This window comes from Variovorax sp. YR752, from assembly GCF_943372545.1.
On the sequence record NZ_CALRZC010000004.1, the window covers coordinates 1 to 57671 of the forward strand.

43 protein-coding genes (1 of these 43 running past the window's edge) are annotated in these 57671 nt (G+C 68.7%); 16 read left to right on the forward strand and 27 right to left on the reverse strand.

Features of this window, described 5'->3' with window-relative positions; translation table 11 throughout:
- From AAG801_RS01405 to AAG801_RS01420, 4 genes are all read right to left on the reverse strand, one after another.
- Nucleotides 1-1800 (reverse strand): Ig-like domain-containing protein (locus tag AAG801_RS01405; protein WP_341886822.1); only part of this gene is annotated, 1800 nt, incomplete at its 3' end.
- A gap of 321 nt (nt 1801-2121) precedes the next feature.
- The gene (locus tag AAG801_RS01410; protein WP_341886823.1) at nt 2122-13272 is read right to left on the reverse strand and encodes an Ig-like domain-containing protein; all 11151 of its coding nucleotides are present in this window, start codon (nt 13270-13272) and stop codon (nt 2122-2124) included.
- Between the two features lie 267 nt (nt 13273-13539).
- The gene (locus AAG801_RS01415) at nt 13540-14511 is read right to left on the reverse strand and encodes a tripartite tricarboxylate transporter substrate binding protein (protein ID WP_341886824.1); all 972 of its coding nucleotides are present in this window, start codon (nt 14509-14511) and stop codon (nt 13540-13542) included.
- A gap of 54 nt (nt 14512-14565) precedes the next feature.
- On the reverse strand, nt 14566-15720 hold the full coding sequence (locus AAG801_RS01420) for a CoA transferase (RefSeq protein WP_341886825.1): 1155 nt from the start codon (nt 15718-15720) through the stop codon (nt 14566-14568).
- 143 nt (nt 15721-15863) lie between these two features.
- On the opposite strand from AAG801_RS01420, the gene AAG801_RS01425 reads away from it, so the two are divergent.
- The 10 genes from AAG801_RS01425 (at nt 15864) to AAG801_RS01470 (ending at nt 25892) form a co-directional block, all read left to right on the forward strand.
- Nucleotides 15864-16766 (forward strand): LysR substrate-binding domain-containing protein, encoded by a 903-nt coding sequence (locus tag AAG801_RS01425; protein ID WP_341886826.1) that lies wholly within the window; start codon nt 15864-15866, stop codon nt 16764-16766.
- 33 nt (nt 16767-16799) lie between these two features.
- Nucleotides 16800-17555, forward strand: coding sequence for a glutamine amidotransferase (locus AAG801_RS01430; RefSeq protein WP_341886827.1), 756 nt, complete (start codon nt 16800-16802; stop codon nt 17553-17555).
- Between the two features lie 88 nt (nt 17556-17643).
- Nucleotides 17644-18282 (forward strand): CDP-alcohol phosphatidyltransferase family protein, encoded by a 639-nt coding sequence (locus AAG801_RS01435; protein ID WP_341886828.1) that lies wholly within the window; start codon nt 17644-17646, stop codon nt 18280-18282.
- A gap of 35 nt (nt 18283-18317) precedes the next feature.
- Nucleotides 18318-18899, forward strand: coding sequence for a glutathione S-transferase family protein (locus AAG801_RS01440; protein WP_341886829.1), 582 nt, complete (start codon nt 18318-18320; stop codon nt 18897-18899).
- A gap of 101 nt (nt 18900-19000) precedes the next feature.
- Nucleotides 19001-21397 carry a penicillin acylase family protein gene (locus AAG801_RS01445; protein WP_341886830.1) on the forward strand — a complete coding sequence of 799 codons (2397 nt, stop codon included), beginning with the start codon at nt 19001-19003 and terminating at the stop codon, nt 21395-21397.
- A 20-nt stretch (nt 21398-21417) separates the two neighbouring features.
- Nucleotides 21418-22080: a histidine phosphatase family protein gene (locus AAG801_RS01450; protein WP_341886831.1), complete on the forward strand. Its 663-nt coding sequence runs from the start codon at nt 21418-21420 to the stop codon at nt 22078-22080.
- 51 nt (nt 22081-22131) lie between these two features.
- Nucleotides 22132-23094, forward strand: coding sequence for a DnaJ C-terminal domain-containing protein (locus AAG801_RS01455; protein ID WP_341886832.1), 963 nt, complete (start codon nt 22132-22134; stop codon nt 23092-23094).
- 2 nt (nt 23095-23096) lie between these two features.
- Entirely contained in the window at nt 23097-23420 is a 324-nt protein-coding gene (locus AAG801_RS01460; RefSeq protein WP_341886833.1) for a chaperone modulator CbpM, read from the forward strand.
- 166 nt (nt 23421-23586) lie between these two features.
- Complete coding sequence (locus tag AAG801_RS01465) at nt 23587-24591, forward strand: fimbrial protein (RefSeq protein WP_341886834.1); 1005 nt, start codon at nt 23587-23589, stop codon at nt 24589-24591.
- A gap of 380 nt (nt 24592-24971) precedes the next feature.
- A complete protein-coding gene (locus AAG801_RS01470) occupies nt 24972-25892 on the forward strand; it encodes a M48 family metalloprotease (protein WP_341886835.1) in 921 nt (306 codons plus the stop codon).
- 28 nt (nt 25893-25920) lie between these two features.
- Here the strand turns inward: AAG801_RS01470 and AAG801_RS01475 are convergent, their stop codons facing one another.
- Nucleotides 25921-27660: a dipeptidase gene (locus tag AAG801_RS01475; protein ID WP_341886836.1), complete on the reverse strand. Its 1740-nt coding sequence runs from the start codon at nt 27658-27660 to the stop codon at nt 25921-25923.
- A 48-nt stretch (nt 27661-27708) separates the two neighbouring features.
- Here AAG801_RS01475 and AAG801_RS01480 point away from each other — a divergent pair, with 48 nt between their 5' ends.
- Nucleotides 27709-28293 (forward strand): DNA-3-methyladenine glycosylase I, encoded by a 585-nt coding sequence (locus tag AAG801_RS01480; protein WP_341886837.1) that lies wholly within the window; start codon nt 27709-27711, stop codon nt 28291-28293.
- Nucleotides 28294-28399: 106 nt separating this feature from the next.
- On the opposite strand, the gene AAG801_RS01485 is transcribed toward AAG801_RS01480, so the two are convergent.
- The 3 genes from AAG801_RS01485 to metE all read right to left on the reverse strand — a co-directional run bounded on the left by AAG801_RS01485 (nt 28400) and on the right by metE (nt 32171).
- Nucleotides 28400-28744, reverse strand: a complete 345-nt coding sequence (locus tag AAG801_RS01485; protein WP_056573774.1) for a hypothetical protein — start codon at nt 28742-28744, stop codon at nt 28400-28402.
- A 201-nt stretch (nt 28745-28945) separates the two neighbouring features.
- Complete coding sequence (locus AAG801_RS01490) at nt 28946-29749, reverse strand: hypothetical protein (RefSeq protein WP_341886838.1); 804 nt, start codon at nt 29747-29749, stop codon at nt 28946-28948.
- Between the two features lie 85 nt (nt 29750-29834).
- Nucleotides 29835-32171 carry a 5-methyltetrahydropteroyltriglutamate--homocysteine S-methyltransferase gene (metE, locus tag AAG801_RS01495; protein ID WP_341886839.1) on the reverse strand — a complete coding sequence of 779 codons (2337 nt, stop codon included), beginning with the start codon at nt 32169-32171 and terminating at the stop codon, nt 29835-29837.
- Nucleotides 32172-32270: 99 nt separating this feature from the next.
- Between metE and AAG801_RS01500 the strand changes: the two genes are divergently transcribed.
- Together AAG801_RS01500 and AAG801_RS01505 are read left to right on the forward strand one after the other, a co-directional pair.
- Nucleotides 32271-33197 (forward strand): LysR family transcriptional regulator, encoded by a 927-nt coding sequence (locus AAG801_RS01500; RefSeq protein ID WP_341886840.1) that lies wholly within the window; start codon nt 32271-32273, stop codon nt 33195-33197.
- 95 nt (nt 33198-33292) lie between these two features.
- On the forward strand, nt 33293-34558 hold the full coding sequence (locus AAG801_RS01505; RefSeq protein ID WP_341886841.1) for an MFS transporter: 1266 nt from the start codon (nt 33293-33295) through the stop codon (nt 34556-34558).
- Here AAG801_RS01505 and mmsB read toward each other — a convergent pair.
- Genes mmsB through AAG801_RS01530 form a run of 5 tightly spaced genes read right to left on the reverse strand, consistent with a single transcriptional unit; the run spans nt 34543 to nt 39700 of the window.
- Nucleotides 34543-35439, reverse strand: a complete 897-nt coding sequence (gene mmsB, locus AAG801_RS01510; protein ID WP_341886842.1) for a 3-hydroxyisobutyrate dehydrogenase — start codon at nt 35437-35439, stop codon at nt 34543-34545. The genes AAG801_RS01505 and mmsB overlap by 16 nt on opposite strands.
- 45 nt (nt 35440-35484) lie before the next feature.
- A complete protein-coding gene (locus AAG801_RS01515; protein ID WP_341886843.1) occupies nt 35485-36603 on the reverse strand; it encodes an enoyl-CoA hydratase/isomerase family protein in 1119 nt (372 codons plus the stop codon).
- Between the two features lie 27 nt (nt 36604-36630).
- Nucleotides 36631-37785 carry an acyl-CoA dehydrogenase family protein gene (locus tag AAG801_RS01520; protein ID WP_341886844.1) on the reverse strand — a complete coding sequence of 385 codons (1155 nt, stop codon included), beginning with the start codon at nt 37783-37785 and terminating at the stop codon, nt 36631-36633.
- Nucleotides 37782-38135, reverse strand: a complete 354-nt coding sequence (locus AAG801_RS01525; protein WP_341886845.1) for a lysozyme inhibitor LprI family protein — start codon at nt 38133-38135, stop codon at nt 37782-37784. Before AAG801_RS01525 ends, AAG801_RS01520 begins: the two co-directional genes overlap by 4 nt.
- Nucleotides 38136-38176: 41 nt before the next feature.
- Nucleotides 38177-39700: a CoA-acylating methylmalonate-semialdehyde dehydrogenase gene (locus AAG801_RS01530; RefSeq protein ID WP_341886846.1), complete on the reverse strand. Its 1524-nt coding sequence runs from the start codon at nt 39698-39700 to the stop codon at nt 38177-38179.
- A gap of 161 nt (nt 39701-39861) precedes the next feature.
- Between AAG801_RS01530 and AAG801_RS01535 the strand changes: the two genes are divergently transcribed.
- The gene (locus tag AAG801_RS01535; RefSeq protein ID WP_341886847.1) at nt 39862-40770 is read left to right on the forward strand and encodes a LysR family transcriptional regulator; all 909 of its coding nucleotides are present in this window, start codon (nt 39862-39864) and stop codon (nt 40768-40770) included.
- A 59-nt stretch (nt 40771-40829) separates the two neighbouring features.
- On the opposite strand, the gene AAG801_RS01540 is transcribed toward AAG801_RS01535, so the two are convergent.
- From AAG801_RS01540 to AAG801_RS01555, 4 genes are all read right to left on the reverse strand, one after another.
- Nucleotides 40830-41891, reverse strand: coding sequence for a DUF4241 domain-containing protein (locus AAG801_RS01540; RefSeq protein ID WP_341886848.1), 1062 nt, complete (start codon nt 41889-41891; stop codon nt 40830-40832).
- Nucleotides 41892-41903: 12 nt separating this feature from the next.
- Complete coding sequence (locus AAG801_RS01545; protein ID WP_341886849.1) at nt 41904-43301, reverse strand: CoA transferase; 1398 nt, start codon at nt 43299-43301, stop codon at nt 41904-41906.
- 106 nt (nt 43302-43407) lie between these two features.
- Nucleotides 43408-44046 (reverse strand): 3-oxoacid CoA-transferase subunit B, encoded by a 639-nt coding sequence (locus tag AAG801_RS01550; RefSeq protein WP_341886850.1) that lies wholly within the window; start codon nt 44044-44046, stop codon nt 43408-43410.
- Between the two features lies 1 nt (nt 44047).
- Complete coding sequence (locus AAG801_RS01555) at nt 44048-44851, reverse strand: CoA transferase subunit A (RefSeq protein WP_341886851.1); 804 nt, start codon at nt 44849-44851, stop codon at nt 44048-44050.
- 93 nt (nt 44852-44944) lie between these two features.
- On the opposite strand from AAG801_RS01555, the gene AAG801_RS01560 reads away from it, so the two are divergent.
- Nucleotides 44945-45511, forward strand: coding sequence for a LuxR C-terminal-related transcriptional regulator (locus AAG801_RS01560; RefSeq protein ID WP_062476432.1), 567 nt, complete (start codon nt 44945-44947; stop codon nt 45509-45511).
- Nucleotides 45512-45647: 136 nt separating this feature from the next.
- On the opposite strand, the gene AAG801_RS01565 is transcribed toward AAG801_RS01560, so the two are convergent.
- Nucleotides 45648-46109: a GNAT family N-acetyltransferase gene (locus AAG801_RS01565; protein ID WP_341886852.1), complete on the reverse strand. Its 462-nt coding sequence runs from the start codon at nt 46107-46109 to the stop codon at nt 45648-45650.
- Nucleotides 46110-46313: 204 nt separating this feature from the next.
- Here AAG801_RS01565 and AAG801_RS01570 point away from each other — a divergent pair, with 204 nt between their 5' ends.
- On the forward strand, nt 46314-46460 hold the full coding sequence (locus tag AAG801_RS01570; protein WP_172438277.1) for a hypothetical protein: 147 nt from the start codon (nt 46314-46316) through the stop codon (nt 46458-46460).
- Between the two features lie 12 nt (nt 46461-46472).
- Here the strand turns inward: AAG801_RS01570 and AAG801_RS01575 are convergent, their stop codons facing one another.
- The 9 genes from AAG801_RS01575 to AAG801_RS01615 form a co-directional block, all read right to left on the reverse strand.
- A complete protein-coding gene (locus tag AAG801_RS01575; protein WP_341886853.1) occupies nt 46473-47438 on the reverse strand; it encodes a tripartite tricarboxylate transporter substrate binding protein in 966 nt (321 codons plus the stop codon).
- Between the two features lie 47 nt (nt 47439-47485).
- Nucleotides 47486-47866 carry a VOC family protein gene (locus tag AAG801_RS01580; RefSeq protein ID WP_341886854.1) on the reverse strand — a complete coding sequence of 127 codons (381 nt, stop codon included), beginning with the start codon at nt 47864-47866 and terminating at the stop codon, nt 47486-47488.
- A complete protein-coding gene (locus AAG801_RS01585) occupies nt 47863-48846 on the reverse strand; it encodes a hydroxymethylglutaryl-CoA lyase (protein ID WP_341886855.1) in 984 nt (327 codons plus the stop codon). The genes AAG801_RS01580 and AAG801_RS01585 overlap by 4 nt, the downstream gene beginning before the upstream one ends.
- Entirely contained in the window at nt 48843-50015 is a 1173-nt protein-coding gene (locus AAG801_RS01590) for a CoA transferase (protein ID WP_341886856.1), read from the reverse strand. The genes AAG801_RS01585 and AAG801_RS01590 overlap by 4 nt, the downstream gene beginning before the upstream one ends.
- Nucleotides 50016-50133: 118 nt before the next feature.
- Nucleotides 50134-50907: a hypothetical protein gene (locus AAG801_RS01595; RefSeq protein ID WP_341886857.1), complete on the reverse strand. Its 774-nt coding sequence runs from the start codon at nt 50905-50907 to the stop codon at nt 50134-50136.
- The gene (locus AAG801_RS01600) at nt 50907-51605 is read right to left on the reverse strand and encodes a phospholipase D-like domain-containing protein (protein WP_341886858.1); all 699 of its coding nucleotides are present in this window, start codon (nt 51603-51605) and stop codon (nt 50907-50909) included. Before AAG801_RS01600 ends, AAG801_RS01595 begins: the two co-directional genes overlap by 1 nt.
- Nucleotides 51605-56872, reverse strand: a complete 5268-nt coding sequence (locus tag AAG801_RS01605; RefSeq protein WP_341886859.1) for a DNA repair ATPase — start codon at nt 56870-56872, stop codon at nt 51605-51607. The genes AAG801_RS01600 and AAG801_RS01605 overlap by 1 nt, the downstream gene beginning before the upstream one ends.
- 12 nt (nt 56873-56884) lie before the next feature.
- Nucleotides 56885-57430 (reverse strand): zf-TFIIB domain-containing protein, encoded by a 546-nt coding sequence (locus tag AAG801_RS01610; protein WP_341886860.1) that lies wholly within the window; start codon nt 57428-57430, stop codon nt 56885-56887.
- A gap of 14 nt (nt 57431-57444) precedes the next feature.
- On the reverse strand, nt 57445-57671 hold the final stretch of the coding sequence (locus AAG801_RS01615; protein ID WP_341886861.1) for a hypothetical protein. The gene runs 1942 nt beyond the window's last position; the window shows 227 of its 2169 coding nt (coding positions 1943-2169); the start codon falls outside the window, past its right edge; its stop codon occupies nt 57445-57447.

Consider the following 57671-nt stretch of genomic DNA (forward strand, 5'->3'; position numbering starts at 1 on the left):
CGCGTCATTCAGGCCGAAGGCCAGATCGAAGGCGAAAGAATCCGTTCCCTTCGCCACCGCGAAGTCGAGGAACGGCCCTTGCACGGACAGGGCATCGGCGATGAGTATGTTCCCGTTCAAGTTCGAGACCAGCTCAAGGATGCCAGCCGATTCGACCTCCAGCTTCGTGCCCGTCACCGTCAGGCGGCCGGTCTCCAGCAAGGAAACCCCGCCGGCCGACGTCTGCGGCACGCCCGTGAAGTCGATCGCGAACGGTGCATTCGGATTGGCCACGAACACCTTGCCCGCGGCAATGTCGGCCGCCGTGAGCACGTGGTCGACCTGCTCGTCGCCGAAGGCCACGCGCACCTTGTCGCCCGCCTTCGCATCCGTGTTGTCGAAGTACACATCCACGCCCGTGCCGCTGGCCACCAGCTGGGTCGGGGCCTTGGGCGGCACCTGGTCCAGCGTGACCGCCTGCGACTGCTCGGGCCCCCCGTTGCCGGCGGCATCGACCACGCGGGTCTGGATATTCCAGCTGCCGGTGTGGCTGTTGCTGTCCTGCACCGTCCACTGCGTGCCGCTGACGGACGCGGCCTGCCAGGTCGTGCCGCCGTCGGTCGACACCTGCAGCGTCTCGTTCGCGGCCAGGGCGGCCGAGAGCACACCCTTCATGTCGCGACCGGCGTTGCCGTCGTTGGTCAGGAAGTCGCTGGCGCTGAAGCCGCTGTCGTTGCCGATCTCGGTCACGGTGGCGGTCTGCGTCGGGGGCACCGTGTCCACGGTGAAGCCGAACGAAGCCGATGCTGCGCTGGTGTTGCCTGCCACATCCGTCGCGGTCACGGTGATGCTGTGCGCGCCATTGCCCAGCGCCGTGAGCGGCGTGAACGTCCAGTTGCCGCCGGCGTCGGCCACGACCGTGCCCAGCAAGGTGGCGCCGTCGTACACCTTCACGGTGCTGCCCGCTTCGGCCTTGCCCTTGAACTCGGGCTTGGCATCGTCGGTGAAGCCACCCTTGCCGATGGCGCCGGTGATGGCGCCCACGTTGTCGAGCACGCGCTCGATCACAGGCGCGTCGGGCGGGCCGCCGTCGAGCTCGACAGTCACCTTGTAGGGGGCCGTGAGCGCGGTCTCGTTGCCCGCCACGTCGTGTTCGTAAACCCTGAACGTGTTCAGGCCTTCGGCCAGCGGCGCGTCGACCTGCAGCGTCCAGTTGCCGTCCTTGCCGATGACGGCCTGGCCCAGCTGGCGCTCGCCATTGACGTCCTTGACCATCACGATGACGGTGTGGCCGGACACGCCGGAGCTGGTGCCGCTGATCAGCGGTCGCGCGTCGTCGCTGGTGCCGCCCGAGATCACGTTGCCGGTCGTGCCGCCCGCGGCGTCCGCAACGCCGGTGATGGACAGCTTGCTGGCATCCGGCGGGGTCACGTCGATCTCGAAGTTGAACGCGGCCGAGGGCGCGCTCTCGTTGCCCTGGGCATCGCGCGCGACGAGGGTGATGGCGTGGTGGCCTTCCGTCATGTCGGCCGAGGGCGTGAAGCTCCAGCTGCCGTCTTCCTCCACGCGGGTCTGGCCGATCACGGTGCCGTTGTCCTGGATGACGATGGTGTCGCCCGGCGTGCCCTGCCCATGGAAGTCGGGCTGGCGGTCGTCGGTGACGCTGCCGGAGACAAGGGGGTTCTGGATGTCGCCGGCGTTGTCGAGGGCGCCGCTCAGCGCGGGGGGCTGCAGCGCGAAGGGCGATGCCAGGCTTGCGTTCATGGCCTGGCTGATGTTCTTGTCGTCATCGGCAGCGAGGTTCGACGGTTGGAAAGTCATTGAATTCCTGGGTTTTCTGAAGAAAGTAAGACCCCCGATCGGTGTGCGAATGCGCACGGCCCGATGCAACAGGGAGGTCCGTCAGGCACTCTAGGGAGCGCGGCGGCGCGAGGCCATCAGACGAATCTGAAAGCCAGGCCGCGGGAGCCGGTCGGTACCCCGAAACGCAAATAAATCCGGCGGCAACAGCACAAGGAAGAACGCGGCGCAGCCTTCAGTGCGCGCCCGCCGCGCGAAGCCGCGTCCACCGGCAAGCAGGCCGCACGAAAAAAAAGCGCGACAGCCGCACAAGGCAGCTGTCGCGCCGATGGGCCGATTGGCTTACAGGATGGTCACGTGGACCTTGTCCTCGACCAGCAGCTCGGCCGTGCCGGCCAGGTTGGTGTAGACGCTGTACGTCACACCGCCCACCGTGGCATTGCTGCCCTGCATCCAGCCGTCGCCGCCGTCGTGGCCGCCGAGCAGGTCGACTTCGCCGTTCGCGCCGTTGACCAGCATCTGCACCTTGCCGTCGGCCGTGACCATGTCACGCGCACCGCCGGCCAGCACGTCGCTCGTGCTCAGCGCCAGCGTGTTGCCGCCCGCACCGAGGTCGAACTTCTCGAAGCCCTGCACCTTCGCCAGGCCGAGGGCCGACAGGTCGATGTGCATCGCCTTGCCGTCCATCACCAGGGTGTCGATGCCCAGGCCGCCGTCGAGGCGTTCGAAGTCGCCACCGATGACATGAACGATGTCGTTGCCCGCGCCGCCCTGCACCACGTCGCCCGTGCCGACGTTGGTGAAGGTGTCGTTGCCGGCGCCGCCTTCGAGCCGGTCGGCGAAGCCGAGCCTGGCGATGAGGGTTTCGTCAGCCTCAGCGATCGTTTGAGTTGCATGGCTGAGCCCGTCGACGCGGTAGCCCGCATGCACGAGCGTCGCATCTGCATCGACCTGCAGGCCCGTGCTGTTGAAGGTGGCAGCCGTATCCGGCCCTCCCTCGCCATGAATTTCACTGCCCTCAACATCCGAGTCAGCCCCATCGGTCCCATTGAACGAATTGGCCTCTTCGCCGCCATGGTAAATCTGTGAGTCGGCACGGGTGTCCAGCACTTCCTCCGGTGGGAGCACTTGACTAGTGCCACCAGGGCGCGTGATTGTCAGCGCGGGGATGGTTGTGCCATTCCCGTCGCCCCCAGGAGTGACGAAGCTGAAACTTGCAATGCCTTTTCCCAACGGCGCTTCGAAATCCACATCGCCATTCAAATGATTGGTAGTCCCGTGATAGTTGAGCCTTCCTACTTCGACACCAGCCGCATCAAAGAATGCCACGTACATCGGCTGCATAGAAGATTCGGCACCAAACCTGAACTGAATCCGCGTCGCCGGCTCATCCAACAGAAAGTCCGTACGGTAGTGCGTAACGGCAGCACCGAGCCAGAGACTTTCGGACAGATCTCCTATTTTTTGTTCGCTGTAAACCTTTACGGAGCTAGTCCCCAGATAGACGCCCGTCGGGGTCACATGCCGCTGAGTAAATGCGCTACCAGAAAGGAACTCCGAACCAAGCGGAGTGGTTGTACGGTACCCCGACACATTACCCGCCTGATCAATCACGCCCACTACGACGCTGCTCGTCATGTCTGCAGGCAACGCTACCGTCACACTTTGCGCATCGATGTCCGCCTGCGTCAGTGTGTGCTGCAAGTGTTTTCCGTTGGACACGATATCCAGTGAGTCGCCGACTTTCAGTTTGGTATCAGCCAGTGTCACCGCTACTTTTTCGCCTCTCACGTCCACAGTCACGCTCGTTGGCGCAACCGGTGCCGTGGTATCCACCGTGAACCCGAACGCCGCCGACGGCACGCTGGTCGTGCCCGCCTGGTTCATCGCCACCGCACTGATGCTGTGGCCGCCATCGGCCAGCGGCGCGTCGGGCGTGTAGGTCCAGTTGCCCGAGGCGTCGGCCTTCACGCGGATGACTTCCACACCGTTGTCAAGAATGATCACGGTGCTGTTCGCCTCGGCCTTGCCCACGAAGAAGGGCCGGCTGTCGTCGGTGAAGTCGCCGCTGTACATCTCGCCCTTCGTGGCGCCCACGTCGTCCGTCACCGTCACGATGGTCGGCCGGGGGGGTGGTGTGGTCAGCACGGTGAAGCCGAACGCGTCGGAGGGCGCGCTGGTGTTGCCCGCCGTGTCTACGGCGGTCACGGTGATGCTATGCGTGCTGTTGCTCAGCGCGGTGTCCGGCGTGTAGGTCCAGTTGCCCGAGGCATCGGCCTGCACGCGGATGAGTTCCACGCCCTTGTCGTAGATGACCACGGTGCTGCCGGCTTCGGCCGTGCCCTTGAACTCGGGCCGCGGGTCGTCGGTGGTGCCGTTCAGCGCCACGTTGCCCAGGATGCTGCCCACGTCGTCGGTCACCGACACGAGGGTCGGCTTGGCCGGCGCGGTGGCATCCACGGTGAAGTCGAACGAAGCGGACGGCGCGCTGGTGTTGCCTGCCGCATCGGTCGCGGTGACGGTGACGCTGTGCGCACCGTCGCCCAGCGCCGTGCCCGGCGTGCAGGCCCAGTTGCCGCCGGCGTCGGCCACGACCGTGCCCAGCAGGGTCGCGCCGTCGTACACCTTCACGGTGCTGCCCGCTTCGGCCTTGCCCTTGAACTCGGGCCTGGTGTCGTCGGTGAGGCCGCCCTGGGTCAGGTCGGTCGTGAGGGGGCCCACGTTGTCGACCACCGTCACGATGGTCGGCACGGCCGGCGGCGTCAGGTCCACCGTCAGCTGCCATGGGTTGGAGGGCTCGCTGCGGTTGCCCGCCTTGTCCTCGCTCACCACGGTGAAGTCGTAGGTGCCGCTGTTGAGTTGCGTGGTCGTGAAGCTCCAGTTGCCCGCAGCGTCGGCCGGGACCTTGCCCAGCAGGTTGCCGCCGTCGCTGTAGATGTACACGGTGCTGTTGGCCTCGGCCTTGCCCGACAGGGTCGGGGTGAAGTCGTCGGTCGATGCGCCGTGGGCCAGCGGCCCGCGCAGGTCGCCCACGTCGTCTTCCACCTTCTCGATGGTCGGCTTGGCTGGCGCCAGCGTGTCCACCGTCAGGTCGAAGACCGGGGTGGGCTTGCTCTCGCCGCCGGCGTCCGTGGTCACGGTGGCGGTCAGCGTGTACAGGCCGTCGCCCAGCGCGGGAGACGGGGTGAAGCTCCAGTTGTCGTTGGCGTCGGCCACGACCTCGCCCAGCAGCACGCCGCCGTTGTAGATCTTCACGGTGCCGCCGGCCGTGGCCTTGCCGCTGAGCGTCGGGGTGGTGTCGTCGGTGACGCCGCCCTTGGCGATGGCGCCGGTGACGGTGCCCGCGTTGTCCTCGGCGCCGGTGATGGACACGGTGACGTCGCGGGTGTCCAGCGTGAAGTCGATGGCCGGGCTCCTGGCGCCCAGGTTGCCCGCCACGTCGATGACGGCATGCGCGAGTTCGTGCGCGCCGTCCACCAGCGGCGTGGTCGGCGTGAACTTCCAGTTGCCTTCGGCGTCGGCCGGCACGCGGCCGATTTCGCTGCCGTGGTCGTAGATGACGACGGTGGCGTTCGGCTCGGTCTTGCCCGTGTAGGTCGGGGTGCTGTCGTCGATGGTGCTGCCGCTGGTGATCGGGCCGACGATGTCGCCGGCGTCGTCACTCAGCACGGCCGTGCCGGCGGTCGGCGCCGTGGTGTCCACGGTGACGGGGTACACGCCCGTCTTGTCGCTGGTGTTGCCGGCCAGGTTGGTGGCGGTTGCCGCCAGGTTGTTGAGGCCTTCGGCCAGTGCGGCCGGCGGGGTGAAGACCCAGGTGCCGTCGCCCTGCACGAGGGTGGTGCCGAGCAGCACGTCGTTGCTGTAGACGGAGATGGTCGCGCCCACTTCGCCGGTGCCCGACACGGTCGGGGTGGCGTCGTCGGTCACGGCGTTCTTCTGCAGGTCGCCCACGATGGAACCCGCGTTGTCGTTCACCGACACGATGGTCGGCGGCTGCGGGTTTTCGTCGCCGATCACCTTGAAGCCGAAGCCGTCCGAGGCCGCGCCGGTGTTGCCGGCGGCGTCCACGGCGGTGGCCGTCAGGTTGTGCAGGCCGCTGCCCAGCGGCAGCAGTGGCTCGAAGCTCCAGTTGCCGTTGGCGTCGACGGGCGCGCGGCCCAGCTCGATGGCGCCGTCCTTGATGACGACGGTGCTGTTCGGCTCGGCCTTGCCGCTGACGAGCGGCTTGGCGTCGTCGGTGATGCCGCCCGGGCTCAGGTCGCCCTTCACGGCGCCCTGGTCGTCGTACACCGAGTCGATGGTCGGCTGGCCCGGGGCCACCGTGTCCACGACCACCACGTGCGGCGCCGAGGGCTCGCTCAGGTTGCCCGCCTTGTCTTCGTTGACCACGGTGAAGCTGTGCTCGCCGTTGTTCAGCGGTGTGGTGGGCGTGAAGTTCCAGTCGCCCTTGCTGTCGACGTCGGCGGTGCCCAGCAGGCTGCCGTTGTCGAACACCTGCACGGTGGTGCCGGGTTCGCCCTTGCCCGACAGGGTCGGGGTGGTGTCGTCGGTCGAGCCGCCATTGGCGATCGGGCCCTGGATGCCGCCCACGTCGTCCTTGACCGCGTCGATGGCGAGCTTCGAGGGCGCGCTCAGGTCCACGGTCAGCGCGAACGCTTCGGTCCGGGCGCTCTCGCCAGTGGCCGTGGTGGTCACAGTGGCCGTCAGTTGATGCTGGCCTTCGCCCAGGGCGGTGCCCGGCGTGACGCTCCAGTTGCCGTTGGCATCGGCCGTGGTCTGGCCCACCAGGGTGTCGCCGTCGTACACCTTGACGATGCCGTTGGCGGTGGCCTTGCCCGTGAGGGTCGGGGTGGCGTCGTCGGTGACGCCGCCCTTGGCGATGGCGCCGGTGATCGTGCCCACGTTGTCGCTCGCGCCGTCCAGGGTGACCGTGACGCCGGCGGTGTTGACCGTGAAGTCGATGGCGGCGCCCTTCTCGCCCACGTTGCCGGCCGGGTCGATCACGGCGTTGCTGAAGCTGTGCTCGCCGTCCGCCAGCGGGGTGTTCGGCGTGAAGCTCCAGTTGCCCTGGGCATCCGCCGGCACGCGGCCGATTTCCTTGCCGTCGTCATAGACGACCACGGTGGCGTTCGGCTCGGTCTTGCCGCTGAACGTGGGGGTGCTGTCGTCGGTGATGTCACCGCTGGTGATCGGTCCCTTGATGGAACCGACGTCGTCGCTCAGCACGGCGCTGGAGGCGCCCGGTGCCACGGTGTCGACGGTGATCGGGTAGTCGCCGGTCTTCGGGCTCGGGTTGCCTGCGGCGTTGGTCGCGTCGGCGGTGATGTTGTGCAGGCCGTCGGCCAGGTCGTTCGACGGCGTGAAGGTCCAGTTGCCCGTGGCGTCGGCCACCACGGTGCCCAGCAGCTTGCCGTTGCTGTACAGCGAGACGGTGGCGCCGATTTCGGCGGTGCCCACGATGGTCGGACGCGCGTCGTCGGTGACGGCCTCCTTCTGCAGGCCGCCCTTGCTCGCGCCCACGTCGTCGTTCACCGCGGTGATGGCCGGCACGGCGGGTGCGCCGCCGCCGATCACGTCGAAGCCGAAGCTGTCGGAGGTCGCTCCCACGTTGCCGCCGGTGTCCACGGCCGTCACGGTGATGCTGTGCGCGCCGTTGCCCAGCGGCAGCAGCGGCTCGAAATGCCAGTTGCCGTCGGCATCGACCGGCGCGCGACCGATCTCGATGCCGCCGTCCTTGAGGATCACGACACTGTTCGGTTCCGACTTGCCGCTGAGCAGCGGCTTGGCATCGTCGGTGGTGTCGCCCGGGTTCAGGTTGCCCTTGATGGCGCCCTGGTCGTCGTACACCGTGTCGATGGTCGGCTGGCCGGGCCACGGCGAGGTGTCGACGATGACCGTGTACGCCTCCGAGTGCTCGCTCGGATTGCCCGCCTTGTCTTCGTTGACGACGCTGAAATTGTGCTCACCGATCGCCAGCGGCGGGGCCGGCGTGAAGCTCCAGTCGCCCTTGCTGTCGACGTCGACGGTGTCCAGCAGGACCCCGTTGTCGAACACTTGCATGGTGGTGCCGGGCTCGCCCTTGCCCGACAGCGTCGGGGTGGCGTCGTCGGTGATGCCGCCGTTGGCGATCGGGCCCTTGATCGAACCCACGTCGTCGCTGATCGCGTCGATGGCGGGCTTGGAAGGCGGGCTCAGGTCGACGGTCAGCTCGAACACTTCGGTCGGGGCGCTCTCGCCGTTGGCCGGCGTGGTCACGGTGGCGCTCAGGGTGTACAGGCCTTCGACCAGGGCGGTGTCCGGCGTGAAGGTCCAGTTGCCGTTGGCGTCGGCCGTGGTCTGGCCCAGCAGGGTGGCGCCGTCGTACACCTTGACGGTGCCGTTGGCGGTGGCCTTGCCCGTGAGGGTCGGGGTGGCGTCGTCGGTGACGCCGCCCTGGGCGATGGCACCGATGATCTTGCCCACGTCGTCGCTTGCGCCGTCGATGCGGATGACAGGAGGTGTCGACGCGACCGTGAAGTCGGTTGCCGGGCCGCGCGCGCCGGCATTGCCGGCCGCGTCGATCACGGCATGGCTGAAGCTGTAGCTGCCGTTGTCCAGGGGGGCCGGCGTAAAGCGCCAGTTGCCTGCCTCATCGGTCGGCACGCGGCCGATTTCCTTGCCTTCGTTGTAGATGACGACGGTGGCGTTCGGCTCGCTCTTGCCGGCGTACGTGGGGGTGTCGTCGTCGGTGATGCCGCCGCTGGCGATCTCGCCCTGGACCGCACCCACGTTGTCGCTGAGCACCGCAGCCGAGGCTGCGGGCGGCGTGAAGTCGGTGGTCAGCACGAACCCGGCCGAAGGCGCGCTCGTGTTGCCGGCCTTGTCGGTGGCGGTGACGGTGAAGCTGTGCGTGCCCTCGTTCAGCGGCGTGGTCGGGGTGTAGGCCCAGTGGCCGGCGGCGTCGACCGGGGCCGTGCCCAGCAGCTTGCCGTTGTCGTACACGGTGACGGTGCTGCCGGCTTCGGCCTGGCCCGACAGGGTCGGCGACGGGTCGTCGGTGACGCCGCCGTTGACCAGCGCGCCCTGCTTGGCGCCCACGTCGTCTTCGGCCGACACGATGGTGGGGGCCGTCGGTGCGGCGGTGTCCACGGTGAAGCCGACCACGGGCGTGGGCTTGCTCACGTTGCTGCTCAGGTCGGTGGCCGTGGCGGTGATCTTGTGCTCGCCCTGGCTGAGGTCGGCCGTGGGCGTGAAGCTCCACTTGCCGTCCGCGCCGACCAGCGTGGTGCCCAGCAGGGTCTTGCCTTCGCCTTCGCCGTCGTACACATGGATGGTGCTGTCGACCTTGCCCGTGCCCTTGATCTCGGGACGCGTGTCGTCGGTGACGCCGCCCGGGGCAATGACGCCCTTGAGCGTGCCCTGGTCGTCCACCAGCGTGTCGATCGACACGAGCACGTCCTGGGTGTTCACGGTCACGTTCAGCGGATCGCTCTTGCCGCTGGCGTTGCCCGCGGGGTCGATGACCTCGGTGGTGAAGCTGTGGGCGCCGTCCGGCAGCGGCGTGCCGGGCGTGAAGGTCCAGTTGCCATCGGGGCCGACCGGCGCGGTGCCGAGCAGCATGCCGTTGTCGTACACCTTCACGGTACTGCCGGGCTCGGCCTTGCCGTTGAAGGTGGGGGTGTTGTCGTCGGTGATGTCGTTGTGGACCAGCGCACCGGTCTTGTCGCCCACGTTGTCGAGCACTTCCAGGCCCGTGACCTTGCCGGGAGGCTGCGTGTCGACGGCAAAGCTCCAGACGCCGGTGGGTTCGCTGGTCTGGCCCAGGGTGCTGCTGGCCGTGGCCGTGATGTCGTGCGTGCCGTCGGCCAGCGCGGCTTCAGGCGTGAAGCTCCATCTGCCGGCGGCGTCGGCCGGCACCTTGCCGATTTCCACGCCCTTGTCGTACAGCGTCACGGTGCTGCCGGGCTGCGCGGTGCCGGTGATGGTCGGGCGGGCGTCGTCGGTGAGCTCGTTCTTTTGCAGCATGCCCTTGCTCGGGCCCACGTCGTCCTGCACGTTCTCGATCACGGGCGGCTCGGGCTTCGTCACGTCGACGATCACTTCGTACGACGTGCTCGGCGCGGTCGGGTTACCGGCCGCGTCCATCTCGATGGCGGTGAAGCTGTTGCTGCCGGACACCAGCGGGTGCTTCGGCTCGAGCGACCAGGTGCCGTCTTCACCCACGGTCGCGCGGCCGAGCTCGCGCTCGCCCAGCCCGTCCTTGATCATCACGATGACGGTGTTGCCGGCCGTGCCGGTGCCATGGATCACGGGACTGCTGTCGTCGGTCTTGCCGCCCGAGGCGATGTTGCCCAGAACGTTGCCCACGTCGTCTTCCACGCCGGTGATGGCCAGCTTGGTGGCGTCCGGCGGCGTGAAGTCGGTGGTCAGCACGAACCCGGCCGAAGGCGCGCCCGTGTTGCCGGCCTTGTCGGTGGCGGTGACGGTGAAGGTGTGTTCGCCTTCTGCCAGCGGCGTGGTGGGCGTGTAGGTCCAGTGGCCGGCGGCGTCGGCCGGGACCGTGCCCAGCAGTTTGCCGTTGTCGTACACGGCGACGGTGCTGCCGGCTTCGGCCTTGCCCGACAGGGTGGGCGACGGGTCGTCGGTGACGCCGCCGTTGACCAGCGCGCCCTGCTTGGCGCCCACGTCGTCTTCGGCCGCGTCGATGCTCGGTGCGGTGGGGGCGAGCGTGTCCACGGTGAAGTTCACGGCGGGCGTTGGCTCGCTCGTGTTGCCGGCCAGGCTGGTGGCCGTCACGGTGATGGCATGCGCGCCGTCGGCCAGCGGCGTGGTGGGCGTGAAACTCCACGTGCCGTCGCCCTTGACCACGGTTTCGCCCAGCAGGGTCACGCCGTCGTACACATGGACGGTGCTGCCGGCCTTGCCCGTGCCCTGGATCTCGGGACGCGTGTCGTCGGTGCTGCCGTTGGCGGCGATGGTGCCTCTGATGGCACCCTCGTCGTCCACCAGCGTGTCGAGGGTCACGACGCCGGGAATGGCGTCCACGATCACGTTCAGCGGATCGCTCTGGCCGCTGCCGTTGCCGGCCGGATCGACCACCTCGGTGGTGAAGGCGTGCTCGCCGCTGGGCAGCGGTTTGTCGGGCGTGAGGCTCCACTGGCCGTCGGGACCGGCCAGCGCCTCGCCGATCTTCTCGCCGTTGTCGTACACGGTCACGGTCGCGCCCGGTTCGGCCTTGCCGCTGAAGGTCGGGCGGTCGTCGTCGGTGGTCATGCCTTCGGTGAGCTTGCCCACCGTGCCGCCGACGTCGTCGGTGACTTCGAAGTCGGTGACCTGGCCCGGCGCCGTGGCGTCTACCGTGAAGTGCCACACGCCGGTGGGCGCGCTGGTCTGGCCCACGGTGTTGGTGGCGGTCGCGGTGATGTCGTGCCGGCCGTCGGCCAGCGCGGTCTCGGGCGTGAGGCTCCACTTGCCCGTGGCGTCGGCCACGACCTGGCCCAGCAGCGTCGTGCCGTCGTACACCTTCACGGTGGCGCCGGCCTGTGCGGTGCCGATGATGGTCGGCTGGGCGTCATCGGTGAGCTCACCCTTTTGCAGCATGCCCGTGTTCGGGCCCACGTCGTCCTGCACGTTCTGGATCACGGGCGCCGGCGGCGTCGCCAGGTCGACCGTCACGTCGTAGGGCGCGCTCGGCGCGGTCTTGTTGCCGGCCGGGTCCATTTCGACGGCGGTGAATTCGTTGGGGCCCGACAGCAGGGCCTTGTCGACCGGCAGCGACCAGTTGCCTTCTGCGTCGACGGTGGTGCGACCGACTTCGCGCTCGCCCGTGACGTCCTTGACGCTCACGATGATGGTGTCGCCGGCCGTGCCGGTGCCGCTGACCACGGGGTGGCTGTCGTCGGTGGTTCCACCCGAGGCGATGTGGCCCTTGATGGCACCCACGTCCTCTTCCACGCCGGTGATGGCCAGCTTGCTGGGGTCAGGCGGCGTGATGTCGACCACGAAGTCGAACGGGTCGGAGGGCTTGCTCTCGTTGCCGGCCGGGTCGCGCTCGACGATGACGATGGAGTGTTCGCCTTCGTCCAGCGCTTCGGGCGGAATGAAGCTCCAGTTGCCGTCTTCGTCCACATCGACCGTGCCGATTTCGGTGCCGTTGTCTTCGATGACGATGGTGCCGCCAGGTTCGCCCTTGCCATGCAGTTCAGGCTGGCGGTCGTCGGTGACGCCGCCCGGGAGAATCTCACCGGTGATCTCGCCGACGTTGTCGATGGCGCCGCCCACTTCGGGCCGGGTCGGTGCGCTCAGGTCCACGTCGAACTCGAACGGCTTCGACGGCTGGCTCTCGTTGCCCGCCGTGTCGGTCTCGGTGATGGTGATGGCGTGCTCGCCTTCGATCAGGTCGGCCGGCGGCGTGAAGGTCCACTTGCCGTCTTCGCCCACCTGGACGCTGCCGAGCAGCGTCTCGTCGTCGTACACGTTGATGGTGTGGCCGGGGGTGCCTTCACCCTTGAATTCGGGGCGCTGGTCGTCCGTGGCGCCGCCCGGAGGCACGCTGCCGGTGACGGTGCCGACGTTGTCGATCACGTCGCCGATGCCCTGGCCGTTCCAGCCCGGCGCGGGCGGGGCGGTGGTGTCGACTTCGAACACGAGCGGGTCGGAGGGCAGGCCTTCGCGGCCGACGGCGTCGCTTTCGGTGATGGTGATCGAATGCTTGCCTTCACCCAGGTCCTTCGAGGGCGTGAGCGACCAATTGCCATTGCCGTCCACGACGACCTTGCCGATTTCCTTGCCGCCGTCGTAGATCGTGATGGTGTTGCCGGGCGTGGCGCCGACGCCCGAGAAATCGGGACGCGTGTCGTCGGTCTTGCCGTTGTGCGGGATCGGCCCCGTCACCTTGCCGACGTCGTCGTAGGCGCTCAGGCTGTCGAAGCCGGGCTTGCCGGGAGGCTGCGGTTCGGGGGCCACGGGCCCGACGAATCCGGGATCGCCGTCGCTGCCGCTGCCGGCGGCGATCAGGCCCATGCCCAGCGCGGCCAGGCCGCCGGTGATCAGCAGCGGGAACAAGCCACCGAGCAAGTCGTTGCCGGCGCCGGCTTCGGCACCCGCCATGTACGGCACGCCGGAGCCGAGCGAATCGCCGCCCAGCGCCACGGCCGTCGACTGGCCTTCGGCCAGCGAGAAGACCTCGCTCGTGGCGTCGGTGCCGGTGTACGCATACAGCTGGCCGTCCTCGGCCACGCCGTACAGGCCCACGGGTTCGGATTGCGCGTAGTAGCCCTCCAGCACCAGGCCGGGGCTCGTCTCGCCTTCGAGCGTGACATGCAGGTCCTCACCCACGCGGGTGAGGGTCACGTTTTCCGGCGCAAAACCGTCTTCACCCTTGAGCAGGTACTTGGCACCGTTGCCGACCTTGATCTTGAGCGGCGCCTTGCCGCTCGCCGCCGCGTCCACCGTGTGATCGATGTTCCTGCCGTTGCTGTTGACGACGACCTTCGTCTTCTTCTTCGTTGCCATGGGTTTCCTGTGCTCGCTGGGTAAAAAATGGGACCGGATCGACGCGCACGCACGCAGCGCCAGATCACACGGTTCGGGGGATAGAGCACTCTAGGAAGAACACCCGGACGGGACCATCGGACGAGTCTGAAACCCAAAGCCGCACCACTAGGCCAAGGGCGAAACTGTGAACAAAGCCCCTTGCGGCGGGCACAAAAGTACGAAAGCCCCGGCGAGTCGGGGACTCGCCGGGGCTTGGAAAAAGAAAACAGCGCCGCAGCGCGCGGCTCACTCGGGCTCGATGCCCGCCGCACGGATCACGCGGCCCCACTTCTGCGATTCGGCAGCCTGGAACTGCGCGAGCGCCTCGGGCGTGCCGGTGGCGGCCTCGCCGCTGGAGATGGCCTGGTAGGCAACGATGGCGGGCGAGCCCGACACCTTGTTCAGCATCTCGTTGAGCTTGCGCGTGACAGCCGCGGGCGCGCCCGGCGGCAGGTAGACCGCCGTCCAGTACGACATGTCGTAGCCCTTCACGCCCGCCTCGGCCACGGTCGGTAGCGCGGGCACGGCGGCCAGGCGCTTGTCGCCGCTCACGGCCAGCGCGCGCAGCTTGCCGCTCTTGACGTGCGGCAACGCGGTGGGCGCGTCGGCGAACATGAAGTCGACCTGCCCGCCCAGCAGATCGGTGATGGCCATCGGGTTGCTCTTGTAGGGCACGTTCACCATGTCGATGCCGGCCATCTGCTTGAGCAGCTCGCTCGCCACGCGGCTGGACGAACTGCCGCTGCCGAAGTTGAGCTTGCCCGGCGACTTCTTCGCCGCCGCCACGAGGTCGGCCACCGACTTGATCGGCGAATCGGTGCCCACCAGCAGCAGCATGTGGCCCTTGGACAGCAGGCCGACCGGCGTGAAGTCTTTCACCGGGTCGTAGGGCAGCTTCTTGTACAGGTGCTCGTTGGCGGCGTGCGTGGTGTTGGTGGTCATGAGCAGCGTGTAGCCGTCGGGCGCGGCCTTGGCGACGTACTGCGCGGCCAGGAAGCCGCTGGCGCCGGCGCGGTTTTCCACGATCACCGGCACCTTGTATTCGGTGGTCAGGGCCTGCGCGAAGCTGCGCGCCTGCTGGTCGGTGCCGCTGCCGGCCGCAAAGGGCACAACGACGGTGAGCGGCTTGGCGGGGTAGTCCTGCGCGTGGGCAGGTGCTGCCGCGGCCGCAACCGCGAAGGCCAGGACCGCGCCGAGGCGGAAGATGGAAGTGCGCATGGGTGATGTCTCCGGTGGTCTGTCTTTTTTAGAAAAGGAAATCGGTGCGGTCGCTCAAACGCTGTCGCGCTGCGGCACCGGCGGCGCACCAAGCGCCGCGTTGTGCTCGCCCAGCCGGGGCGCGACCGCGCGGTGCGCGGGCCGCACGCCGTCGATGGACATCGGCAGCGCGGTCAGTCGGAAGTCTTCGCCCGGCACGGGCTGCAGCATGCCGAGCGCCTCGACCTGCGGATGCGCGACGGCCTCGGGCACGGTGTGCACCGGCGCGCAGGGCACGCCGGCCGCGGTGAAGCGCGCCATCCAGTCGGCGCGGGGGTGCGCGCGCAGCAGCGGGCCGATCTCTTCGAACAGCGCCGCCTTGTGCTGCAGCCGCTGGCGGTTGCTGGCAAAGCGCGCGTCGGTGGTCCAGTCGTCGCGCCCGAGTTCGTGCGCGAACTTGGCGAAGAGCCGGTCGTTGCCGCAGCAGATCAGCAGCGGCGCATCGGCGGTATCGAAAGACTCGTAGGGCACGAAGCCCGGATGGCCCGAGCGGTGGCGGTCGGGCAGCCGGCCTTCGTTGACGTAGGCGTCGGCCTTCTGCCCCGTCCAGACCAGCGCAGTTTCGAGCAGCGAGGTGCTCACCACGCCGCCCCGGCCCGTGAGATGGCGGCGCTGCAGCAGCGCCAGCGCGCCGATCACGGCCCACATGCCGGTGCCCTGGTCGCAGACCGAGGCGCCGGTGCGCATCGGCGGATCGTCGGGCCCGCCGTTGATGCTCGACAACCCACTGAAGGCCTGGATCAGCGGCTCGTAGCCCGGCTGCATGCGCAGCGGACCGGTGTGGCCGAAGGCCGAGATCTCGCAGTAGATGAGCCGCGGATGGCGCGCGCACAGCGAAGGGCCGTCGATGCCCATCGACTGCGTGACGCCCGGGCGCAGGTTGTGGATGAGGATGTCGGCGCCGGCCGCGAGCACCTCGAAGGCGGCCATGCCTTCGTCGCTCTTCAGGTCGATGGCGACCGAGCGCTTGCCGCGGTTGAACACGTGGAAGTTGAGCGCGTCGCCGTGGCGGAACGCCGGGCCCATGTGACGCGCGTCGTCGCCGCCTTCGATGCGTTCGAGCTTCACCACGTCGGCGCCGAGGTCGGCCAGGATCGCACCCGCGAAGGGCCCCGCCAGCACCTGCCCGAGTTCGAGCACCCGGATGCCTTCCAGAATTTTGGTGTCCATGTCACGGGGGCTCGGGGGCCCCTTGTCTCCAGTGTCTTGAGTCCTCCAGTCTGGGCGCCACGCATTGATCTGTGAAGAACAATATTCCTATATCTGTGATAACTTGAATGGATCAATCCACCGCCCCCTGAGGAGCCGCGTTCGTGCGAGTCGACATCACGCTGCAGCAGCTCGAGGCCTTCGTCGAAGTCGCGAAGACCACCAACTTCCGCGCCGCCGCACAGGCGCTGCATGTGTCGCAGCCGGCGCTGAGCCGCACGGTGCGCATCGTCGAAGAGCTGGTGGGCGCGCGCCTGTTCGACCGCGACACGCGGCATGTGGAGCTCACGCCGGCGGGGCGCGAGCTGCTGCCGATTGCGCTGCGCATCCTGGAGAACTTCAACAGCTCGTTCAGCGAGCTGTCGCAGTTCCTCGAAGGTCGCAGCGGCCACCTGACGATCGCGGCGCTGCCCTCGACCGGCGTGGCGCTGCTGCCCCACGCCATTGCCGAATTTCGCGAGCAGCATCCGCAGGTGGAGTTCTCGCTGATCGAAGGACCGGCCGACGCGGTGCGCGCCGCGGTCGACGAGGGCCGCGCCGACTTCGGCCTCAGCGTGCGCCCCGGCCCGCACGAGCCCCTGCTCTATCGGCACCTGCGCGACGACCCCTTCGTGCTGCTGTGCCGGCGCGACGACCCGCTGGCCGCGCGCGCCTCGGTGTCGTGGTCGGTGTTCGCCACGCGGCCCTTCATTGCGAGCAGCTTCCAGAGCAGCATCCGGCCGATCACCGACGCCGCCTTTCTGCAGCGCGGCCTGCAGGTGCAGCCCGCGCTCGAATACCCGAGCGTGGCTGTGGCGGGCGCGCTGGTCGCGGCCGGGCTGGGGCTCACCGCCCTGCCCCGGCTCGCGCTGCAGCTGTCGCAGAACGACGAGCTCACCACCGTGCCGCTGCAGCGCCCGGTGATGTCGCGGCCCATCGGGCTGGTCACGCGCGCGGGGCGTTCGCCCTCGCCGGTCGGCCGCGCCTTCATGGACCTGCTGCACCGCCGGGAATCGTCCCCACGCTGACTTCGGCGCGCCGGCTGCGGCATCATCGACGCCATGCACAGCACGCCCCCGTATCCCCTGGTCATCGTCAAGGTCGGTGACACCCATGACGCGCTGCGCGAAGGTCGCGGCGACTTCGAACACTGGATCGCCGACGGCCTCGGCACGCAGACCCTGCCCCTTGTCGTGGTCGACCCGCGCCGCGGCGACACGCTGCCCGCGCCCGGCCAGGTGGCCGGCGTGGTCGTCACCGGCTCGCACGCGATGGTGTCGCACCGCGAACCCTGGAGCGAAACCACCGCCGCCTGGCTGGCCGACCTGGTCGCGCGCGACACGCCCGTGCTCGGCATCTGCTACGGCCACCAGCTGCTGGCGCACGCGCTCGGCGGCGAGGCTGGCCACCATCCGCAAGGCCCGGAGGTCGGCACGGTCACCGTCACGCTCGACGCAGCCGCCGCCGGCGACGCCCTGCTGGGTGACCTGCCCGCGCAGTTTCCGGCGCAGGCGATCCACTGGCAGAGCGCGCTGCGACTGCCCGAGGGCGCCGTGCGCCTGGCCCACAGCGCACATGAGCCGGTTCATGCCTTCCGCGTGGGCGCGCAAGCCTGGGGCCTGCAGTTCCACCCCGAGTTCGACGCCGAGACCATGGACGGCTACATCGCGCTGCTGGCCCGCGACCTCGCCGCGGACGGCCTCGATGCCGCGGCGCTGCGCGACGGCGTGCGCCCCACGGGCGCGGCGGCGGGGCTGCTCGGGCGCTTCGCGCGGATCGTCGAGGCGAAGGCACAGGCGCAGCAACAAGGAGCCTGACACCGCCGACGGGGCGTCGGAGCGCGACTACAAAAAGCGGGCCGCGCTTGGGTTAAGGTGCGGTTCCTTTCGCAGCTTTCCCCGCCTCATGACCACGCCTTCGCCCACGCCGGCCCGCAAGCACTTCTCGATGATCCGCGGCTTTCACCTGGCCGATGTGTTCACGCTCGGCAACGCGGCCTGCGGCGTCGGGGCGATGTTCTTCGCGATGGCCTTCATGCGCAGCCAGTCGCTCGCGCACTTCTACTGGGCCGCGGCGCTCGCCCCGGCGGCCTTCATCTTCGACGTGCTCGACGGCCGCATCGCGCGCTGGCGCCAGACCCAGTCGGCGCTCGGGCGCGAACTCGATTCGCTGGCCGACGTGATCTCGTTCGGCGTGCTCCCCGCCGCGCTCGCCTTCGCGGCCGGCATGGACGGCGGCTGGGACTGCGCGGTGCTCATCTACTTCGTCGGCTGCGGCGTGAGCCGGCTCGCGCGCTACAACGTGACGGCCGAGGCGCTTTCGGCCGGTGCCGACAAGGTGAAGTATTTCGAAGGCACACCGATCCCGACCAGCGTCGTGCTCGTGGGCGTGCTGGCCTACGCGGCCTCGAAGGGCGCCCTCGGCGCCAACCTGTGGGGCGGCGCCTGGACGCTCGGCCCGTGGCAGCTGCATCCGCTGGTGCTGCTGTTCGCGCTCTCGGGCACGCTGATGATCAGCAAGACCCTGCGCATTCCCAAGTTCTGACTGTTTCGCTTCTCCACGCACCAAGGAGACCTCGCATGACCATGAAGCTGTATTTCGACCCACGCAGCCGTGCGCAGGTCGCCAAGTGGATGCTCGACGAGGCCGGGGTCGACTACGAGATCGTGCCCACGCTCATCAAGGAGGGCGCCCACAAGCGCCCCGAGTTCCTGAAGATCAACCCCGCGGGCAAGCTGCCCGCGCTGGTCGACGGCCGCACCCGCATCTTCGAGAACGCTGCCATCTGCATGTACATCGCCGAGAAGTACCCCGGCAAGCGCCTGGCACCGGCCGTGGGCACACCCGAGCGCGGCCGCTACCTGTCGCTCATGGTCTATTCGACCGCGCAGCTCGAGCCCGCAATGGGCGACAGCCTGCTGAAGATCAAGAGCAACAACAGCGCACGCGGCTGGACCGATTTCGAGCACGCCAAGGACGCCGTCGAACGCGAACTCGGCGACGGCCCCTACCTGTTCGGCGCGCAGTTCACGGCGGCCGACGTGATGATCGGCTCCATGCTCATCTGGCACCGCGCCTTCGGCGGCCGCACGAACCGCCCGAAGCTCGACGCCTACATCCACCGGCTGCAGGCGCGGCCCCAGGGCATGAAGTTCGGCTGAGGTGTGCGGCAAGGCGTGCCGCGCTGGCGACAGTGCGCGGCGGAGGTTCATCCTCTAATCGGTCCCTCTTTTTCGACCCTTTTCCCCACCACGCCCGCCCCATGACATCGAACACCCCGCGCTCCCGGTTCTCGTTGACAGCCCTCTCGCTGGGGCTGGTCGCCCTGCTCACGGCCTGCGCCAGCGCGCCGCCGCCCGGCAGCCGCAGCGTGACGGTAGCACGCACCACCTTCGGCATCGCGCACATCACGGCGCCCGACTACGAAGGCCTGGCCTACGGCACGGCCTACGCGCATGCGCAGGACAACGTCTGCCAGACCGCCGAGCACCTGCTGACCCTGCGCGGCGACCGCGCCCAGTTCCTCGGCGCGCAAAACACCGGCGACTTCGGCCTGGGCCGCATGCCCAACACGCAGATCGATCTGTTCGTGCGCTATCACATGGACGATGCGGCGCTCGCCCGCGCGGCGGCCACCACCAGCGCCGACGTGAAGGCCTCGCTGCGCGGCTACGTGGCGGGCTACAACCGCTACCTGCAGGACGCGGGGCCCAACGGCCTGCCCGAGGCCTGCCGCGGCAAGCCCTGGGTGCGCCCGATGACGGCCGCCGACCTGGCGCGCGCCACCGAGCAATCGATGATCCAGGGCGGCCTGGGCGCACTGGCCGGCGCCGTGCTGGCCGCCGTGCCGCCGGCCCCGGGCACCAAGACCGGGGCGGCGCCGGTCGCGCTGCAGGACGCCGTGGCCGAGATCGGCCGCCACAGCTTCAACGCCAACCCCGAAGGCGGCGAGCTGGGCTCCAACGGATGGGCCTTCGGGCGCAACGCCACGCCCGACGGCAAGGGCCTGCTGCTGGGCAACCCGCATTTCCCCTGGAACGGCACCAACCGCTTCTGGCAGATGCACCTGACCATCCCCGGCCAGCTCGACGTGATGGGCGCCACCGGCGGCCTGAGCCCGGTGGTGTCGATCGGCTTCAACAAGGACGTGGCCTGGACCCACACCGTGTCGACCGGCAAGCGCTTCACGCTGTACGAACTCAAGCTCGACCCCAACGACCCGACCGTGTACTGGGTCGACGGCCAGCCCCGCAAGATGGTCGCGCGCACCGTGGTGCTGCCGGCCGCCGCCACGGCGGGCGGCGCACCGGTGCAGCACACCTTCTATGCCACCGACTGGGGCCCCGTGGTCTCGCTGCCGCGCGCCGGCCTGGGCTGGACCGCCCAGAAGGCCTACGCGATCCGCGATGCCAACACGCTCAACGTGCGCTCGGCCGAGAGCTGGATGAAGATGGGCCTGGCCCGCAACGTCGGCGAGCTGCGTGCCGCCATGGGCAACCAGGGCATCCCGTGGATCAACACGCTCGCGGCCGACCGCGACGGCAACGCGATGTACGCCGACCTGTCGGTCGTGCCCGACGTGTCGGCCGAGATGCTCAAGGCCTGCGCGCCCTCGCCGGCCGCCGCCGCGCTGCTCAACGCGGCCGGCCTGCCCGTGCTCGACGGCTCGCGCAGCGCCTGCGCCTGGCACCGCGACGCCAGCGCCGCCGCCCCCGGCATCATCGCGCCGGCCCGCATGCCGGTCGTGGTCACGCCGGACTGGGTGCAGAACAGCAACGACAGCTTCTGGCTCAGCAACCCGCGCGTGCCGCCGATGGCCGGCGTCTCGCCGCTGGTCGGTCCCGTCGGCGTGCCGCAGCGGCTGCGCACGCGCAGCGGCATCCTGGAAATCGAAGGCCGGCTCGCCGGCACCGACGGCCTGCCGGGCAACCGCATGGGCGCGGCCGAGCTGCGCAGCGTGATCTTCCGCGACATGAACCTCGCCGGCATGCTGGTGATGGACGACCTGCAGGCCGCCTGCACGGCTGCCGGCGCCGCGCTGAATGCCGACCAGGCCCTCGGCTGCCGCGTGCTCTCCGCCTGGGACCGCACCAGCAACGCCGACGCCAAGGGCGCGGTGCTGTTCCGCGAGTTCTGGCGCAAGGCCAAGGACCTGCCCAAGGTGTGGCGCGTGCCGTTCGACCCGGCACAGCCGGTGACCACGCCGACCGGCCTGGACATGGCCACGGCCGCCACGCGCGAGGCGGTGTTCAAGGCGCTGGGCGACGCGGTCGGCATCGTCCGCACCGCGGGCTTCGCGGCCGACGTCGCGCTGGGCGTGCCGCAGTCGCGCACCGTGCGCGGCCAGAAGATCGCGCTGCACGGCGGCGACGAATTCGAGGGCGTGCTCAACAAGCTCGAATCGCAGGGCCAGCCGCTGATCGATCCGAAGGGCTACGCCGTCAACTACGGCAGCAGCTACATGCAGGTCGTGACCTTCGACGCGCGCGGTCCGGTGGCGCAGGGCCTGCTCACCTACGGCCAGAGCAGCGACCTCGCCTCGCCGCGCGCCTACGACCAACTGCCGCTGTTCGCAGCCAAGCAATGGCACCCGCTGCCGTTCCACCCGGCCGACGTGCAGGCGCAGCGCGAAGGCCAACCGCTGCAACTGGCGTACTGAAGAACGAACCCCGAGGCCCCATGTCCGCGACCACCGTCCCCGTCCCTTTCCCCGCCCACGCCGCCACCGGCATCGACCTGCTGAACCGCCTGGCCGCCGAGCAGCTGCTCGCGCCGGCCTGCGATCACTTCTACTTCTTGCGCCACGGCCAGACCGGGCGCAATGCGCTGCGCGTCTTCCAGGCGCCCGACGAGCCGCTGAGCGCGCTCGGCGAACAGCAGGCCGTGCAGGCGGCCGAGCTGCTGGCCGGTGAGCCGATCGGCGCCATCGTGTGCAGCGACGCACGCCGCGCCTTCGACACCGCCCACACCGTGGCACGCGCGCTGCGCCTCGTGCCCTCCGCGCACGAGAACCTGCGCGAGCGCAACTTCGGCGCGCTCATCGGCACCTCGTCGGCGAACATCGACTGGGCCTGCGAGCCCGAGGGCGGCGAGACGCTGGCGCAGTTCGTCGACCGCAAGCGCGAAGCACTCGCCACCGCGCTCGCCGCGCAGCCCGCGCCCGTGCTGGTGGTGGCGCACGGCGGCACGCTCTATGCGCTGGCTGCGCTGCTGGGTGTGGCGGTCGATGCCAGCATCTTCGGCAACGCCCAGCCGTTGCGTTTTTCACGTGCCGGCCCCACATGGGCCGTGACGCCGCTGCAACAGCGGCAAGCCGACGGCGGCGGGGCAGCCCTGGCCTGAGCCAGGCCCCAGTTGCTCTGTACGCCGTCCTGAAAGGAATCACCACCCACCATGGAATTCAAGGACTACTACAGCGCACTGGGCGTCGAACGCACCGCGTCCGACGACGAGGTGCGCAAGGCCTACCGCAAGCTCGCCCGCAAGTACCACCCCGACGTCAGCAAGGAGCCCGACGCCGAGCAGCGCATGCGCGACATCAACGAGGCCAAGGATGTGCTCGGTGACAAGGAGAAACGCGCCGCCTACGACGCGCTGGCCGACCGTGTCGCACGCGGTGGCCGGCCCGACGGCAGCTTCCAGCCGCCGCCCGACTGGGACACCGGCTACGAGTTTCACCGCGGCCCGCGCCAGGGCCCGGCCGACCATGCCGACTTCAGCGAGTTCTTCTCGTCGATGTTCGGCGACGCCGAGCGGCGCGGGGCCGCGCGGCAGAACTACCGCGCACGCGGCGAAGACCACCACGCGGCCATCGAGATCACGCTCGAAGACGCGCTGAACGGCGCCGAACGCGAGCTCACGCTGCGCGCCCAGGTGCTCGACGCGCAGGGCCGCCCGCAGTGGCAGAACCGCACGCTCGCCGTGAAGATCCCGCCGGGCGTGCATCCCGGCCAGTTCATCCGCCTCGCGGAGCAAGGCATGCCCGGCCACGGCGGCGAACCGGCCGGCGACCTGTACCTCGAAGTGCGCATCGCGCCGCACAAGCTGTACCGCGTGGAAGAGCGCGACCTGTACATGACGCTGCCCATCACCCCCGCCGAAGCCGCGCTGGGCGCGCAGGTGCAGGTGCCGACGCCCACCGGCGGCGTGGTCGAGGTCACGGTGCCGCCCAACGCGCGCGGCGGCATGAAGCTGCGCCTCAAGGGCCGCGGCTTCGCGGGCAAGACGCCCGGCGACCTGTACCTGCTGCTCGAGATCGCACTGCCGCCCGCCGACAGCGAGGCCGCACGCAACGCCTACGCGCAACTCGCGCAGGCGACCTCCTCGTTCAACCCCCGCCAGCACCTGGGAGTCTGAGCATGGCGAACTATTCTTCCGTCACCACCACCACGACGGCCATCGGCGTCTCGCACCCGCTGGCCGCGAACGAACTGGCGCACGCCTGCGGCGCCGACACCGCCTGGGTCGTGCAACTGGTCGAGGTGGGCATCGTGCAGGTCGGCACGACCGATGCACCGCCCGAGCGCTGGGAGTTTTCCAGCGCCGACCTGCAATGCGCACTCGAAGCGCGCCGGCTCGAACGCGACTTCGGCGTGGGCCTGGATGCCGCCGCGCTGATCCTCGATCTGCAGCACGAGGTGCGGCGGCTCAAGGCGGTGTTGCGCGCGAACGGCGTGGGCTGAACGCGTCGCGCTTGAACCGCGCGCCGGTCGCCCGTACCATCGACCGGCGCGCAGGGCGCCCGCTGCCGAAACGGCAGCGCCACAGGCAAGGGCAGGCGATCGAATCTTGAGTTCCGGAAGCACCTGGACGGCAGCTTCACGGAATGACTCGGAGGGCTCCCGCAGCATGACCCCCACCACACGCCTCGCTCTGGCGATGCTCGCGCTCGCCGCAGCGCACACGGCCCAGGCCGCAGCCCCTTGCACATCGAGCACCGGACAGCCCGGCATCGTGCTGTTTCCGGTCATCGGGCCGGTGACGGTCGATCCGTCGGTGGCCGTGGGCACAACGCTGGTGCGGCTGACCACCCCGTTCAACGCCACGCCGCCGACGACCATCACCTGCCCTGCGCAAGGGACAACGAACGTGAGCACCCAATGGACGGGGGCCGGCCCCTACCTGGGCAACAACATCTACGACACAGGCATCCCCGGCGTGGGCCTGAGGATCGCCTGGGATGCCACCAGCTCCGTGGTGCCGTTCGCCACGACGGGGCCGGCCTCCTTCAAGACGTCCTCGTTGTGGGCGGGCACCGGGCGCGTCGTCGCCATGGCCGTGGTCAAGACCGGCCCCATCACGCGCGGCGGCTCGCTCACGGGCGAGGTGGCCACACTGACCTACCCCAGCCTGGCCGGCTTCCAGATCGGCTCGGTGCGCATCAACGGAAGCATCGTGATCAACCCCGGTCGGCCTACCTGCGCGGTGGCCACGCAGTCGGTGGCGGTGCGGCTGGGCAATGTCTCGCAGAACAAGTTCACCGGTGTGGGATCGACATCGCAAGGCGAACCTTTCACCATCGGTTTGAACTGCGCGGGCGGCATCACGGGAATCTCCACCGCCATCTCCGTCACGCTGACCGACCCGACGAATCCTGACAACCGCTCCAACACCTTGTCGCTGAGCCCCGCATCGACGGCATCGGGCGTCGGCATCCAGATCCTGAAAGGCGCGACGGTGCTGTCGTATGGCCCGGACTCGAATGCGCCGGGCACGCAGAACCAATGGAGCGCCGGCTCGAGCGGCAACGGGCTCTTCGAGGTGCCGCTGATCGGCCGCTATGTGCAGACCTCGCCGGCGATCAAGCCCGGGAGCGCCCACGGACGCGCGACGTTCACGCTGAGCTACGAGTAGCTCGGCAAGCCTGCGACCTCCTCCGCCTTCATCTCGCATTCATCTCGCCTTCAGCTTGGCGCGCGCTTGCGCTCCCACAATGCCAGCCGGGCGGGACACCTCGCCTTGCATGGAAATCCCGGCCGACAGCGCCGCCGGGAAATCCCTCTTCTTCCCCCGGCCAAATCGAATCCGGCATCGCATTCGGACATGGATGCGACCGATGTCGAGCACCTCTTGAGCGGATGAACACACCTCGCCCTTCCTTCTTCCCGGCCTGCGCGTCGATCGCAGCCACCTTCGTCCTCACGGCCTGCGCCACCTCCATGCGGCCGTCCAGCGACGACCCCGACGTCGTCCAGGAACAGGCCCTGCAGCAGTCGATGTCGCTGAATCACCGCATGACCCTGCAGCGCCGGCTCGACGACGTGGCGATCCCGCTCATGGAACACAGTGCGCCGTTCTGCGACGGCGATGTGCGGGCCAGCCTGGGTGCGCACGTCGCCAGCCTGTGGAGCTTCGAGAAGGAAGAACGCGCGGCAGCCAGGCAGGCCCTGCACCTGGACGACCGGTTGACCGTGCTGTGGACGCTCGACAGGAAGCAGGCGCCAGCCACGCCGCTGCGCGCCGGGGACGTGCTGCTCTCTGTGGGCGGCAAGCCGCTGCCCGCCGGCGAGAAAGGCATCGACCGTCTCAACGACGTTCTGCTCGATGCCGCGCGTGCCAAGCCCGCCAAGCGGGAGGGCTGGCTCGACGCGGTGGTGCAGCGCGAGGGCCAGTCGACGGCGCTGCGCCTGCCCTATGCCGTCGCGTGCAACTACACGGCCGTCACCCGGATGAAGAACGAGGTCCATGCGGAGAACGACGGGCACGAGATCGTCGTCAACTCGGCGCTGATGACTTTCTTTCCCGACAACCGCGACCTTGCGATCGTGCTGGGGCACGAGCTGGCCAATGGCGTGCTGTCCCATGGCGGGAAGAGCCGCGCGGTGGGCATCGCGGCCGGCATCGTGGATGGTGCGCTGGGCGGCACCGGGATGGCGGAAGAGGCGCTGTCGTCGCCGTTCTCGCAGCAGTTCGACGCCGAGGCCGACTACCTCGGCCTCTACATGGTGGCCTCAGCGGGCTACGACATCGAGGGCGCCGAACGGATCTGGCGCGAGTTCGGGGTGCACACGGCCGGCGCGAAGAAGAAGGGGTTCATGAGCGCCCCGCCGACCTCCGCCAGGCGCTTTGTCGCGATGCGGCGCACCATCGCGGAGATCCAGGCCAAGAAGAAAAACGGGGCCCCCCTGGTGCCCCTTGCGACATCGAAGTCGTGATCGCGCGGCAGCAGCGCAGCGCCGGCCGCTACTGCATCTGCTGCAGGTTGCCGATGCGCACCAGCATCTCGGTGAACATCTGCATGTCGGCGTCGAGGTCGGGCACTTCCTTGTATTCCTTGGCGTTGTGCGCCGTGTATTTCTTGCCGGGCATCGCGGGGCCGAAGTTGATGGCGTTGGGCATCAGCTTGGCCGTGGTGCTGCCGGCGGTGGGCACGGGCTTGGCCTCGAGGCCGGTGGTGTCGCCGAAGATGTTGAGCAGGGTCGAGAGCCACGCGCCCTTCGGGTCGCGCGCCATCCAGTTGCCCTGGTCGTAGGCCAGCTCGAGCTTCACCTGGCTGGCCGTGGCCCAGCCGCTGACCTTGGCCGCGACCTGCGCCTTCAGCTCGTCGGGCGTGCGGCCGCGCGGCATGCGCACGTTGGCCGTCACCTCGAGCCGGCCGTCGGCGCCCATGCGCACCAGCGTGGGCGACATGGTGAGCGGACCCATGAAGTCGTCCTGGTAGCCCAGGCCCATCTTCTCGCCGAGGTAGCCGGTGCCATAAAGCGCGTCGATGTACTGCACGGCCCGCAGGTAGGGGTTGGCGGCCAGCGGCACGCCGGATTCCTTCAGGAACAGCGCCAGGCGCGGCACGGGGTTCACGCCCTCTTCGGGCCGCGAGCCGTGGGCCGACGTACCTGTGACCTTCAGCTCGACCGCTTCAGCGCCGCTTGCAACGTCGATCGCGAACTTGCCACCCTGGCCCTCGTACTTGCGCACGAAGGCGGCCTTGGCGGCTTCGAGCTTGGCAGCCACGGCCGCGAGGTCGCCGCCCTTGAGCGTGGCGGTCGCGGTCTGCGGGATCGCATTGGCCGACGCGGCGCCGCTCATCGCGGTGATGGCGGTTGCCCCAGGGTCGGTCGCTTCCGCGGGGAAGAGCACCTTGAGCGCGCCCGAGCCCTTCTCGGCCACGACCGCGGGGTACTTGCTGTCGAGCACGATGTTGTAGGCCGGCAGCGGCGTCTTGTTGCGGTAGTACTGCATCGCGTCGCCGCCGGTTTCTTCGGTGGTCTCGATCATCAAACGCACGCCGCGCTCCATCGGCAGGCCGCTGTCCTTCACGGCCTTCATGGCGTAGAGCACGGCGGCGATGGAGCCCTTGTCGTCGATGGTGCCGCGCCCGTAGAGGAAGTCGCCCACGCGCGTCATCGCGAAGGGGTCGAGGCGCGTGCCGTCGTCGAGCACCCATTCGGAGAGCACGGCCGGCACCACGTCGGCGTGCGTGAGGATGCCGAACTCCTCGCTGCCACGGCCCTTGAGGCTCACTTCGAAGATGCGGCCGTCGACGTTGCGGTAGCCGAGCCCGAAGTCTTTCGCCATCTTCTCGACCAGCTGGCCGAACGCGACCATCGGCGGGCTCTCGTGCGGCGGCACCTGCACGTTGCGCACCGTGGGCAGCGCCACCATGGTGCCGATGCTGGCGATCACGGCCTGCTGGTTCTGCAGCCGGTTGTACAGGCCGAGCAGGCGCGCGATGTTGACGAGGTCGTCGCCCGCCAGCGCCTTGCCGCCGGTGTAGGCCGCCACGCTGGGCCGCAGCGCGGGCTGGGCCTGCGCCGCCTGCGCCAAAAAAGCCTTGAAATCGGGCGCCGTGCGGCCGCCCTTCCAGGCGGCGGCGAGCTGGTCGAGCGCGGGCTTCTTCAGGGCCTCGGCACTGGCCGGAACAGCGACGGCGAGCGCCGCGAGGGCCAGCGAAAGCGCCGACAATGAAAAACGAAACTGCTGCATCAGGGTCGCCCCCTCATTCCGAAAACATCCCCCGACGATAGCCGAGCCATGCCCCACGACGACAGCCTTTCCGCCCCCCAGCGATGCGCCTGGGCCCGCACCGATCCGCTGCTGGCCAGCTACCACGACGCCGAATGGGGCGTGCCCGAACGCGACAGCCGCGCGCTGTGGGAAAAGCTGATGCTCGACGGCTTTCAGGCCGGCCTGTCGTGGCTCACCATCCTGCGCAAGCGCGACGCCTTCCGCGCGGCCTTCGAGGGTTTCGTGCCCGAGACGGTGGCGCGCTTCACGCCGGCCGACGTCGAACGCCTCATGCAGGACGCGGGCATCGTGCGCTCGCGCTCGAAGATCGAAGCGGCCATCGGCAATGCCAAGGCCTACCTGGCCATGCAGGCGGCGGGCGAAGATTTTTCCGAGTTCGTCTGGGGCATCGCGGGCGGCCAGCCGGTCGTCAACACCACGGGCACCGTGCCCACGCAGACGCCGTTGTCCGAAGCGATGTCGAAGGCGCTGAAGCAGCGCGGCTTCAAGTTCGTCGGCCCGGTGATCGTCTATGCCTGGATGCAGGCCACGGGCATCGTCGACGACCACGCGCCCGACTGCCACTGCCACCGCAGCAATCAACGCGCCTGAGCACCTGACGACCGCACAGGCGTGAAAAAACCGGACGGTGCTTTTGCACGGTCCGGTTCTTTCGGGTGGTGGTCTCTCTAAACGAGGCGGCTTACGCCGCCATCGATCACAGGCCGGCTTGACGCGTGAAGCTGCGTGCCTGCGAGGGGATCACGCTGCCAGCGAAGGATTCGCGGCGCAGGTTCTGGCCCGGGGCGTGGGCAGCTGCCACGGCTTCGTTGCGGACCGTGGCGCGGTCCACCGACGAGGCCAGCACGGGGGCCACGCTGGCCGACACGGCGTCGCTGTATTCGTTGCCGGCACGGGCGGCGGCCACGGCTTGCGGTGCCACGTCGGCACGGCTGTAGCCGGAGGTCACGGCGTGAACGCCTTCGTAGGTCTCTGCGTGGGCGGCGCCAGCGGCGGCGAGCAGGGAGAGAGCGGCGGCGGCGAGGATGTTCGAGGTCTTCATTTCAATTCCTTCTTGTGTGTTCAGGCTTTGGATGCCCTGAAGTGTGCGCCAGATTGCTAGGGTAAACCCCAGTCATTCTGAATCGCAGTGTTCACGGAATTGAAACAATCACGGGGAACTTTCCGACATGCGGGGTCCGCGTGAAACTTTTTCGTACAAAACCCGGAGATTCTGCAAACTTTGGCGTTCTTTCGTCAAGCCTCAAGGCCGGCCCCAGGTGCGCACCAGCGTACGGATCGCGACCGCGCCGCTGCCCTTGACCTCGGCGCGGTAGCTGCCGAGCAGCGCCTCGCGCTCGGCGCCGGCCTGCGGTTCGTTGCGCCACGCGAGCAAGGCGGCCACGTCGGCGTCGGGCAGCGCCAGGAGCAGCGCCTGCGTGACCAGCTTTTCGAACTCGCGCGCTACCGTCATCAGGTTGCGCGGACGCGGCGAGGTCACGCCGCGCGACCACAACGAATCGAGCGCCGTATCGAGCGTGCGGTCGGGCAGCGAGCTGAACTGCGCGGCATTGCCGCGCGCCAGCTGCTTGACCACTGCGCTCATGAGCAGCTGGCTTGAAAAATCGACCTCGCGCGCCTCGGCCACCGTCATGCGCGACAGCAGTTCGACGCGCGCCGGGTCGGCCGGCCGCGCGTGCTGCTGATGGAAGAAGGTCACCTTGCCGGGCTCGTCCATCGCGGCGTAGTCGGCGCGCAGCTTGGCGAAGCGCGCGACGGCCTCCAGCACCGGAGGCGTCGGTGCGGCAGCGCCCTGCCCGGCCGCCGCCACGTCCTGCCGGATCGCGGCCACCGAGGCGTTCACGTCGAAGGCACGACCCGCTGCCACGTCGAGCGACTGCAGCGCCTTGTCGGCGATGGCCAGGTCGGGCGGCTCCAGCAGCTCGCGCGCACCGCGCGACACCGCGCCGGGGCCGTAGGCGTTCTGGTAGCGCGCCTGCACGCCCTCGAACTGGAGCAGGGTTTGCGCGCGGTCCTGCGCCAAGCCCGTCAAGGGGGCAAGGAGCAACGACAGCAACAGGAGGCAACGAGGCGATGACAGACGGGAAAGCAACGACATCCCGCATTATTGGCACGCCGCGATCCCGCGCACTTCACGCCTGCGCCAGCTCCTCGCGCAGCAGCTTCGCAGCCGCCACCATGTTCGACAGTGCCGCCTCGGTCTCGGGCCAGCCGCGGGTCTTGAGGCCGCAGTCGGGGTTGATCCAGAGGTTCTCGCCCGGCACCACCTGCGCGGCCTTGCGCATGAGGCGCACCATCTCGTCGACCGAGGGCACGCGCGGCGAGTGGATGTCGTACACGCCGGGGCCGATCTCGTTGGGGTAGCGGAAGCCGCCCTCTCCACCGAAGCCGCGCAGCAGCTCCATGTCCGAGCGGCTGGTCTCGATGGTGATCACGTCGGCGTCCATCGCCGCGATCTCCGGCAGGATGTCGTTGAACTCCGAGTAGCACATGTGCGTGTGGATCTGCGTCTGGTCGCGCACGCCCGAGGCGCTGATGCGAAAGGCGCGCGTGGCCGCCTTCAGGTACGCCGGCCAGCCCGCGCGGCGCAGCGGCAGGCCTTCGCGGATGGCGGGCTCGTCGATCTGGATGATGCCGATGCCCGCGCCCTCGAGGTCGTTCACCTCGTCGCGGATCGCCCACGCGATCTGCTCGCAGGTGGTGGCGCGCGGCTGGTCGTCGCGCACGAAGGACCACTGCAGGATGGTCACGGGGCCGGTCAGCATGCCTTTCATCGGCAGCGTCGTAAGGCTCTGCGCGTAAGCAGTCCATTCGACCGTCATCGGCGCCGGGCGTGTCACGTCGCCGAAGATCACCGGCGGCTTCACGCAGCGCGAGCCGTACGACTGCACCCAGCCGTTGGCCGTGAAGGCGAAGCCGTCGAGCTGCTCGCCGAAGTACTCGACCATGTCGTTGCGCTCGGCCTCACCATGCACCAGCACGTCGATGCCCAGTGCCTCCTGCTTGCGCACGGCCAGGGCGATCTCGGCGCGCATCTTCTCGCGGTAGCCGGCCGCATCGAGTTCGCCGCGCTTGAAGGCGGCACGGGCCGCGCGGATGTCGGCGGTCTGCGGGAACGAGCCGATGGTGGTGGTCGGCAACGCGGGCAGTGCGAAGCGCGTGCGCTGCACCTGTTGGCGCTGCGGGAAAGCGGACACGCGGCGGTCGTCGCCTGCCACGCTGCGCGCCAGGCGCAGCGCCACGTCGGCACGGTGCACACGCGGGCTGGCACGGCGCGCGGCCACAGCCGTACGCGCGGCCGTGAGTTCGGCAGCCACCGAGGCTTCGCCGCCATCGACGGCAGCGCGCAGCACGCGCAACTCATCGAGCTTCTCGATGGCGAAGGCGAGCCACGAGGTCAGCTCGGTGTCGAGCTTCGTCTCGGCCGCGAGGCTGAACGGCACATGCAGCAGCGAACACGACGGCGCGATCCACAGCTCGCCCTGGTGCTTCTCGGCCACGGGCCTCAGCTTCGCCAGCGCCACGTCGACGTCAGTGCGCCAGATGTTGCGGCCATCGACCACACCGACCGACAGCACCTTGTGCGCCGGCAGCCAGTCGGCCACGCCGGTCAGCTCCTGCGGCGCGCGCACGGCATCGACGTGCAGGCCCGCCACCGGCAGCTGGCAGGCCAAGCGCAGGTTCTCGGACAGCGGCGAGAAGTACGTGGCCAGCATCAGCTTGGGCGCACTGCGGGCCAGTTGCCAGTACGCGCGCTCGAAGGCGTTGCGCCAGGCCTCGGGCAGGTCGAGGCCGAGGATGGGCTCGTCGATCTGCACCCATTCCACCCCCTGCTGCTTCAGGCGGTTCAGCACCTGCTCGTACACGGGCAACAGCGCGTCGAGCAGTGAGAAGCGATCGAAGCCCGCCTCTTTTTCCTTGCCCAGGTACAGGAAGCTCAGCGGCCCCAGTAGCACGGCCTTGACCGCATGGCCGGCCTGCTGCGCCTGCGCGACCTCGTCGAACAGGCGCGTCGATGCGAGCTTGAACTGCGTGTCGGCCTTGAACTCGGGCACGAGGTAGTGGTAGTTGGTGTCGAACCACTTCGTCATCTCGAGCGCGAAGGTGCCTTCGGCGCCGTGGGTGCAGCTGTCGTCGTGCACGTGGCCCGCTTCGTCTTCCACGCCGCGCGCCATCTTGAAGTAGCGCGACAACTCGGGCTCATCGCCGCTGAAGTCGAAGCGCGCCGGCTCGCAGCCGAGCAGCTGGATGTGGTTGGCCACGTGGTCGTAGAAGGCGAAGTCGCCCACGGTCACGAAGTCGAGCCCCGCATCGCGCTGCGCCTGCCAGTGGCGCGCGCGCAAGGTGTCGCCGACGGCTTCGAGCGCGGCATGGTCGGTCTCGCCGCGCCAGTGCTTCTCGAGGGCGAACTTGAGTTCCCGGTGGGCGCCCATGCGCGGAAAGCCGAGGATGTGGGTACGGGTGGTCATGCAGGTGGTCCGGTCGCTGATCTTGGAAACCGGTGATGGTCGGCGTTTGGCGCATATGATTCAAACGAAACCTTTTGCCCATTCGCTTGAATAATTTTCATGATGCAGTCCATCCTCGAGATCCGCCACCTGCGCACGCTGGCCGCGCTGCGCGACACCGGCAGCCTGGTGCGCGCGGCGCAGCTGCTCAACCTCACGCAGTCGGCGCTGTCGCACCAGATCAAGCTGCTCGAAGACCGCTACGGCGCCCAGCTGTTCGAGCGCAAGTCGGTGCCGCCGCAGTTCAGCACCACGGGGCTGCGGCTGCTGCAACTGGCCGACACCGCGCTGCCGCTCATCGAAGAGGCCGAGCGCGACGTGGCGCGGCTGGCATTGGGTCGCAGCGGGCAGCTGCGCATCGTGGTCGAGTGCCACACCTGCTTCGACTGGCTGATGCCCGCGATGGACGCCTTTCGCCAGCGCTGGCCCGAGATCGAGCTGGACATCGTCTCGGGCTTCCACCCCGACCCGATCGCGCTCGTGATGCAGAACCGCGCCGAGGTGGCAATCGTCTCCGAGGAAGACCCCGATGAAACGGTCGACTACCACGCGCTGTTCCGCTTCGAGATCGTCGCGCTGCTGGCCAACGACCATGCGCTGACCGCCAAGCCGCACCTCACGGCGCGCCACTTCGCCGACCAGACGCTCATCACCTACCCCGTGCCCGACGAGATGCTCGACATCGTGCGCCAGGTGCTGGCCCCCGCCGGCGTCGAGCCCGCGCACCGGCGCACGACCGAGCTCACGGTGGCGATGCTGCAGCTGGTGGCCAGCGGGCGCGGCGTGGCAACGCTGCCGCTGTGGGCGGTGCAGAATTACCTCGACCGCGGCTACGTCACGGCACGCCGCGTGGGCGCCAGGGGCCTTACGGGGCGGCTCTACATGGCCTGCACGCAGGCGACGTCGGCGCGGCCCTGGCTGGACGACTTCGTGCGCGTCACGCGCGAGAGTTGCTTCAAGAGCCTGCCGGGGATCGAATTGCTGTGAGCCCTGTGAGTCCGATGGCGGGAGGATCACGTCCGAATCCGGCCAGTGCAGGGCCGTACACGGCCTGAAGATCGACCACCACCACGGACCGCCCCATGACCTCTCCGAAGACACTCGACACCCCCGCCATTCCGCGCCCCCGCTTCTTCCACGGCTGGCTCGTGGTCGCCGGCGCCTTTGCCGTCATGTTCGTGGGCTTCGGCTGCGCCTACACCTTCAGCGCGTTCCTCGATGCGCTGCAGCGCGACTTCGGCGCGTCGCGCGGTGAGGTGTCGCTGGTGTTCTCGCTCGCGGGTTTCCTGTACTTCGGGCTCGGTGTGTTCAGCGGCCCGCTTGCCGACCGCTGGGGCGCACGGCGGCTGGCGGTCGCGGGCATGGTGCTGGTCGGCCTCGGGCTGGCGCTGGCGAGCCAGGCGCGCAGCCTGACGCAGATCTTCTGGGCGTACGGGCTCGGTGTCGGCCTCGGCGTGGGCGCCTCGTACGTGCCGGTGCTGGGCGCGGTGCAGCGCTGGTTCGTGCGCCAGCGCGGCTTCGCCTCGGGTCTCGCTGTGAGCGGCATCGGCGTGGGCACGCTGGCGATGCCACCGCTGGCCTCGTGGCTCATCGACACGCTGGGCTGGGGCGACGCCTACCTGGCACTCGGTGTGCTCGCCGCGGTGGTCGGCGTGGGCCTGGCGTTGCTGGTCGAGAACGATCCGCGCGCACGCGGCCTTGGCCCTGACGGCGATCCGCCGAAGGCGCAGGCCTCCACCGCGTTGCCGCCCGGCGCCTCGGTGCGCGAGGCCATCGGCTCCGGCCGTTTCGCCGGGCTGTACGCAGCCTGCCTCATCAGTTCGTTCGGCTTGTTCGTGCCCTTCGTGCACCTGGTGCCCTACGCGCTCGACCATGGCGTGGCCGCGTCGTCGGCGGTGCTGCTGCTCGGTGCGATCGGCGTCGGCAGCACGGCGGGCCGCTTCTTCCTCGGCGGGCTGGCCGACCGCATGGGTCGGCACTACGCGCTGCCGCTGATGTCGGCGGGCATGGCGCTGTCGCTGGTGGTGTGGGCCGTGTCGGGCGGGTTCTGGGGGCTTGCCCTGTTCGCCTTCGCCTACGGCGTGTTCTACGGCGGCTTCGTGGCGCTGCTGCCCGCGCTGGTGATGGACTGGTTCGGCGGGCGCCACATCGGCGCGATCATCGGCATCCTGTACACCAGCGTGGCAATCGGCACGCTGATCGGGCCGAGCGCCGCGGGCTTCGCCTTTGACCTCACGCGCAGCTACCTGCTGCCGATCCTCGTGGCGATCGGCGCGAACCTCGTGGCGGCCGGCCTGCTGCTCGCGATGGCGCGGCGCGGCCGGCGCGCCGCTCAGCCGGCTTTCTGAACCAGCTTCAGCACGCTCGAGAAATCGAGCGCGCCGTGGCCCGCAAGGCTGTGCGCCGCGTACAGGCTGCGCGCCAGGCCGCCCAGCGGCGTGGAAGCACGCACCGCGCTCGCGTTTTCCTGGGCCAGCCCCAGGTCCTTGAGCATCAGGTCGGTGCCGAAGCCACCCGCGTAGTTCTTCGAGGCGGGCGACGTCTCCATCACGCCCGGCATCGGGTTGTACTTCTCGAGCGCCCAGTTGCCGCCCGAGCTGCGGCGCATGATTTCCGACAGCACCTTCGGGTCGAGCCCGTTGGCCACGCCCAGCGCGAGCGCTTCCGAGGTGCCGATCATCAAGATGCCGAGCAGCATGTTGTTGCAGATCTTGGCGGTCTGGCCCGCACCGGCTGCGCCGGCGTGGAAGATGTTGGCGCCCATCTTCTCGAGCACCGGGCGCGCGCGTTCCAGGTCTGCCGTCTCGCCACCGACCATGAAGGTCAGCGTGCCGGCAATGGCGCCGCCGGTGCCGCCCGACACGGGCGCATCGATCATCGCGACGCCCTTGGCGGCGGCGGCCGCGGCCACCTTGCGCGACGTGGCGGCAGCGATGGTGCTGCTGTCGATCACGAGCGTGCCGGCCTGGATGCTGTCGAGCAAACCGGGCTTGCCAGCGCCGCCGAGGAACAGGCCCTCGACGTGCGCGCTGGCGGGCAGCATGCTGATCACCACTTCGGCACCGGCCACCGTCTCGGCCGCCGACGTGGCGATCGGCAGGCCTTCGGCGCCGAACTTCTTGCAGGCGTCGGCCGAGAGGTCGAAGGCGCTGAGCGTGTGGCCGGCCTTGTGCAGGTTCAGGGCCATCGGGCCGCCCATGTTGCCCAGGCCGATGAATGCGATCTTCATGTGTCTTGTCTCCGTTGTTCTGTGCAGGGGGTGAAGTCAGTCAGTTCAGACCAGCGACGCCAGCTCGGCCGGCATCTCGCCACGCGGGCGCAGATGGTCTTCGACGAAAGCGGGCGTGATCTCTTCGAGCGTGGCGGGGTTCCAGCGCGGGTTGCGGTCCTTGTCGACCAGCACGGCGCGGATGCCTTCGGCGAAATCCTTGTTCGCGCAGAAGCCCAGCGAGGCCCAGTATTCGAGGCGGAACACCTCGGCCAGCGACATGCGCGGCACGCGCTGCCAGAGCTCGAAGCTCAGCGCGATGGAACTCGGCGCGCCCTTGGAGAAAGTCTTCGAAGCGGTCTGCAGCCACGCGTCGTCGCTCTGCACGTCGCGCAGGCGCCTGGCGATGTCGAGCAGGTCGTCGCCGGCCATCAGCGCATTGATGGTGTCGTAGTGCTCGCGCACCTTCGACGCAGGCATCTCGGTGCCCTCGCCGGCCTTGGCGAGGATGCGCGACAGCGTGGCGCGGTCGGCCCGCGCGTCGCCGCCGGCCCACTGCGTGGACGCGATGGCGGCGAGCACGTCGGCCTTGCGCTCCTGCGGCACCAGCACGTCGGCCAGGCCGCAGAAGATGGTGTCGTGCGCGTTGATGTTGGCGGCCGTGAGCGCCAGGAACAGGCCCGTGCGGCCCGGCGTACGGCGCAGGAACCAGCTGCCGCCCACGTCGGGGTACAGGCCGATGTTGATCTCGGGCATGGCGATGCGGCTTTGCAGCGTCATCACGCGGTGCGAGGCGCCCGCCAGCAGGCCCACGCCGCCGCCCATCACGATGCCGTGGCCCCAGCACAGGAAGGGCTTGGGGAAGGTGTGGATCAGGTGGTCGAGCTCGTACTCCTCGCGGAAGAAGTCTTCGGCGTAGGTGTTGCGCTCGGGGCCGCAGTCGAGCAGCGTTTGATACAGCTGGCGCAGGTCGCCGCCGGCGCAGAAGGCTTTTTCGCCCGCCGCGTCGAGCAGCACGCCGACGATGCCGGCGTCGGCCGCCCATTCGCGCAGCTTGGGCGTGAGCAGGCGCACCATCGCCACCGAGAGCGAGTTGAGCGACGCCGGCGAGTTGAGCGTGGCCACGCCGAAGCGCTGGCCGCCGGCGGTCTTGATTTCGTTGAAGAGAACTACGTTGTCGGTCATTGTTTTCAGGTCCTGGATGCGGTGGGTTCAGCGGATGTCGCTGTCGCCTTCCAGCAATTTTCGCGCAACGATGACGCGCATGATTTCGTTGGTGCCTTCAAGAATCTGATGCACGCGCGTGTCGCGCACCAGGCGCTCGAGCGGGAACTCGCTCAGGTAGCCGTAGCCGCCGTGCAGCTGCAGCGCGTCGTTGCAGACATTGAAGCCCGCATCGGTCGCGAAGCGCTTGGCCATGGCGCAATAGGTGCTTGCGTCCACATGGCCCGCATCGAGCTTGCTGGCGGCCAGCCGCACCATCTGCCGCGCGGCGACCAGCTCGGTCGCCATGTCGGCCAGCTTGAACTGCAGCGCCTGGAAGCTCGCGATCGGTTTGCCGAACTGCTGGCGCTCGTGCAGGTAGCGGCGCGCCGCGTCGAGCGCGCCCTGCGCCGCGCCCACCGAGCAGGTCGCGATGTTGATGCGCCCGCCGTCCAGGCCCTTCATGGCGATGCGAAAGCCCTCGCCCTCCTTGCCCAGCAGGTTCTGCGCCGGCACGCGCACGTTGTCGAAGTTGATGGTGCGCGTGGGCTGGCTGTTCCAGCCCATCTTGTGCTCTTTCTTGCCGTAGCTCACGCCGGGCGCATCGGCCGGCACGGCGAAGGCCGAGATGCCGCTGGCGCCCGCGCCGCCCGTGCGCGCCATGAGCACCAGCACGTCGGTCGAGCCGGCGCCGGAGATGAAGGCCTTGCCGCCATTGATGACGTACTCGGCGCCCTGCAGCTCGGCGCGCGTCTTTAGCGAACCAGCGTCGGAGCCCGCGCCCGGTTCGGTCAGGCAGTACGACGCCAGCTTGCGCCCGCTCGTGAGGTCTTCGCCCCACTGCTGCGCCACCGCGTCGGTGGCCCAGGTGCCGAGCATCCACGTCGCCATGTTGTGGATCGTGATGAAGGCGGTGGTCGAGGGGTCGACCGCGGCCATTTCCTCGAACACCAGCGCCGAGTCGAGCCGCGGCAGGCCAAGGCCGCCGATGCGCTCGGGCGCGTACAGGCCGCAGAAGCCCAACTCGCCCGCCTTGGCGATGGCTTCCTTCGGAAAGATGGCTTCCGCATCCCATTGCGCGGCATGCGGCGCGAACTCGGCCTGCGCAAAGTCGCGCGCGGTCTGCGCAAAGGCGTTCTGTTCTTCGGACAGTTCGAAATTCATTGGGAGCGACCCTTCCAGAGATCGAGCTTGGCGGTGCGTTGGCGGGTCGATTGTTCGAGGCAGCCGTAGAACTCCAGCGGCCAGATCGAACCGCCTTCGCTGTCCTTCGCGGCGGTCTTGCACCCCGGGTCGCGGCCCTTGAGCCAGGCGCGTTGCTCGGTGCGCAAGGCCGTGCGCTGTTGCGGCGACAGCGATTTCATCACCTCGCCGTAACGGATGTTGAGCGCCGCGTCGGCGGCGCGAAAGTCGCGCACCGCGCAGGCGTTCATCTGCTGCTGATTGCCGTCGGGCTTGCAGTCCAGCGGACTCGCTTCATCGGCCGCCTGCGCGCCAAAGGCGAGCAGCAGCACGGCCGATGCCGCGACAGCGCGGAGCGCGCACCTCACGCACTTCACTTGAGGCTGATCGTCGTGTTGACGCCCTGGCTCACGGTGCTGTCGTCGAACCAGCGCGCCGTGACCGTCTTGGTCTGCGTGTAGAACATGATGACCTGCTTGCCGTACGGGCCCAGGTCGCCGAGCTTCGAGGCGCGCGAGCCGGTGAACGAGAACATCGGGACCGGCACCGGGATCGGCACGTTGATGCCGACCTGGCCCACGTCGATGTCTTCCTGGAAGCGGCGCGCCGCGGCGCCCGACTGCGTGAAGATCGCCGTGCCGTTGCCGTTCGGGTTGCTGTTGATCAGCTCGATGGCTTCGTCGATGGTTTCGGCATCGGCCACGCACAGCACCGGGCCGAACACTTCCTGGTCATAGATGGTCATGCCGGGCTTCACGCCGGTGAAGATCGTCGGGCCGACGAAGTTGCCCTTCTCGTAGCCGGGCACAGAAGGCTTACGGCCGTCGAGCACCAGCTTCGCGCCGTCGGCTTCGCCGCGTTCGATGAGGCTGTTCACGCGGTCGAAGGCGGCGCACGACACCAGCGGCCCCACGTCCACGCCCTTTTCAGTGCCCGCGCCGATCTTCAGCGTCTTGGCCTTGGCAATCAGCTCGGGCACCCAGTTGCGCGCCTCGCCCACCAGCACCGCGACCGACACCGCCATGCAGCGTTGGCCGGCTGCACCGAAGCTTGCGCCGGCCAGTGCGTTGAGCGTTTGCTCCTTGTTGGCGTCGGGCATCACGATGGCGTGGTTCTTCGCGCCCATCATGCATTGCGCGCGCTTGCCGGCCAGCGTGGCGCGGTTGTAGACGTGCGTGCCGACCTTGGTCGAGCCGACGAAGCTGATCGCCTTGATGTCGGCGTGGTCGCAGATGCCGTTGACGATGGCTTCACCGCCATGAATCACGTTCAGCACGCCCGGCGGCACGCCAGCTTCGAGCGCCAGTTCGCACAGGCGCATCGTGACCATCGGGTCTTGCTCGGAGGGCTTGAGCACGAAGGTGTTGCCGGTGACGATGGCCATCGGGAACATCCACAGCGGGATCATGGCGGGGAAGTTGAACGGCGTGATGCCGGCGCACACGCCCAGCGGCTGCAGCAGCGTGTAGGTGTCGACGCCGTTGGCCACGTTGTTGGCCAGCTCGCCCAGTTGCAGGTTGCCGATGTTCGAGGCGTGCTCGACCACTTCGAGGCCGCGGAACACGTCGCCTTCGGCGTCCGGCAGCGTCTTGCCCTGCTCGGCCGTGAGGATCGCGGCCAGCTCGCCCATGTTCTCGCGGATGAGCTGCTGCAGCTTCAGGAAGATGCGGGCACGCGCGCCCAGGGGCGTCTTGCGCCAGGTCTTGAAGGCTTCCTTGGCGGAGGCCACGGCGGCGTCGAGTTCGGCCTGGGTGGCGAACGGCACGCGGGCCAGCACCTGCTGCGTGGCCGGATTGACGACGTCGCGCCATTCGGTGGTCTTCGATTCGACGAACTTGCCGCCGATCAGCAGCTTGACGGTGGCGACTTGCGTCGAGGGGGTGGTGGTGGCGTCCATGGGGTTTTGTCTCCTGTGATCCTGTGAAATTCGGTACCAGCGTGAGCCGGTGCAGCCCGCATCCTAGCTTTGCAGATTTGCCATGACAATAGACAAATATGCGTCATCGCTTTGCAAAAATGCAAAGCACCGCATCCCACCGCACACAAGGCCGGACGCACATGGACTGGGACAACCTGCGCTACTTTCTCGAACTCGCCCGCTCGGGCACGCTGATGAGCGCGGCGCGCCGGCTGGAGGTCGACCACACCACCGTCGCGCGGCGCATCCAGGCGCTCGAAAAAGAGGTGGGCGCGCCCCTGTTCTCGCGCGAATCGGGCGGCCACCGGCTCACCGAAGCCGGCCGCCGATTGCAGCCGCAGGTCGAGGCGATGGAGAGCGCCTTCCAGGCCGTGGAGAGCACCGCGCCGGCCTCGCAGGAAGGCTTGTCGGGGCTGGTGCGCATCGGCGCCACCGAAGGCTTCGGCACCGTGGTGCTCGCGCCGCAGCTCGCGCTGTTCGCGGTGCAGCACCCCAAGCTCACCATCGACCTGCTCGCGATGCCGCGGCTGGTGCACCTGTCGCGACGCGAGGCCGACATCGTCATCTCGCTCGAACGGCCCGCGCGCGGGCCGGTGTTGGTCACCAAGCTCACCGACTACACGCTGAGGCTCTACGCCTCGAAGCACTACCTGGCCGCGCACAAGCCCATCAAGACCCGCGAAGACCTGCGCGGCCACACCTTCATCAGCTACGTCGACGACCTGCTGTTCAGCAAGGAGCTGCAGTACCTCGATGAACTGCACCGCCCCGACAGCTTTGCGCTGCGCAGCACCAGCGTGCTGGCGCAGCACCGGGCGGTGGCGGCGGGTGCGGGGATTGCGGTGTTGCCGGCGTTCATTGCGCAGGACGACCGCGCGCTCAAGCCGGTGCTGCCGGACGCGGCGAACTTCACGCGGACCTTCTGGATGTCGATGCCTGCGGAGACCAAGCACCTGGCGCGCATGCAGACGGTCTGGGAATTTCTGCGCGCGACGGCCGCGGCGCAACAGCAGGTGCTGTTGCCTGACAGCACGGCGAACACCCCATGACCGGTTCGCGATTGAAGAAGCAACCGTCAAGGAATCATTGACGGTTCAAGTTCGGGTGCTCAGGAAAACAGGCGCTTCAGGAACCCAGGCTTGGCCGCCGGCGCCGCAGCCTTTTCCAGCAGCTCGATCAGCCCGTCCACGCGCGGCTTCTTCAGCCGGCGCGCGTAGTCGATGTAGCTCTCTTCCGTATCCATGCGATAGAACTGCGGCGGCATCGGCAATGGGCCTGGCACCGCCGCCAGCAGCACGCGCAACGCGTCGAGCTGGTTCATGCGGATGGCGCTCATGATCGCGGTCTCGCCGAGCGAAGGAATGATCTCGTTGGGCTGCGCGAGCCCGCCGTCGAGCAGGGGCTGGATCGCCGCCGCATCGCCTGCGACCGCCGCCGCGCCCAGCGCCTCGAGCGCCGCCAGCTTCTCGGGCGAGAGACTGGCCAGGTAGGCGTCGCTTCGCTTGTCGTCCTCGTCGCGCGCGTCGCCGCCCTGCATGACCATGAAGTCGGTCACGAGCGCCACGGGTTCGCCTGCGGCATCGAGCGCCCAGAAGCTCGGATAGCTGCCGTCGCCCCAGCCCGCGCTGAAGATCAGCACGTTGTTCGCGCTGCCCTCGCCCAACGGGTAGTGGTCGGCGATGTCGGCCGAAGCGAGGTCGGCGCCGAGCACGTCGTCGTAGTAGCTGACGTACTCGGGGTTCGTGGCGGATTCGCGCGCCTCGCGCTCGGCCATGGCCTTGGCGCCGTCGGCGTCCATGAAGCAGCCGACGCCGGCATCGACCGGATACCCGTAGAACTCGTCGCTCCCGAGTTCGTCCTGCGACTGCCCTTCGAGCAGCGCCGCCTCCCAGCGCAGGTCGCTCGCCTGCAGGCTGCCGCGCTCGCGCAGCCACAGCACGGCCAGCGCATGGCGGCCTCCGCCTTGCAGCACCTCGACGGGGAACGCGCCCCGCGCGCTCAGGCTGCGAACAAAAGGCTCGCGCTCGGGCTGCACCAGCGGATCGCAGGCCACGATGCGGCCGCTCGTGAGGTGCAAAGCGCCGCAAGGCTGGCGCTGCAGATGTCGTGCGCGCAGCGCCTCGTCGTCAAGAAAAATGCTCTGGAGGTTGTCGATGTCTAGATAGGCCATGCGCCCAGTTTCTCATTCCCCGGCAACGGCAGGCCACACCGGCGGATGGCTGCCTGGCGGCATCGAAGGGCGTGGCCAAGCGGCCGGTGTGCGCGAGAGCTGCGCGCTGTGGCGCACCGCCGTCAGTTCGCCGAAGCCGGAGGCCGAGGTCTCGACATACGGCTCGACACCGGCCCGCGCAATCGACAGCCCGCCCTCCACGCGGCCCAGCCCGCGCAACCACTGCCCCGTCTGTGCCAGCGACACCTGCACATGCCAGCTGCCGCCCTCTTGCTGCTGCCGCCACAGCGCCGCGGCGGCGCCGAGCGCGATCAGGTAACCGCTGGCCTCATCAAGGATCTGCATCGGCATCGGGCGCGGCTTGCCGTCGCCCGCCGCTTCGCCTTCGGCGTGGTTGAAACCCATGGCGGTCTGCACCAGCGAATCGAAGCCGCGCCGATCGGCCCACGGCCCTTGCGTGCCATAGGCCGTGAGCGAGACGCAGACGATGCCCGGCCGCTCGCGCGCCAACGCCTCCGGGCCGAAGCCCAGCGCCGCGATGCCGCCGGGACGGTAGCCCTGCACGAAGACATGCGCATCGGCCACGAGGCGGTGCAGCACGGCGCGGCCTGCGTCGGTGCACAGGTCGACATGCGTCGAGAGCTTGCCGCGGCTGGTGTCGGCGATGGATTCGATGTTCGGCAGGTTCGGCGAATTGACCAGCATCACGTCGGCGCCGTAGGCCGCCAGCGCGCGCCCACCGACCGGCCCCGCGAGGATGCGCGTGAGGTCGAGCACGCGCAGGCCTTCGAGCGGGCGCTGGTCGTCGCGCAACGGCGGCAGCGCGCGCGGCGGCGCATCGCCGATGCGCTCGATGGTGAAGAGCGGCTGCGCCGCGACCGCCTGCCCGTGCGGCGTGGCGTCCCATTCATCGAAGCGGCGCAGCGCGGTGGCCACGAGGCCTTGTGCAGCGGCGGCCGCTTCGAAATCGACCGCACGCCAGCCGGCCATCGCGGCCTCGGCGTCGGCGCGCGTGGCGATGGCCGGGTCGAGCTTCATGAGGCGCAGCGCGCCTTCGCGGTGATGCTTGAAGTTGGCGTGGATGCGCACCCACCCGTCGGCGCAGCGGTACACGCCCGAGAAGGTGTCCCACAGATCGGGCACGCGGCCGTCGATGCTGAACCAGCCCGTGCAGTCGAGCGCGGCGTGCAGCGTGTCGACCGCCACTTCTTGTCGCGCCACGCCGCGCCGGTGCCCCAGCTCGCAGGCCGCGAGCGCGGCGGCCGCGATGCTGGCCTGCGCCGCGAGGCCGACCGCGAAGGACGACGGCAGCACCGGGTCGGCGCCCGTGAACCGCGCGAAAGCCAACGCCTCGGCGGGCAGCCCCGCCTGCTGCCAGAGACCCGCCAGGACTTCTTCACTCGTTGCCATGCGTCAACCCTTCAGGGGAAAGAGGAAACAATGAAAAAGGCAGGGTCCGCTTGCGCGGCCCTGCCCTTGTTGTGTGTCGTTGCGTTCGCGACCTTGTGCGGATGGCTTACTGGATCAGCTTGGCACCGGTCTTGGCCTGCAGCGCGTCGAAGCTCACGCCCGGCGCGAGTTCGATCACCTTGAGGCCTTCGGGCACGACGTCCATCACGGCCAGGTCGGTGATGATGCGGTCGACCACGCCCACGCCGGTCAGCGGCAGCGAGCACTGCTCGAGGATCTTCAGGTCTTCGGTGCCGTCCTTCTTCTTGGCCACGTGTTCCATCAGCACGATCACGCGCTTCACGCCGGCCACGAGGTCCATGGCGCCGCCCATGCCCTTGACCATCTTGCCGGGGATCATCCAGTTGGCAAGGTCGCCCTTGGCGCTGACCTGCATCGCACCGAGGATCGACCGGTTGATCTTGCCGCCGCGGATCATCGCGAAGCTGTCATGGCTGCCGAAGATGGCCGAGCCGGGCAACGTGGTCACGGTCTGCTTGCCGGCGTTGATGAGGTCGGCGTCGACGTTGTCTTCGGTCGGGAACGGGCCGATGCCGAGCATGCCGTTTTCGCTCTGCAGCCACACTTCCTTGGTGCCGGTGTGGTTGGCCACCAGGGTCGGGATGCCGATGCCGAGGTTGACGTAGAAGCCGTCTTCGAGTTCTTGCGCGGCACGGGCCGCCATCTGGTCTTGGGTCCAGGGCATCTCAGGCTCCTTCTTTCTTGTTGACGGCCTTCACGGGCGATTCGCTGCCTGTTGCTGCGGCCTGGGCGATGGCGGTCTGGGCCTCGACCTTGGCGGCGGCGGCATCGACCGACGCGCTCAGGGTGCGCTTCTCGATGCGCTTTTCAGGCGTGGCATTGAGCACCAGGCGGTGCACGTAGATGCCCGGCAGGTGGATATCGTCGGGGGCCAGCTCGCCCACTTCGACGATCTTCTCGACCTCGACGATGCAGACCTTGCCGGCCATGGCGGCGGCCGGGTTGAAGTTGCGCGCCGTGAGGCGAAAGCGCAGGTTGCCGGCCTTGTCGGCCACGTCGGCCTTGACCAGCGCGACGTCGGGCACCAGCGAGTGCTCCATGACATAGGTCTCGCCGTTGAACTCGCGCAGTTCCTTGCCTTCGGCCACTTGCGTGCCCACGCCGGTCTTCGTGAAGAAGGCCGGGATGCCCGCGCCGCCGGCGCGCAGCTTCTCGGCCAACGTGCCCTGGGGCGTGAATTCGAGGGCCAGTTCACCGGCCAGGTATTGGCGTTCGAACTCCTTGTTCTCGCCCACGTACGACGCGATCATCTTCTTGATCTGGCGCGTCTCGAGCAGCTTGCCGAGGCCGAAACCGTCGACGCCCGCGTTGTTCGAGATGACGGTGAGGTTCTGCACGCCGGAATCCTTCAGCGCATCGATCAGCGCTTCAGGAATGCCGCACAGGCCGAAGCCGCCGACCGCGAGCGTCTGCCCGTCGGCCACGACCCCCTTGAGTGCCGCGTCTGCGGAGGGAAAAATCTTGTTCACTCGGGCTCCTTGATGGGTGGTGGAGAGTGGGTGGGAAAGGCGTCAACGATACTACCTACTCGTATACGTAGTATTTCGTAATGGTGACACCTGATGCCCGAGATCGATTACCGGTTGGCTTTTGAGCATGCCCCTGTCGGCATGGTGGTGTCGAGCAACCGCACCATCGTCGCCTGCAACCAGCGCGTGTGCGAGATCTTCGGCGCGGAGCCCTCCGCGCTGGTCGGGCATTCGTTCAGCATCCTGTACCCGAGCGTGGCCGAGTTCGAGCGCATCGGCAAGCGCATGGAGCCCTTTCTGAACGCCAGCGGCCACTATGCCGACAACCGCATGATGAAGCGCCTGGGTGGGCTGCACGGGGCTCTGGCCGGCGAGACCTTCTGGTGCCACGTCACCGGCCACGCCATGAACCGCGCGGCGCCGCACGAGGCCGGTATCTGGACCTTTGAAGACCTGGGCTCACGCCGCGCGGTGAAGGCTGAGCTCACGCCGCGCGAACGTGAGGTGGCGGCGCAGGTGATGCGCGGGCTGACGTCCAAAGAGATCGGCAAGGCGCTTGGGATCAGCCATCGAACGGTCGAATTGCATCGGGCGCGGTTGATGCGCAAGTACGCGGCGGCGACGACTGCGGAGCTGGTGCAGAAGCTGATCGCGGGGTGATTGTTTTCGGGGCGCGTGCACAGGCCACCGGGTACTTCCCTCCGCGAATGTCCCCCGCCTTCGGCTCCTCCTTGATTTCGCTGCGGGAAGCACCCAGTGTCCTGCGCCCGCTGAGCGCTGTCGTTGTGCGGGCCGATCAGCCCGAGGCGCGCGACAGCACCATCTCCATGCGCACCAGGTCGCGCAGTGGGATGCCGCTCTGCTTCGTTGCCTTGCCCCAGCGGCGCACGAAGTAGTCGACGTCAACCCCGACGATGCGGAAGCCGAAGCGCTGGTAGAAGGCCAGCTCGCGCAGGCTGCTGTTGCCGGTGCCGACTTCGAGCCGGTGTGCGCCGCGTTGTGTAGCGAGGGCCTTCGCCTTCTTCAGCATCGCGGTGCCGATGCCCTGGCCCTTGTGCGGCTCGGCCACGGCGATGTTCATGATCTCCCAGGTGTCGACGCGCGTGGCCATGAGCACCATCTGGCCGACGACCTCGCCGGCCTGTTCGGCCAGCCATTGCTCGCCGCGCAGCAGGTACTTTTCGACCTCGGGGCGCGGGCCGTCCGCGTCGAAAAGGAGCGTCCAGGGCACCGCATCTGCCGGGGTGGCCCGGCGCATCTTCAAACCCGTCGTGTGTGTGTTGCGTGCGTTCCTTTGCATGACCCTATTCTGAGTTCTGAGCAGAAGTTCCCTGCCAGAGCCGCCGGATCGTTGCGAAAACGGAAACGCCGTGTCGACAAAAGCCGTGCGTCATCGCGCTTTGGGAGGCCTATCGTGGAACCCACGCGAACACACCGTTCGCCCCACACAGGAGCAGACACCATGTCCACACCCCTTCATTCGGAAAAGAACCTCCTTCAGCAGACCAAGCTGTCCGTGGCCCAGGCCCGCGCGCTGGCCGGGCACCAGGTGCCCGTGGCGCTCGGCCTCGCGGCGGTGATCCTCTCCGTGCTCGGCGTCAAGCCCTGAGCCTGACCGGGCTCACTCCGGCTTGATGTCGGCGCCCTTGATCACCTTCGACCAAGCCGCGAGTTCCTGGTCGACAAACTTGCCGAGCGTCGGCGGATCCATGTAGGTCGCGAAGGCGCCCTGGTCGTCCACCTTCTTGCGGAAGGCCTCGCTCTCGACGATCTTCTTGATCTCGGCGCTGAGCTTGTTCACCACCTCGGGCGGCGTCTTCGCCGGGGCGAACACCGCGAACCACGACTCGACCTCGTAGCCCGGCAACCCGGCTTCGGCCGAGGTCGGCACGCTCGGCATCGACGCATGTCGCTTGCTGCCCGTGTACGCCAGCGCCTTGATGCGCCCGCCCGCGAAGTGGCCGATGACCGAGGGCGGCGTGGTGATGAAGATATCGACATTGCCCGCCACCAGGTCATTGATGGCCGGCCCCGAGCCTTTGTAGGGCACGTGCGTGGCCGGCTGCTTCGCCTGGCGCGACAGCAGCTCGCCTGCGATGTGCTGGATCGAGCCGTTGCCCGACGAGGCGTAGAACAAACCGCCTTCCTTCTTCTTGCCGTATTCGATGAGTTCCTTCATCGAGGTCACCGGCAGCTTGCCGCTCACCGCGACCACGTGCGGCGCGCGCATCACCATCGCCACCGGCACGAAGTCTTTCGTCGGGCTCCAGCGCAGGTTCGGGTACAGCGACGGGTTGCCGACGTGGTAGCCCGAGTACTGCATCAGCAGCGTGTAGCCGTCGGGCGCGGCGCGGGCCACGAACTCGGTGCCGATGTTGCCGCTGGCGCCGGGTTTGTTGTCGATGACGACCGGCTGGCCCAGCGCGCGCTGCAACGGGTCGGCGACCAGCCGCGCCATGATGTCGGTGGAACCCGCGGGCGCGGTCGGCACCACGAAGGTCAGGGGTTTGGCAGGCCAGGTGTCGGCATGCGAGGCAGTGGCGGCCAGCGCGAGGCCGACCGCGAGCAGGCGGTGAACGGGTTTCATGGGTTTGTCTCCGGTGGTTTTTTTGGACTGTCTTCGGGCTGCATGTCTCAGGGTGCCAGCTCCGAAATCTCGATGAGATTCAGGTCGGGGTCGCGCACGTAGACCGAGCGGATGCGCGAGGTGGCGCCCGTGCGCATCACGGGGCCTTCGATGATCGGCACGCCCTGCGCGCCCAGCCGCGTGATGACTTCTTCGAGCGGCACGCTGGCGATGAAGCACAGGTCGAGCGAGCCGGGCGTGGGCACGTCGGCCTTCGGCTCGAATTCATGGCCCTTCACATGCAGGTTGATCTTCTGGTGACCGAAGCGAAAGGCCTTGCGGCCGGCGCCGAAGACTTCCAGCGTCATGCCCATCGTCTCCACGTAGAAGCGCTCGCAAGCCTCTTCGTTCGCGGTCGTGAGCACCAGGTGATCCAGGTGGGCGATCATGCGTTCTCCTTCTGGGCCGGGCGGGCCTTCGCGCGCTCGACGATCTCGTTGAAGTCGGCCGGCGGTGCATGCTGCGTGAGCCGATGGCCGGCGCGCGAGACCTGGCTGGGCAGCGCGTGCTGCACGAGCGATTCGAGCTGGGCCGCCGCACCGATCAGCCCGTCGAGGTCCATGCCGGTGTCGTAGCCCATGCACTGCAGCATGTGGACCACGTCTTCCGTCGCGACATTGCCCGTCGCGCCCGGCGCATAGGGGCAACCGCCGATGCCGCCGAGCGACATGTCGAGCCGCTCGATGCCCACCTCGACCGCAGCAATGGTGTTCGCCAGGCCCATGCCCCTTGTGTTGTGGAAATGCGCCGTCCATTCCAGCGCCGGGTGTCGCGCACGCACGGCCTCGCACACGGCCTGCACCTGCGTGGGATGCGCCATGCCCGTGGTGTCGCACAGCGTGATGCCCTGCACGCCCAGTGCGGCGAAGCGATCGATCCAACCCTGCACCGTGGCGAGCGGCACATCACCTTCCATCGGGCAGCCGAACACGCAAGAGAGCGACACGTTCACCGGCACCGTCGCCTGCTTCGCCAGCGCGATCACGTCGGTCAGCTGCGCGAACGACTGCTCGCGCGTCATCCGCAGGTTGCTGAGGTTGTGCGTCTCGCTGACCGACATGACGATGTTGAACTCGTCGATGCGGCTTTCCAGCGCGCGCTCGGCGCCACGCACATTCGGCACGAGCGCGGTGTAGACCACGCCCGGCCGGCGCGCGATGCGCTGCATCACTTCTTCGCCGTCTCGCAGCGCGGGAATCGCCTTGGCCGAGGTGAACGAGGTCACCTCGATCTTGGCGTAGCCGAGCGTGCTGAGCCGGTCGATCAGCGCGACCTTGTCGTCGGTGGGAATGAAGCGGCTTTCCATCTGGAAGCCGTCGCGCGCGGCGACTTCGTTGATGAACAGCCGCGTGCTGTTGCCGGCTTTCATACGGCCTCGCTTTCGGCGCCACGCACCGGCCAGCCCGCGCTTTTCAGATCGGCCGTGTGTTCGCCCAGGCGCGGCGCCGCGTGGGCGATGCGCCCCGGTGTCGCACTGAGCTTGGGCACCACGCCTGGCACCTTGAGCAGCGCACCGTCGGAGCCGCGCGCCTCGACGATCATCTCGCGCGCCAGGTACTGCGGATCGGTCGCGATGTCGGCCACGGTGTAGATGCGCCCGACCGGCACGCCCGCCGCGTCGAGCACGGCCAGCACGTCGTCGCGGCTGCGCTGCAGGGTCCAGGCCTCGATGGCGGCATCGATCTCTTCCACGCGCAGCACACGGCCGTCGTTGTGCACGAGGCCGGGGTCGTTCTCCAGGTCCGTGCGGTCGATGGCGCGCATCAGCCGGCGGAAGATGCTGTCGCCGTTGCCCGCCACCAGCACGTAGTGGCCGTCGCTGCAGCGGTAGGCGTTGGTCGGCGCGATGCCCGGCAATGCGCTGCCGGCCCGTTCGCGCACGGCACCGAAGGCGTCGTACTCGGGCAGCAGGCTTTCCATCACGTTGAAGACCGACTCGTAGAGCGCCACGTCGATGAACTGGCCTTCGCCGCCGTGCGCCGTGCGATGGTGCAGCGCCGTGAGCACGCCGATCACGCCATGCAGCGCGGCCAGCGTGTCGCCGAGCGAGACGCCCACGCGCACCGGCACCCGGCCCGGCTCACCGCTGAGGTAGCGCAGCCCGCCCATCGATTCGCCGAGCACGCCAAAACCCGGCTTGTCGCGGTAGGGGCCGGTCTGCCCGTAGCCCGAGATGCGCAGCATGATGAGGCGCGGGTTCAGCGCATGCAGCTGCTCCCAGCCCAGGCCCCAGCCTTCGAGCGTGCCGGGCTTGAAGTTCTCGATGAGCACATCGGCTTCGAGCGCCAGGGCGCGCACGGCCTCCTGCCCTTCGGCGCTGCGCAGATCGAGGCACACCGAGCGCTTGTTGCGCGACTGCACCTCCCACCACACCGAGGTGCCGTCGCGCAGCAGCCGCCACTTGCGCAGCGGATCGCCGACGCCGGCGGGCTCGACCTTGATCACGTCGGCGCCGAACTCGGCGAGCGTCTTGCCGGCGAACGGGCCGGCGATGAGCTGGCCGAGCTCCAGCACCTTCAGGCCTTCGAGTGCGTTCATGTCTGTCTCTGTCTCCAAGTGGGTTGCCCCTACTCTAGAAACAGATCGCGATGAACGGAATTGCTCTGATGGCAGCAGGCCTTCGCGAAACGCGAAGGCCATGCCATGCGCCCTGCTGCTACTTCTTCTTCAGCGTGGACGCAGGCTTGGCAACCACCGGCAGCGCGGCCGGCGTCTTGACCCAGCCGCGCAGCATCACGCCCAGGCAGATGCCGGCCGCGAAGATCAGCCAGTACACCCACGACGGCAGGTTCTCCACGCCGCTGTGCAGGTTCATGCCGAAGGCCGCACCGACGGCCATCAGCGGAAATGTCAGCGCGGCGATGGTGTTGAGCTTGTGCTGCGCACGGCTCATGTCGAGGGCCGAGCCCGCCTGCGCTTCGGCGGCGCGCGCGAGCCGGTAGTCGAGCGACATGCGCGTGTCGGCCAGCAGCAGCTCGAAGCCGCGCGCAATTTCCACCGCAAGGTCGCGCTGGTCGATGAGCATCAGGTCGCCCTTCACGGCATCGCGCGCGGCCTGCAGGGCGTCCTGCATGTTCCGCGCGGCGCGGGTGAGCGGGATCAGCGGGCCGAGGACCTGGAACAGGTCTTCCGAGGTCTCGGCGGCCTGGTGGCGGATCTCGAAGGTGCTGAACGCGGCGCGGTAGCTTTCGAGCAGCTTGGCGAGCGCGCGCTCGCCGGGGTTGTTGCCCTTGTGCAGCCACGCGCCGTCGGGCTTGCGCAGGAACACCACGGGCTTGCGCTCGGCGCCGGAGCCCGAGGGCGGCTCGTGCAGGATCACCATCAGGTGCTCCTGCTCATGGATGATGCGCTGCGCGCCGTAGGTGCTGCCGCCCAGCCGCTGCTGCATGGCGGCGGGGAGTTCCCAGTCGTAGTCGATTCGTCTTGCCATCAGGGGGCCTGCAGTTCTTTCCACAAGGTGTCGAATTCGTCCGCGAAGCGGCGCACCAGCGGCGGGTCGTTGCTCAGCACCAGGTTTTCCTCGTTGAACTCGCAGGCGCTGCGGGTCCAGTTGTAGCTGCCGTTGAGCAGCCGCGCGCCGTCGAAGAGCGCGAACTTGTGGTGCATGTGGGCGTCGGTGCGGTCCACCGCCACCGCAATACCGGCCGCGCGCAGCTGGCCGACGTCGCTCCCGCGGTCAAACTCTTTGTCGTTGTCGGTGACGAAGCGCACCGTCACGCCGCGCCGGTGCGCCGCCAGCACCTCGGCGGTGATGCGGTCGTCCGACAGCGTGAACACGCACAGGTCGACCGCGCGCTTGGCCGTTCGCAGTTGCTGGTTGATCGCCTGCAGGCAGGCCGTGCCGGGGCTGAAGTAGGCCTGCGAGCGCACGGTGACGCTGTCGGGCGAGCGGCCGGTGTCGATGGCGCGCACCACGCCTTCGAGCCACTTGAGCAGCGACAGCTGCTCGGGGTCGGCGGTGCGCGAACGCACGAGATCGAAGGCGCGGTTGCGCAGCTGGCGCAGGCCGTCTTCGGGCGGCGAGGCTTCGCGCAGGGTGTGGACCAGCACGCGGCGCTCGTCGTCGCTCAAGCGCGCGTCGGCCATCGTCGCGTCGAGCTGGGCCAGCAGTTCGGGCAATGCGGACATCAATGATCCTTGTCGGCTTTGGGTGGGGCTGGAGGTGCAGGCGCGCGCTTGGGCGCCGCCCGTGTGGCCTGCACCTCGGCGGCGAGGCGCTCCATGTCCTGCTTGATCGAGCGGTCGAGTTCGAGCCGGCGCTCGGTCGCCGTCACCAGCGGCAGGATCAGCTCGCGGTAGGTCACGGCGATCTGCAGCATGGCGTCGGCCAGGCGCTGGCCTTCGCTCGGGCCTTCGACCGGCGGCGTGGGCTCGGGCTTGAGCGCATCGACCGCGCGCGCCACGTCGAGCATGCTGCTCGCGATGCGCTGGCTGCCGTCGACGTCGGCGCCGCCGAGCTTGCGCTGGCGCACGAACTCGTCGCAGATGGCCGTCCAGCGCGCGCTCTCCTCGGGCGTTGGGCTGCCGAGCAGTTGCGCGAGGCGCAGCAGGTTCTCCTCGGCGCCCGTGGTCAGCGTCTGGGCCTCGCCGCGGTAGTGGTCGCGCAGCAGCGCGTCGAGTTCGTCGTCGCGCATCAACGGCGTGATCTTGCCCGCGAGCTTGGTCATGTTGCGGTAGCTGCCCTGCAGCTTGAACGGCGGCGCGGTGCGGTAGCTCTCCTGCTGTGCGGCCGAGGCGATGTATGCAAGGTTGACCTTCAACAGCAGGTCGCGCGCACGGAACAGCCGCTGCAGCAGCGCCTTGATTTCTTCCAGCTCGACCGCGCTGTAGGCGTGCGACAGCGCGCTGCTCGGCACGTCGTGGCCCTGCGCCATCTTCACCAGCAGCTGCACGTCCTTCGGGTCGCGCGAGGCCAGCGGCATCAGCGTGGGGTTGGAGGTCAGGCTGTTCTCGATGTACGAGAGCGCGAATGCCGCCTCACGGCCCGAGAGCACGTCGCCCAGGTTGTAGATGTCGGCGCGGTTGGCCAGCATGTCGGGAATCTTGAACACGTCGCCCGACTCGGTGTACGGGTTGCCCGCCATCACGATCGCGAAGCGCTTGCCGCGCATGTCGTAGCTGCGCGGCTCGCCGTTCCACACGCCCTCGATGCGGCGCGTGCCGTCGGCCAGCGCGATGAACTTCTGCAAGAACTCGGGGCTGGTGTGCTGGATGTCGTCCAGGTACAGCATCACGTTGCTGCCCATCGCCAAGCCCAGGTTGAGCTTCTCCAGCTCCTGCCGTGCCGCGCTGTTGGGCGCATTGACCGGGTCGATGGCCGTGACGCCATGCCCGAGCGCCGGGCAGTTGATGCGCACGAAGATCAGGCCGAGGCGGTCGGCCACGTACTCCATCAGCGTCGTCTTGCCGTAGCCGGGCGGCGAAATCAGCAGCAGCAGGCCCATGCGGTCGGTGCGGCTGCCCTCGCCCGCCGAGCCGATCTGCTTGGCGAGGTTGTCGCCAATGATTGGCAGGTAGAGTTCGTCGATCAGCTGGTTGCGCACGAAGGTCGACAGCGGCTTGGCCTGGAACTGGCTGAGCTTGAGCCGCGCCTTCTCGCGTTCGAGCAGTTCGTGGCGCAGGCTGTGCAGCGCCTCGTAGCCCGGCACCGCGTGCAGGGTGTGAAACAGGAAGCGGCGCCAGAAGTCGTTGAGGTTCAGCGTGAGCCGGCCCTCGGCCACGCGCGGGTGCTCGCCGCGCAGGCCTTCGACGGTGCGGTCGAGCGCCGCGTTGACGCGGGTGCGCTGCAGCGGCATCGCCAGCACGCTGGCCGCGTCGTCGATCCAGTCGATCGATTGCGGTGCCTGGTGCGTCGCGTAGGCGCGCACCCAGTCGCGCGCCAAGCGCCAGCGTTCGGCCGGCGGTGCGGCGTCGAGGTCGTGCTGCCACGCGTCGCGTCGGCCGCCGCGCTCCAGTTCGCGCAGCAGCGCGGCCGCCAGGTCTTCGCCCGCACCCGACACGGCCCAGGTGTCGCCGCCATGTTCGCTGGCCAGTTCGCGCACGAGGTACGCAGCGGCCTGATCGCACAGCGTGGTCACGCGGCCGTCGTGCGCGTCGCGTGTTTCGTCGCTCGCGGTGTCGGCCAGCGGCAGCAGGTCGGGCACCACGTCGCGGGCGAAGTGGTTCAGCGCGCGTGCGATGTCGGCCTCGAGCTGCGCCAGCGCATCGCGCCGGCCAAACAGCGCCAGCATCTGCATCGAAGCGCGCGCGCGGCGCAGCATCGATTCGCGGTGCGCGATCAGGTGGCCGTGCTGCCAGTAGAGCAACGCCAGCGCGCGTTCGGTCGGGCCCCAGGCGAGCAGACCCGCCTGGTCCTGCATGCCGACGAGCGCACCCAGCAGGCGCATCGCGTCGTCGTCGTGGATGCCCTTCTGGTAGCCCTCTTGATACCGCGCCGCGGCAAAGCGGCGGACCATGTCGAGCAGCTGCGGGTGCAGCGGGTCTTCGGCCAGCAAGGTGAGCACCTCGGCCCAGCTGCGCTCGGTCTTGCCGTCGAGCAGTGCTTCCAACAACCGCCCGGCCAGGTACTCGGCACGCGACAGCTCCGGCGTTTCCGACACCAGCGACTGGTTCCAGTAGCGCTGCAGCGGCAGCAGCCGCGGTTCATCGACCGGGCTCTGGTAGTCGGTGCCCGTGACCTGGTAGGCCATGCCTTCGTCGCGGGCCACGAGCGTCAGGTCGACCGGCTGGCGGTGCACGGTGAAGGCATGGCGGCCCAGGCGCAGCGTGTCGCCGCCCTCGCTCACCAGCTCGCGTTTGTCGCGGATGGAGCGCAGCGCCTGGTCGCGCGCGGTCTTCAGGCGCGTGTCGAGCTCGTCGGCCTGCACCGCGGCGCCCAGCGTGCGCAGGTCGGCGATCAGCGTGTGCAACTTGCCGATCATCGGATCGGCCGCGAAGTAGCTGTGAACCTGTGTCAGGTCGCCGAACTGCGCGATGCGGCGCGGAATTCCGTCGAGGATGCGCCCTGCCGCATCGACCACGCCCTGCGCGCGGCGCTGGCGGGCTTCCACCAGGCTCTGGCGGCGTGCGGACAGCGCTTCGTACACGGTCTCGCGCTTCTCTGCGATGTCGGCCAGGAAGTCTTCCTGCTCGGCGAAGCGGCCTTCGATCTCTTCGAGTTGGGCCAGCAGGCGCGTGAGCGCGTCGTCGCACTTCTCGGGCGTGTCGGCGAACTCCAGCGCGTTCTCGACCGCCTGGCTGAAGAGCTTGAACTGCGCACCGAACTCGGCACGCGCCTCGGTCGCGCCCAGCGACTTGCGCCGCATGCGCGCATCGGCGCGCATGCGGTTGATGTCGGCGTAGATCAACGAGATGCGGTCCAGGATCGACGTGCGGATCACCGCATCGCCGCCCGGCAGGCTGCCGAGCTGCTCGGTCAGCAGGTCGAGGCCGGCCGCCTGCTCGTCGAGCGTGGCCAGCATCTGGCCGAGCGCCGGCGACGTGGCGAGGTTGGGCAGTTCGAGCGCGAGCTTGTCGAGTGCCTGGCGCTGGCCGTTGAAGGCGGTGTCGGCCGCCAGGAACTGCATGGCGCGCTCGCCGATGCGCTGCTGCTCGGCCTCGAGCGCGGCGTCCATGGCGGCGATGCGCGGCAGGTCGGCGTAGCGCAGCTCCTTGAGCATCTGCAGCGCGCCGCGCCGCTCGCGCAGGCGGCCCAGCGCCTTCACGAAATCGTCGGGGGCGCGCCAGAGTGTGCTGGCGATGTCGACCATCAGCGCGTGCTGCTCGTCTTCCGCACGGGCCAGCGCGCGCGCGGTTTCGCGGCGGATGGTGTCGACCTTTTCGAACTCGGCCAGCGTGCTGCGCGCCACCTCGGCGATGCTGCGCAGCTCGCCCATGAGGCCGGCGGCCTCGGGCGCGTCGAGCCAGAAGTAGGCGTCGCTCACGCGGGTGCACTGGCGGATCAGGTCGTCGTAGGCCGCGCGCGTGGGCGCCTGCTCGCGCACCGCGCGGGCGATGCCCATGAGGTCACTCACGCCGCGCACCAGCTCGGCATTGCCGATCTTGCCGAAGAAGCCGGTGGCGGGCGGCTGCGCGCTCACGTGCTCTTCGCTGGCGAAGGGCGTCTGCCACAGCTGCATCGGATGCACGCGCATGGGCTCGCCGTTGTCGCCGTTGAACACCAGGATGCGGCCGTCGGCAAAGCGCGCGTAGCCGTTGGCGATGATCGGCGTGGCGAGCTTCTTGTCGATCAGGTTGTAGTTGAAGAGCGCGTAGCGCCCCGGCTTGCGGTCGTAGAACACATAGGCCACGTCCTCGCCGTTGGGCGAGCGCAGCATGCGCTTGAAGCGCAGGCTTTCGACCACCTCGGCGGGCAGGTCGAAGCGCTTGTGCTCGCCCGACTGCAGGTAGTAGCCGCCGGGAAAGATGATGCCGTGGTCTTCGGGCAGCTGCACGCAGGAGCCGCCGATGGCGTCGATGCGCTCGACCTGCTGCGTGCGGATGTTGAACACCAGGTAACGCGTGGTCTGCTCGCGGTAGGGCTTCACGCGCAGCAGGATCAGCATGCCGAGCTTGGCCCAGGCAATCTCGGCGTCGGTGAGCGACTGGCTCTTGTCTTCCACCGGCTCGCTGTAGATGCCCAGGCCGGTCTCGGTGTTGTTCTCGATCTTGATCGTGAGGTCGCCGCCCAGCGTCTCGACGAACACGGTGTCGAGCACGTTCACGTGCGGGTGCTTGCCGCCCACGTGGTCTTCGCGCGTGGCCACGGTCCATTCGAAGTCGTGGCTTGCTGGCAAGGCAATGTCGCGCTCACCGCGGTTGTCGACGTAGTGGATGCTGCCGTCGCGCTCGATGGCCCAGCGGAACACGCGCACGTCGCTCAGCTGCTGGCCGATCTGGAACGAGGCGAGCAGCTTGTCCTGCGTGACGCGCAGCTGCAGCAACGTGGCCTGCTTGTAGTAGGCGTAGAGCTCGCGGAAGTCGGAGACGAAGCGCGTGTCTTCCAGGAAGGAGCCGGCCAGCGGCACGGGCTGCAGCTCGTCGTTCTCGGTGGCGGCTTCACCCGGCGACGCGAGCCGGTACAGGCCGAACACGTCGCCCACGGCCGTTTCCTTGCGCAGGCCGATGAAGACGTTGTAGCCGAACAGCAGCAGGTCGCCGATGCGCACGATGTCGCGCGCCACGGCATTGTTCTCGGTGCGCGCGCGGGTGCGCAAGATCAGCGCCTGGTCGGAGCGGCCGAACTCGGCGAGCCGCTGCTCGTTGAGCGCCTGCGTCTTCTTGAGCAGGCCTTCGCCCTGGGTTTCGAGCCGCTTCTTCAGCAGGTCGTAGCTGCCGCTGCCGGAGACCAGCGCTTCGGTGGCGTCGATGGGAGCCTGGGCGCCGGGCGGCGCGCCGGTGTCGTCAGTGGGTTGCATGGATCGGCGCGGTCAGTCCGCGCGCAGCAGTGCGAGCAATTCGTCGCGGTGAGGCTGGGTGTCGAGCCAGGCGCGGATGCGGTCCAGCTCGTCGATGCAGTCGTCGCCGTAGCGGCGGCGCAGCGCGGCAAGGCGCGCCTCGCGCACCTCTTCGGTCTGCAGGCGGCGCTGCCAGCCGTCGGACAGCAGCTCGTCGAGCCGGCCGGCCAGGCCGCGGCTCACGAGGGCGCGCCATTCGCCCTGGTCGAACCAGAGGTTCTGGCAGGCCACGCAGCGGTCGATGCGGAAGTCGGGCCCTGCACTCACGCGCAGGCGCTGCATCAGCCGCTCGCATTCGGGGCAATGGCGCACGGCGGCGAGGTCGAACACCTCGATCACCTCGTCGTCGACCTCATGCGGCACGCGCTTCGGGTCGGCGGCTTTCCAGCCGCGCCAGTCGTCCATGTCCATCACCATGCCGTGGCAGTCGCCGCACTGCACGCCGAGCAAGGCTTCGGCGAGCGCGACGGGCTGCATCGCGGCATGGGCGGCGCAACTGCACTTCAGGTTCGGGTTCATCGCGCGCTCCCGTCTCAGTTGCGGAAGGTGGAGATCAGGTTCTGAAGTGCCGACTTCTGGCTTTCGGTGCCGTCGTTGGCGATCTTGCTCATCAGCGAGGCAACGCTGAGGTTCTGGATTTCGCCCGACGAGTTGCCCAGCGCGCCGACGATGTCGCGCAGGTCTTTCACCACGTCGCGTTCGCCCGAGAGCTGCTCCTTGAAGGCGACCTGCACCGCCTGGCTCTTGGAGATGACGCCGT

Excerpts from the sequence above, each read along its gene's own strand:
- AAG801_RS01515 (WP_341886843.1), bottom strand. The coding sequence starts at position 36,603 with ATGACCGACAACGTAGTTCTCTTCAACGAAATCAAGACCGCCGGCGGC.
- AAG801_RS01460 (WP_341886833.1), top strand. The coding sequence starts at position 23,097 with ATGGCGAACTATTCTTCCGTCACCACCACCACGACGGCCATCGGCGTC.
- AAG801_RS01535 (WP_341886847.1), top strand. The coding sequence starts at position 39,862 with ATGGACTGGGACAACCTGCGCTACTTTCTCGAACTCGCCCGCTCGGGC.
- AAG801_RS01470 (WP_341886835.1), top strand. The coding sequence starts at position 24,972 with ATGACCCTGCAGCGCCGGCTCGACGACGTGGCGATCCCGCTCATGGAA.
- AAG801_RS01420 (WP_341886825.1), bottom strand. The coding sequence starts at position 15,720 with ATGGACACCAAAATTCTGGAAGGCATCCGGGTGCTCGAACTCGGGCAG.
- metE (WP_341886839.1), bottom strand. The coding sequence starts at position 32,171 with ATGACCACCCGTACCCACATCCTCGGCTTTCCGCGCATGGGCGCCCAC.
- AAG801_RS01430 (WP_341886827.1), top strand. The coding sequence starts at position 16,800 with ATGCACAGCACGCCCCCGTATCCCCTGGTCATCGTCAAGGTCGGTGAC.
- AAG801_RS01600 (WP_341886858.1), bottom strand. The coding sequence starts at position 51,605 with ATGTCCGCATTGCCCGAACTGCTGGCCCAGCTCGACGCGACGATGGCC.
- AAG801_RS01410 (WP_341886823.1), bottom strand. The coding sequence starts at position 13,272 with ATGGCAACGAAGAAGAAGACGAAGGTCGTCGTCAACAGCAACGGCAGG.
- AAG801_RS01450 (WP_341886831.1), top strand. The coding sequence starts at position 21,418 with ATGTCCGCGACCACCGTCCCCGTCCCTTTCCCCGCCCACGCCGCCACC.
- AAG801_RS01415 (WP_341886824.1), bottom strand. The coding sequence starts at position 14,511 with ATGCGCACTTCCATCTTCCGCCTCGGCGCGGTCCTGGCCTTCGCGGTT.
- AAG801_RS01455 (WP_341886832.1), top strand. The coding sequence starts at position 22,132 with ATGGAATTCAAGGACTACTACAGCGCACTGGGCGTCGAACGCACCGCG.
- AAG801_RS01590 (WP_341886856.1), bottom strand. The coding sequence starts at position 50,015 with ATGAACGCACTCGAAGGCCTGAAGGTGCTGGAGCTCGGCCAGCTCATC.
- AAG801_RS01485 (WP_056573774.1), bottom strand. The coding sequence starts at position 28,744 with ATGAAGACCTCGAACATCCTCGCCGCCGCCGCTCTCTCCCTGCTCGCC.
- mmsB (WP_341886842.1), bottom strand. The coding sequence starts at position 35,439 with ATGAAGATCGCATTCATCGGCCTGGGCAACATGGGCGGCCCGATGGCC.
- AAG801_RS01445 (WP_341886830.1), top strand. The coding sequence starts at position 19,001 with ATGACATCGAACACCCCGCGCTCCCGGTTCTCGTTGACAGCCCTCTCG.
- AAG801_RS01595 (WP_341886857.1), bottom strand. The coding sequence starts at position 50,907 with ATGGCAAGACGAATCGACTACGACTGGGAACTCCCCGCCGCCATGCAG.
- AAG801_RS01585 (WP_341886855.1), bottom strand. The coding sequence starts at position 48,846 with ATGAAAGCCGGCAACAGCACGCGGCTGTTCATCAACGAAGTCGCCGCG.
- AAG801_RS01560 (WP_062476432.1), top strand. The coding sequence starts at position 44,945 with ATGCCCGAGATCGATTACCGGTTGGCTTTTGAGCATGCCCCTGTCGGC.
- AAG801_RS01500 (WP_341886840.1), top strand. The coding sequence starts at position 32,271 with ATGATGCAGTCCATCCTCGAGATCCGCCACCTGCGCACGCTGGCCGCG.
- AAG801_RS01550 (WP_341886850.1), bottom strand. The coding sequence starts at position 44,046 with ATGCCCTGGACCCAAGACCAGATGGCGGCCCGTGCCGCGCAAGAACTC.
- AAG801_RS01505 (WP_341886841.1), top strand. The coding sequence starts at position 33,293 with ATGACCTCTCCGAAGACACTCGACACCCCCGCCATTCCGCGCCCCCGC.
- AAG801_RS01530 (WP_341886846.1), bottom strand. The coding sequence starts at position 39,700 with ATGGACGCCACCACCACCCCCTCGACGCAAGTCGCCACCGTCAAGCTG.
- AAG801_RS01520 (WP_341886844.1), bottom strand. The coding sequence starts at position 37,785 with ATGAATTTCGAACTGTCCGAAGAACAGAACGCCTTTGCGCAGACCGCG.
- AAG801_RS01475 (WP_341886836.1), bottom strand. The coding sequence starts at position 27,660 with ATGCAGCAGTTTCGTTTTTCATTGTCGGCGCTTTCGCTGGCCCTCGCG.
- AAG801_RS01435 (WP_341886828.1), top strand. The coding sequence starts at position 17,644 with ATGACCACGCCTTCGCCCACGCCGGCCCGCAAGCACTTCTCGATGATC.
- AAG801_RS01565 (WP_341886852.1), bottom strand. The coding sequence starts at position 46,109 with ATGCGCCGGGCCACCCCGGCAGATGCGGTGCCCTGGACGCTCCTTTTC.
- AAG801_RS01575 (WP_341886853.1), bottom strand. The coding sequence starts at position 47,438 with ATGAAACCCGTTCACCGCCTGCTCGCGGTCGGCCTCGCGCTGGCCGCC.
- AAG801_RS01610 (WP_341886860.1), bottom strand. The coding sequence starts at position 57,430 with ATGAACCCGAACCTGAAGTGCAGTTGCGCCGCCCATGCCGCGATGCAG.
- AAG801_RS01465 (WP_341886834.1), top strand. The coding sequence starts at position 23,587 with ATGACCCCCACCACACGCCTCGCTCTGGCGATGCTCGCGCTCGCCGCA.
- AAG801_RS01545 (WP_341886849.1), bottom strand. The coding sequence starts at position 43,301 with ATGGCAACGAGTGAAGAAGTCCTGGCGGGTCTCTGGCAGCAGGCGGGG.
- AAG801_RS01570 (WP_172438277.1), top strand. The coding sequence starts at position 46,314 with ATGTCCACACCCCTTCATTCGGAAAAGAACCTCCTTCAGCAGACCAAG.
- AAG801_RS01540 (WP_341886848.1), bottom strand. The coding sequence starts at position 41,891 with ATGGCCTATCTAGACATCGACAACCTCCAGAGCATTTTTCTTGACGAC.
- AAG801_RS01580 (WP_341886854.1), bottom strand. The coding sequence starts at position 47,866 with ATGATCGCCCACCTGGATCACCTGGTGCTCACGACCGCGAACGAAGAG.
- AAG801_RS01605 (WP_341886859.1), bottom strand. The coding sequence starts at position 56,872 with ATGCAACCCACTGACGACACCGGCGCGCCGCCCGGCGCCCAGGCTCCC.
- AAG801_RS01440 (WP_341886829.1), top strand. The coding sequence starts at position 18,318 with ATGACCATGAAGCTGTATTTCGACCCACGCAGCCGTGCGCAGGTCGCC.
- AAG801_RS01480 (WP_341886837.1), top strand. The coding sequence starts at position 27,709 with ATGCCCCACGACGACAGCCTTTCCGCCCCCCAGCGATGCGCCTGGGCC.